Origin of the sequence: uncultured Bradyrhizobium sp., assembly GCF_947648125.1 — a bacterium.
Taxonomy (GTDB): Bacteria; Pseudomonadota; Alphaproteobacteria; order Rhizobiales; family Xanthobacteraceae; genus Bradyrhizobium.
Genome location: NZ_CANSMR010000018.1, coordinates 1 through 55,956, shown reverse-complemented (window position 1 = coordinate 55,956; position 55,956 = coordinate 1). Strand labels below are relative to the sequence as shown.

Annotated in this window: 52 protein-coding genes, 1 tRNA gene and 1 pseudogene (1 of these 54 only partly in view); 20 read left to right on the top strand and 34 right to left on the bottom strand. The window is 64.7% G+C overall.

Annotation, left to right across the window (positions count from 1 at the left end; genetic code table 11):
• The 6 genes from rsfS to Q0030_RS27225 all read right to left on the bottom strand — a co-directional run.
• A protein-coding gene (rsfS, locus tag Q0030_RS27250) for a ribosome silencing factor (RefSeq protein WP_173640701.1) crosses the window boundary here: on the bottom strand, positions 1-86 show its start. 283 nt of this gene lie to the left of the window's left edge; the window shows 86 of its 369 coding nt (coding positions 1-86); its start codon is at positions 84-86; its stop codon lies beyond the left edge, outside the window.
• A 186-nt stretch (positions 87-272) separates the two neighbouring features.
• Entirely contained in the window at positions 273-896 is a 624-nt protein-coding gene (locus Q0030_RS27245; protein ID WP_298374290.1) for a nicotinate-nucleotide adenylyltransferase, read from the bottom strand.
• A gap of 45 nt (positions 897-941) precedes the next feature.
• Positions 942-2,234, bottom strand: a complete 1,293-nt coding sequence (locus tag Q0030_RS27240) for a glutamate-5-semialdehyde dehydrogenase (RefSeq protein WP_298374046.1) — start codon at positions 2,232-2,234, stop codon at positions 942-944.
• Between the two features lie 123 nt (positions 2,235-2,357).
• A complete protein-coding gene (proB, locus tag Q0030_RS27235; protein WP_223977771.1) occupies positions 2,358-3,500 on the bottom strand; it encodes a glutamate 5-kinase in 1,143 nt (380 codons plus the stop codon).
• A 68-nt stretch (positions 3,501-3,568) separates the two neighbouring features.
• The gene (gene obgE, locus Q0030_RS27230) at positions 3,569-4,618 is read right to left on the bottom strand and encodes a GTPase ObgE (RefSeq protein WP_298374039.1); all 1,050 of its coding nucleotides are present in this window, start codon (positions 4,616-4,618) and stop codon (positions 3,569-3,571) included.
• A gap of 101 nt (positions 4,619-4,719) precedes the next feature.
• Positions 4,720-5,199 carry a MaoC family dehydratase gene (locus tag Q0030_RS27225; RefSeq protein ID WP_298374036.1) on the bottom strand — a complete coding sequence of 160 codons (480 nt, stop codon included), beginning with the start codon at positions 5,197-5,199 and terminating at the stop codon, positions 4,720-4,722.
• Between the two features lie 268 nt (positions 5,200-5,467).
• On the opposite strand from Q0030_RS27225, the gene Q0030_RS27220 reads away from it, so the two are divergent.
• The gene (locus Q0030_RS27220) at positions 5,468-6,382 is read left to right on the top strand and encodes a DMT family transporter (protein ID WP_298374034.1); all 915 of its coding nucleotides are present in this window, start codon (positions 5,468-5,470) and stop codon (positions 6,380-6,382) included.
• Positions 6,383-6,571: 189 nt separating this feature from the next.
• Here the strand turns inward: Q0030_RS27220 and Q0030_RS27215 are convergent, their stop codons facing one another.
• From Q0030_RS27215 to Q0030_RS27200, 4 genes are all read right to left on the bottom strand, one after another.
• On the bottom strand, positions 6,572-7,168 hold the full coding sequence (locus tag Q0030_RS27215; RefSeq protein WP_298374032.1) for a GNAT family N-acetyltransferase: 597 nt from the start codon (positions 7,166-7,168) through the stop codon (positions 6,572-6,574).
• A gap of 169 nt (positions 7,169-7,337) precedes the next feature.
• Entirely contained in the window at positions 7,338-7,607 is a 270-nt protein-coding gene (gene rpmA / locus Q0030_RS27210; protein WP_024583287.1) for a 50S ribosomal protein L27, read from the bottom strand.
• Between the two features lie 102 nt (positions 7,608-7,709).
• Complete coding sequence (rplU, locus tag Q0030_RS27205) at positions 7,710-8,177, bottom strand: 50S ribosomal protein L21 (RefSeq protein WP_298374029.1); 468 nt, start codon at positions 8,175-8,177, stop codon at positions 7,710-7,712.
• 256 nt (positions 8,178-8,433) lie between these two features.
• Complete coding sequence (locus Q0030_RS27200; protein ID WP_298374027.1) at positions 8,434-9,384, bottom strand: GlxA family transcriptional regulator; 951 nt, start codon at positions 9,382-9,384, stop codon at positions 8,434-8,436.
• 124 nt (positions 9,385-9,508) lie between these two features.
• On the opposite strand from Q0030_RS27200, the gene Q0030_RS27195 reads away from it, so the two are divergent.
• Both Q0030_RS27195 and Q0030_RS27190 read left to right on the top strand, forming a co-directional pair.
• The gene (locus Q0030_RS27195) at positions 9,509-10,312 is read left to right on the top strand and encodes an SDR family oxidoreductase (protein WP_298374025.1); all 804 of its coding nucleotides are present in this window, start codon (positions 9,509-9,511) and stop codon (positions 10,310-10,312) included.
• A 105-nt stretch (positions 10,313-10,417) separates the two neighbouring features.
• Positions 10,418-11,575: an ROK family protein gene (locus Q0030_RS27190; protein WP_298374022.1), complete on the top strand. Its 1,158-nt coding sequence runs from the start codon at positions 10,418-10,420 to the stop codon at positions 11,573-11,575.
• 211 nt (positions 11,576-11,786) lie between these two features.
• Here the strand turns inward: Q0030_RS27190 and Q0030_RS27185 are convergent, their stop codons facing one another.
• A complete protein-coding gene (locus Q0030_RS27185) occupies positions 11,787-12,650 on the bottom strand; it encodes an alpha/beta hydrolase (protein ID WP_298374015.1) in 864 nt (287 codons plus the stop codon).
• Between the two features lie 212 nt (positions 12,651-12,862).
• On the opposite strand from Q0030_RS27185, the gene Q0030_RS27180 reads away from it, so the two are divergent.
• Positions 12,863-12,952: transfer RNA gene (locus Q0030_RS27180), tRNA-Ser, on the top strand.
• 255 nt (positions 12,953-13,207) lie between these two features.
• Here Q0030_RS27180 and Q0030_RS27175 read toward each other — a convergent pair.
• Positions 13,208-13,963: a helix-turn-helix transcriptional regulator gene (locus Q0030_RS27175; protein WP_298374012.1), complete on the bottom strand. Its 756-nt coding sequence runs from the start codon at positions 13,961-13,963 to the stop codon at positions 13,208-13,210.
• Between the two features lie 251 nt (positions 13,964-14,214).
• Between Q0030_RS27175 and Q0030_RS27170 the strand changes: the two genes are divergently transcribed.
• The gene (locus tag Q0030_RS27170) at positions 14,215-15,663 is read left to right on the top strand and encodes an MFS transporter (RefSeq protein WP_298374009.1); all 1,449 of its coding nucleotides are present in this window, start codon (positions 14,215-14,217) and stop codon (positions 15,661-15,663) included.
• Between the two features lie 329 nt (positions 15,664-15,992).
• Here the strand turns inward: Q0030_RS27170 and Q0030_RS27165 are convergent.
• The 4 genes and pseudogenes from Q0030_RS27165 to Q0030_RS27150 all read right to left on the bottom strand — a co-directional run.
• Positions 15,993-16,172: pseudogene (locus tag Q0030_RS27165) on the bottom strand (IS5/IS1182 family transposase); the annotation flags it as partial.
• A gap of 4 nt (positions 16,173-16,176) precedes the next feature.
• The gene (locus Q0030_RS27160; protein ID WP_298374006.1) at positions 16,177-17,154 is read right to left on the bottom strand and encodes a dienelactone hydrolase family protein; all 978 of its coding nucleotides are present in this window, start codon (positions 17,152-17,154) and stop codon (positions 16,177-16,179) included.
• A gap of 52 nt (positions 17,155-17,206) precedes the next feature.
• Entirely contained in the window at positions 17,207-17,503 is a 297-nt protein-coding gene (locus tag Q0030_RS27155; protein WP_298374003.1) for a hypothetical protein, read from the bottom strand.
• Positions 17,504-17,686: 183 nt separating this feature from the next.
• Positions 17,687-18,139 (bottom strand): hypothetical protein, encoded by a 453-nt coding sequence (locus Q0030_RS27150; protein WP_298374001.1) that lies wholly within the window; start codon positions 18,137-18,139, stop codon positions 17,687-17,689.
• Positions 18,140-18,271: 132 nt separating this feature from the next.
• On the opposite strand from Q0030_RS27150, the gene Q0030_RS27145 reads away from it, so the two are divergent.
• Complete coding sequence (locus tag Q0030_RS27145) at positions 18,272-19,249, top strand: LysR family transcriptional regulator (protein ID WP_298373999.1); 978 nt, start codon at positions 18,272-18,274, stop codon at positions 19,247-19,249.
• A gap of 374 nt (positions 19,250-19,623) precedes the next feature.
• On the opposite strand, the gene Q0030_RS27140 is transcribed toward Q0030_RS27145, so the two are convergent.
• The 5 genes from Q0030_RS27140 to Q0030_RS27120 form a co-directional block, all read right to left on the bottom strand.
• Complete coding sequence (locus Q0030_RS27140; RefSeq protein WP_298373996.1) at positions 19,624-20,004, bottom strand: hypothetical protein; 381 nt, start codon at positions 20,002-20,004, stop codon at positions 19,624-19,626.
• Positions 20,005-20,104: 100 nt separating this feature from the next.
• The gene (locus Q0030_RS27135; RefSeq protein ID WP_298373995.1) at positions 20,105-21,694 is read right to left on the bottom strand and encodes an ABC-F family ATP-binding cassette domain-containing protein; all 1,590 of its coding nucleotides are present in this window, start codon (positions 21,692-21,694) and stop codon (positions 20,105-20,107) included.
• Positions 21,695-21,832: 138 nt separating this feature from the next.
• Positions 21,833-23,152 carry an Hsp70 family protein gene (locus tag Q0030_RS27130; protein WP_092121710.1) on the bottom strand — a complete coding sequence of 440 codons (1,320 nt, stop codon included), beginning with the start codon at positions 23,150-23,152 and terminating at the stop codon, positions 21,833-21,835.
• Between the two features lie 121 nt (positions 23,153-23,273).
• A complete protein-coding gene (locus Q0030_RS27125) occupies positions 23,274-24,638 on the bottom strand; it encodes a carbohydrate porin (RefSeq protein WP_298373984.1) in 1,365 nt (454 codons plus the stop codon).
• 16 nt (positions 24,639-24,654) lie between these two features.
• Positions 24,655-27,030 carry a glucose/quinate/shikimate family membrane-bound PQQ-dependent dehydrogenase gene (locus Q0030_RS27120; RefSeq protein ID WP_298373981.1) on the bottom strand — a complete coding sequence of 792 codons (2,376 nt, stop codon included), beginning with the start codon at positions 27,028-27,030 and terminating at the stop codon, positions 24,655-24,657.
• 347 nt (positions 27,031-27,377) lie between these two features.
• Here Q0030_RS27120 and Q0030_RS27115 point away from each other — a divergent pair, with 347 nt between their 5' ends.
• Entirely contained in the window at positions 27,378-28,127 is a 750-nt protein-coding gene (locus Q0030_RS27115) for a class I SAM-dependent methyltransferase (protein WP_298373978.1), read from the top strand.
• An 18-nt stretch (positions 28,128-28,145) separates the two neighbouring features.
• On the opposite strand, the gene Q0030_RS27110 is transcribed toward Q0030_RS27115, so the two are convergent.
• Complete coding sequence (locus Q0030_RS27110; RefSeq protein ID WP_298373976.1) at positions 28,146-28,634, bottom strand: SRPBCC domain-containing protein; 489 nt, start codon at positions 28,632-28,634, stop codon at positions 28,146-28,148.
• A gap of 7 nt (positions 28,635-28,641) precedes the next feature.
• Complete coding sequence (locus tag Q0030_RS27105) at positions 28,642-29,598, bottom strand: LysR family transcriptional regulator (protein WP_298373972.1); 957 nt, start codon at positions 29,596-29,598, stop codon at positions 28,642-28,644.
• A 100-nt stretch (positions 29,599-29,698) separates the two neighbouring features.
• On the opposite strand from Q0030_RS27105, the gene Q0030_RS27100 reads away from it, so the two are divergent.
• A complete protein-coding gene (locus Q0030_RS27100) occupies positions 29,699-30,880 on the top strand; it encodes an MFS transporter (protein WP_298373970.1) in 1,182 nt (393 codons plus the stop codon).
• A gap of 22 nt (positions 30,881-30,902) precedes the next feature.
• Positions 30,903-31,937: an aldo/keto reductase gene (locus Q0030_RS27095; RefSeq protein WP_298373968.1), complete on the top strand. Its 1,035-nt coding sequence runs from the start codon at positions 30,903-30,905 to the stop codon at positions 31,935-31,937.
• A 17-nt stretch (positions 31,938-31,954) separates the two neighbouring features.
• On the opposite strand, the gene Q0030_RS27090 is transcribed toward Q0030_RS27095, so the two are convergent.
• Positions 31,955-33,016 (bottom strand): AraC family transcriptional regulator, encoded by a 1,062-nt coding sequence (locus Q0030_RS27090; RefSeq protein WP_298373965.1) that lies wholly within the window; start codon positions 33,014-33,016, stop codon positions 31,955-31,957.
• A gap of 138 nt (positions 33,017-33,154) precedes the next feature.
• On the opposite strand from Q0030_RS27090, the gene Q0030_RS27085 reads away from it, so the two are divergent.
• The gene (locus tag Q0030_RS27085) at positions 33,155-34,795 is read left to right on the top strand and encodes an NAD(P)/FAD-dependent oxidoreductase (protein ID WP_298373962.1); all 1,641 of its coding nucleotides are present in this window, start codon (positions 33,155-33,157) and stop codon (positions 34,793-34,795) included.
• 91 nt (positions 34,796-34,886) lie between these two features.
• Complete coding sequence (locus Q0030_RS27080; protein ID WP_298373960.1) at positions 34,887-36,080, top strand: serine hydrolase domain-containing protein; 1,194 nt, start codon at positions 34,887-34,889, stop codon at positions 36,078-36,080.
• A gap of 129 nt (positions 36,081-36,209) precedes the next feature.
• Here Q0030_RS27080 and Q0030_RS27075 read toward each other — a convergent pair whose 3' ends face one another.
• Complete coding sequence (locus Q0030_RS27075) at positions 36,210-37,577, bottom strand: HAMP domain-containing sensor histidine kinase (RefSeq protein ID WP_298374287.1); 1,368 nt, start codon at positions 37,575-37,577, stop codon at positions 36,210-36,212.
• Positions 37,578-37,582: 5 nt separating this feature from the next.
• Positions 37,583-38,257, bottom strand: coding sequence for a response regulator transcription factor (locus Q0030_RS27070; protein ID WP_298373957.1), 675 nt, complete (start codon positions 38,255-38,257; stop codon positions 37,583-37,585).
• A 327-nt stretch (positions 38,258-38,584) separates the two neighbouring features.
• Between Q0030_RS27070 and Q0030_RS27065 the strand changes: the two genes are divergently transcribed.
• The 4 genes from Q0030_RS27065 (at position 38,585) to Q0030_RS27050 (ending at position 41,961) form a co-directional block, all read left to right on the top strand.
• The gene (locus Q0030_RS27065) at positions 38,585-39,163 is read left to right on the top strand and encodes a methyltransferase domain-containing protein (RefSeq protein ID WP_298373955.1); all 579 of its coding nucleotides are present in this window, start codon (positions 38,585-38,587) and stop codon (positions 39,161-39,163) included.
• A gap of 10 nt (positions 39,164-39,173) precedes the next feature.
• Positions 39,174-39,833, top strand: a complete 660-nt coding sequence (locus Q0030_RS27060) for a DedA family protein (RefSeq protein ID WP_298373953.1) — start codon at positions 39,174-39,176, stop codon at positions 39,831-39,833.
• 263 nt (positions 39,834-40,096) lie between these two features.
• Entirely contained in the window at positions 40,097-40,933 is an 837-nt protein-coding gene (locus tag Q0030_RS27055; RefSeq protein ID WP_298374285.1) for a UDP-2,3-diacylglucosamine diphosphatase, read from the top strand.
• Positions 40,933-41,961: a glycosyltransferase family 1 protein gene (locus Q0030_RS27050; RefSeq protein ID WP_298373950.1), complete on the top strand. Its 1,029-nt coding sequence runs from the start codon at positions 40,933-40,935 to the stop codon at positions 41,959-41,961. Before Q0030_RS27055 ends, Q0030_RS27050 begins: the two co-directional genes overlap by 1 nt.
• Before the next feature lie 100 nt (positions 41,962-42,061).
• On the opposite strand, the gene Q0030_RS27045 is transcribed toward Q0030_RS27050, so the two are convergent.
• From Q0030_RS27045 to Q0030_RS27035, 3 genes are read right to left on the bottom strand one after another with little or no spacing between them, the layout of a single operon-like run.
• On the bottom strand, positions 42,062-43,192 hold the full coding sequence (locus tag Q0030_RS27045; protein ID WP_298373948.1) for a pyridoxal-phosphate dependent enzyme: 1,131 nt from the start codon (positions 43,190-43,192) through the stop codon (positions 42,062-42,064).
• A 13-nt stretch (positions 43,193-43,205) separates the two neighbouring features.
• A complete protein-coding gene (locus Q0030_RS27040; protein WP_298373945.1) occupies positions 43,206-43,862 on the bottom strand; it encodes an HAD-IA family hydrolase in 657 nt (218 codons plus the stop codon).
• Positions 43,863-43,879: 17 nt separating this feature from the next.
• Positions 43,880-45,040 (bottom strand): DSD1 family PLP-dependent enzyme, encoded by a 1,161-nt coding sequence (locus Q0030_RS27035; RefSeq protein WP_298373942.1) that lies wholly within the window; start codon positions 45,038-45,040, stop codon positions 43,880-43,882.
• Positions 45,041-45,111: 71 nt separating this feature from the next.
• Between Q0030_RS27035 and Q0030_RS27030 the strand changes: the two genes are divergently transcribed.
• Positions 45,112-46,035 carry a LysR substrate-binding domain-containing protein gene (locus Q0030_RS27030; RefSeq protein WP_298374282.1) on the top strand — a complete coding sequence of 308 codons (924 nt, stop codon included), beginning with the start codon at positions 45,112-45,114 and terminating at the stop codon, positions 46,033-46,035.
• A gap of 16 nt (positions 46,036-46,051) precedes the next feature.
• Here the strand turns inward: Q0030_RS27030 and Q0030_RS27025 are convergent, their stop codons facing one another.
• Entirely contained in the window at positions 46,052-48,097 is a 2,046-nt protein-coding gene (locus tag Q0030_RS27025; RefSeq protein WP_298373940.1) for an acetoacetate--CoA ligase, read from the bottom strand.
• A 188-nt stretch (positions 48,098-48,285) separates the two neighbouring features.
• Here Q0030_RS27025 and Q0030_RS27020 point away from each other — a divergent pair, with 188 nt between their 5' ends.
• Positions 48,286-49,287, top strand: coding sequence for a glycoside hydrolase family 3 N-terminal domain-containing protein (locus Q0030_RS27020; protein ID WP_298373938.1), 1,002 nt, complete (start codon positions 48,286-48,288; stop codon positions 49,285-49,287).
• 98 nt (positions 49,288-49,385) lie between these two features.
• The gene (locus tag Q0030_RS27015) at positions 49,386-49,568 is read left to right on the top strand and encodes a hypothetical protein (RefSeq protein WP_298373936.1); all 183 of its coding nucleotides are present in this window, start codon (positions 49,386-49,388) and stop codon (positions 49,566-49,568) included.
• Positions 49,569-49,658: 90 nt separating this feature from the next.
• Here the strand turns inward: Q0030_RS27015 and Q0030_RS27010 are convergent, their stop codons facing one another.
• Positions 49,659-50,090: a hypothetical protein gene (locus Q0030_RS27010; RefSeq protein ID WP_298373934.1), complete on the bottom strand. Its 432-nt coding sequence runs from the start codon at positions 50,088-50,090 to the stop codon at positions 49,659-49,661.
• 579 nt (positions 50,091-50,669) lie between these two features.
• Here Q0030_RS27010 and Q0030_RS27005 point away from each other — a divergent pair.
• Positions 50,670-51,278 (top strand): helix-turn-helix transcriptional regulator, encoded by a 609-nt coding sequence (locus tag Q0030_RS27005; RefSeq protein ID WP_363323493.1) that lies wholly within the window; start codon positions 50,670-50,672, stop codon positions 51,276-51,278.
• 37 nt (positions 51,279-51,315) lie between these two features.
• Here Q0030_RS27005 and Q0030_RS27000 read toward each other — a convergent pair whose 3' ends face one another.
• The 3 genes from Q0030_RS27000 to Q0030_RS26990 form a co-directional block, all read right to left on the bottom strand.
• The gene (locus Q0030_RS27000) at positions 51,316-51,564 is read right to left on the bottom strand and encodes a hypothetical protein (RefSeq protein ID WP_298373928.1); all 249 of its coding nucleotides are present in this window, start codon (positions 51,562-51,564) and stop codon (positions 51,316-51,318) included.
• Between the two features lie 158 nt (positions 51,565-51,722).
• Complete coding sequence (locus tag Q0030_RS26995) at positions 51,723-52,442, bottom strand: Crp/Fnr family transcriptional regulator (RefSeq protein ID WP_298373925.1); 720 nt, start codon at positions 52,440-52,442, stop codon at positions 51,723-51,725.
• A gap of 196 nt (positions 52,443-52,638) precedes the next feature.
• Positions 52,639-53,349 carry a Crp/Fnr family transcriptional regulator gene (locus Q0030_RS26990; protein WP_298373923.1) on the bottom strand — a complete coding sequence of 237 codons (711 nt, stop codon included), beginning with the start codon at positions 53,347-53,349 and terminating at the stop codon, positions 52,639-52,641.
• 556 nt (positions 53,350-53,905) lie between these two features.
• On the opposite strand from Q0030_RS26990, the gene Q0030_RS26985 reads away from it, so the two are divergent.
• Positions 53,906-55,504, top strand: coding sequence for a flagellin (locus Q0030_RS26985; protein ID WP_298373921.1), 1,599 nt, complete (start codon positions 53,906-53,908; stop codon positions 55,502-55,504).
• Positions 55,505-55,956 lie beyond the last annotated feature (452 nt).

Below are 55,956 nucleotides of genomic sequence, written 5' to 3'. Positions count from 1 at the left end.
TCCGCTTTCATGTCGTCGAGGCGGGAGAGGATCAGGCTCAGCGTCTTGTTGGCATCCGGTTTGTCCGCGTCCGGTTGCGCCTGCAAGGCCGCGGTTTTCGTCGATGTTTTACGCGCAGTCTTTGGAACCTTGGGTAAAACAGACTTTGACAATACAGATGTGGCCAGGGACCATTCCTTTCACTGTATCGCGGGTGCCGAATCCTCGGCCCCACGCACCATTCTACGCATGTGGGGTTAATGGTTTCAATATTCCAGTAACCCTTTTGCGCCTCACGCCGTTCTCCAGCTCCCGTCCGGGTTCCGCAGTCCGGTCGAAGACAGATTGGATTTCATTCCTGTCAGGAACACCCAGGCCGGCGCCCGCTGATCGGCCAGCCGTGTCGCCTGATTTTCGGGCAAGCGATAGCGCATGAGCGCCTGCGCCGCCGGTGCGGCAAGGGCGCGGAAACTCTGGGGCGGACGGTCGATCACGGCAATCGGCACATCGGACGCGATGCGCCGCCAATCTTTCCAGCGATGAAATTGCGCGAGATTGTCAGCGCCCATGATCCAGACGAAGTGCACGCCGGAGACACGGCGGCGCAAGTGGATGATCGTGTCGACAGTGTAGCGGACACCGATGACAGCTTCGAGACAGCTGATGTCGATGCGCGGATCGTCGGCAACGCGACGCGCAGCCGCGGCGCGCTCGTTGAGCGCATGCAGGCCGTCATGGTTCTTCAGCGGATTGCCCGGCGTCAGCAGCCACCACACGCGGTCGAGCTGCAGGCGCTTGAGCGCGAACTGGCTGATGGCGCGATGCGCGGCGTGCGGTGGATTGAACGAGCCGCCGAGCAGCCCGATGCGCATGCCGTTGGTATAGAACGGAAGCGCCTGGGCTGCGGATAACGGCACGATGGAAGCTTGTTGCAAGGGTCTACCGTGCGCGTGCGACAATGATCACGGCCGGGTCTGCCCGGTGCCGTGGACGCGGTACTTGAAGCTCGTCAGCTGCTCGGCGCCGACCGGCCCGCGAGCGTGGAATTTGCCGGTGGCAATTCCGATCTCGGCGCCGAAGCCGAACTCGCCGCCGTCGGCGAACTGGGTCGAGGCGTTGTGCAGCACGATCGCCGAATCGACTTCGTTGAGAAATCTCTGCGCGGCAGCGGCATTCTCCGTCACGATCGCATCGGTGTGATGCGAGCCGTGATTTTGAATATGCGCAATCGCTTCATCGAGACTGTCGACGATCCTCGCCGAGATGATCGCGTCCTCATATTCGGTGTTCCAGTCCTCGTCGGACGCGGGCTTCACCCTGGCATCGGCGCCTTGCACGATGTCGTCGCCGCGCACCTCGCAGCCGGCATCGATCAACAACTCGACCAGCGGTTTCAGCTTCGTCGCTGCAGCGTTGCGATCGATCAGCAGGGTCTCGACGGCGCCGCAGACACCGGGCCGGCGCATCTTGGCGTTCAGCACGACCGCCTTGGCCATATCGAGCCTGGCGCTGGCGTCGACATAGATGTGGTTGACGCCCTCGAGGTGCGCGAACACCGGAACGCGTGCCTCCGCCTCGACGCGTGCGACCAGGCTCTTGCCGCCGCGCGGCACGATCACGTCGATGCCGCCGTTCAATCCCGTCAGCATCAGGCCGACGGCCGCGCGGTCACGGGTCGGCACCAAGGTGATCGCGGCCTCAGGCAGGCCGGCTTCACGCAGGCCCTGCACCAGACAATCATGGATCGCGCGGCAGGAACGGAAGCTGTCGGAGCCGCCGCGCAGGATCACGGCGTTGCCGGATTTCAGACACAGCACGCCGGCGTCGGCGGCGACGTTGGGGCGGCTTTCGAAGATCACGCCGATCACGCCGAGCGGCACGCGGACGCGCTCGATGGTCATGCCGTTCGGACGCTGCCAGCGTTCGGTGACGGCGCCGACCGGATCAACAATCTCGCGCACGGTCGCCACGCCATCGGCCATGCCGGCGACGCGCGGCTGCGTCAGTGTCAGGCGGTCGACGAAGGCAGCGGTCATGCCACCCGCGCGCGCCTCCGCGACATCCTCGGCATTGGCGGCGAGAATGGCCGGCGCGTTGGCGCGGATCGCGCGTTCGATTGCGGCGAGCGCCCGGTTCTTCTGCTCCGGCGGCGCCAGCGCCAGCACGCGCGCGGCTGCGCGCGCCTTGGCGGCGAGGTCGGTCATCAGGGCGGAGAGATCGGCGTTGCCGTCGATCGCCTTCAGGGGGGCGCTCATGGAAGTCCCGGCTTTGGATTAAGGCCATGTTCTAGCATGGCAATTGAGGGGTGGCGAGGCGCGGAACCGGCATGGCAGATGGTCGGCAGGCCCGGCCTGTCGGCCAATGGCCTATCCAATGCCCTACTTGGCCGGGATCGCCCCGGCCGGACCGATCACGAGATCGTCGCGGTGGATCATCTCCGAGCGGCCGCTGATGCCCAGAATGGCCATCACGTCCGGCGAGGAGCGGCCCTTGATCTTCTCGGCATTCTCGGCGTCGTAGGCGACCAGGCCGCGGCCGATCTCATGGGTGTCGGGGCCGCGCACCACCACGGCGTCGCCACGGGCGAACTGGCCGTCGACCCGGATCACGCCGGCCGGCAGCAGGCTCTTGCCGGCACGCAGCGCCGCCACCGCACCGGCATCGATGGTCAGCGTGCCCTTCGGCTCGAGCGAGCCCGCGATCCAGCGCTTGCGTGCGGTGACGGGATTGGCCGGGGTCAGGAACCAGGTGCAGCGGCCGCCGTCGGCGATCGCCTGCAACGGGTGCTCGATCTTGCCGGAGGCGATCAGCATGTGGGTGCCGGCGGTGGTCGCGATCTTGGCGGCCTCGATCTTGGTGGTCATGCCGCCGCGCGACAGTTCGGAGCCGGCCGAGCCCGCCATCCCCTCGATCTCCGAGGTGATGCTTTCGACCACCGGGATCAGCTTGGCATCGGGATCGACCGCGGGCGGCGCGGTGTAGAGGCCGTCGATATCCGACAGCAGGATCAACAGGTCCGCGCTCGCCATGGTGGCGACGCGGGCGGCGAGGCGATCATTGTCGCCGTAGCGGATCTCGGTGGTGGCGACCGTGTCGTTCTCGTTGATCACGGGCACCGCGCCCCATTCCAGCAGTTTTGCGATGGTCGAGCGCGCATTGAGATAGCGACGGCGCTCTTCGGTGTCCTGCAACGTCACCAGGATCTGCCCGGCGCCGATGCCGTGATGGCCGAGCACCTCCGACCAGGTTCGCGCCAGCGCGATCTGGCCGACCGCGGCGGCAGCCTGGCTTTCTTCGAGCTTCAGCGGGCCGCGCGGCAGCTTCAGGCGGCTGCGGCCGAGCGCGATCGAGCCCGACGACACCACCATGACCTCGCAGCCGCGCTTGTGGAGCTTTGCGATGTCGTCGACCAGCGCCGCGAGCCAGGATGCGCGGACTTCGCCGGCCTGCGAGTCGACCAATAGCGACGAGCCGACCTTGACGACGATGCGGCGAAAGTTCTTGAGCGCGGGGCGTTTCATGGGTTCGGTCTGGCAGGAAGGTGGAAGCGAGAGGCGCCACGATGTGGCTTGAGAAGTCGAAGTGCCGCTCAACCCTGCGGCAGCGGCGTCGCCCACGGCTCCGCCTGGCTCTTGGCCTTGTTGGACACCGGCGCTTCGCCGATCACCTCGACCAGCGCGCGCAATGCTTCCTGCACGCCTTCGCCGGTCGCGCCTGAGAGCAGCAGCGGGGTCTTCTTCGCCGCCCGCTTGAGGCGGTCCTTCTGCTTCTTCAGCTCGTCTGCTGTGACCGCGTCGATCTTGTTCAGCGCGACGATCTCGATCTTGTCGGCGAGATGGCCTTCATAGGCTTCGAGCTCGGTGCGCACGGTCTTGTAAGCCTTGCCGGCATGTTCGCTGGTCGCATCGACCAGATGCAGCAGCACCCGGCAACGCTCGACATGGCCGAGGAAACGGTCGCCAAGGCCGGCACCTTCATGTGCGCCTTCGATCAGGCCAGGGATATCGGCGAGCACGAATTCGCGGCCGCCGTAGTTCACGACGCCGAGCTGCGGATGCAGCGTGGTGAAGGGATAGTCGGCGATCTTCGGTCGCGCTGCGCTGACCACCGACAGGAAGGTCGATTTGCCGGCGTTGGGCAGGCCGACCAAGCCGGCGTCGGCAATCAGCTTCAGCCGCAACCAGATCCAACGCTCTTCGCCCGGCGCGCCGGGATTGGCGTTGCGCGGCGTGCGGTTGGTGGAGGACTTGAAATGAGCGTTGCCGAAGCCGCCATTGCCGCCTTCAGCCAGTACGAATTTCTCGCCGAGTTCGGTGAAATCGTGCAGCAACGTCTCGCGGTCCTCGTCGAACACCTGGGTGCCGACAGGCACTTTCAGCACGATCGATTTGCCGTTGGCGCCATGGCGGTCCTTGCCCATGCCGTTGGTGCCTTTTGGCGCCTTGAAGTGCTGCTGGTAGCGGTAGTCGATCAGCGTGTTCAGCCCGTCGACGGACTCGATGATGACGTCGCCGCCGCGGCCGCCATTGCCGCCGGATGGGCCGCCGAACTCGATGAACTTCTCGCGCCGGAACGCGACGCAGCCGTTGCCGCCGTCGCCGGAGCGAATATAGACCTTGGCTTCATCGAGGAATTTCATGATCCGTACTAGTTAGGGCAGGCCGGTCCCTGCGGCAACCCGCAAGCGCGCCGACTTCGGCGAAAAGCCTTAATTTTCGGGCCTTTTTACGGCCTCGAGCGTTAGGTCGGCCGCCGCCGCACCAGGAATTTCTGCATCCCCTCCAACACCAGCTCGCGGCGCTGGTTGTGCACGGTCGAGCGCAGCGTCACGACGCCGGTGGTCTTACCCGGCGACAGCTCGATCACCTCCAGCGCGGGGTAGATGGTATCGCCGGCATAGACCGGCTTCAGGAACTTGCTCGACTGTTCCAGGAAGCCGACCAGCGATTCCTCCACGACATAGGGAAACAGCCCGGCGCCGGGGGCGGTGTGCACCAGGGTCTGGAAGCCATGCGCGAGCAGGTCCGGCATGCCGCGCGTGCGGCAATATTCGACATCGTAATGGATCGGATGGGTGTCGCCGCTGGCGGTCTGGAAGGCCGCGAACACGGCCGAGGTCTGGGTCCGGCTCGGAATCACGAAGCGCTCGCCGAGCACGAAATCCTCGAACCACCGCTGCGCGGGGACCATGCGATGCCGGGTGGGGTCGAATTCGCTCATGCGGCGTTTCCTGTTCTGCTTCTTGAATGGCTGCCCTAGAGCCTATCCCGTTCCGATTGAATCGGAACGGGGCTCTAGATTCTTGTTTTGACGCGTTTTCTTCACGCGAACCGGTATCCACTTCGCTCGAAAACGCTCTACCGGTAGCGCAGGCGCCGCACTGCGACAATTGGTTCGATCTGCCGCGTCCGGGGTTGTCCTGCGCAACGACGTCGGTAAAACGGCGACAGGACCGGCCCGACCCAGAGGCGGCGACAACAAGAGAACAATGAGCCTGTTCGCAAAACTGTCCTCCTACGACGATCGATCGGCACGGCTCGCCGGCATCGGGTTGATGCTGCTGTCGATCTTCATGTTCTCGTTCGGCGACGCGATGGGCAAATTCATCGTCGCCACCTATTCGGTCGGGCAATTGCTGTGGCTGCGCGCTTGCGCGGCACTGCTCGTGCTGCTGCCGATCGTGTGGAAGCGGCGTGCGGATTTCCTGCATCTGGAGCGTCCATGGCTGCAATTGCTGCGCGTCACACTGTCGACACTGGAGGTCGCGGCGTTCTTCCTGGCGACCGTCTATCTGCCGCTCGCCGACGTCATCACCTACTATCTGGCCGGGCCGATCTTCGTCACCGCGATGTCGGGCCTCGTGCTCGGCGAGCATGTCGGCTGGCGGCGCTGGACCGCGATCCTGGTCGGCTTTTGCGGAGTGCTGATTGCGCTGCGGCCATCGGCGCAGACCATCAGCTGGCCGGCGATGATCGCGCTCGGTGGCAGCCTGTCGTTTGCGGTGCTGATGCTGATCACGCGCTCGCTGCGTGCGACGCCCGATATCGTGCTGGCGACATCGCAATTCGGCGGCACTTTCATCCTCGGCCTCGTGCTCTCGCCGTTCGGCTGGGTGACGCCATCAGCCGGCAGCTTCGTGCTGTTCTTTACCGCCGGCATCATCTCGGTCGCGGCGCTGCTGTGCGTGAACCGCTCGCTGAAACTCGCGCCGGCGAGCGTGGTGGTGCCGTACCAGTATTCGATGATCGTCTGGGCGGTGATCTTCGGCTTCGTGGTGTTCGGCGACGTGCCGTCCTGGGCCACGATCATCGGCGCCGCGATCATCATCGCGGCCGGTCTCTACATCTTCGTGCGCGAGCAGCAGCTTGGGCGTGAGCAGCCGTCACTGAATCCGCCGGCGTGATTCTTACCCTCCCCTGGAGGGGGAGGGTCGCTGGGCATGCAGCGGAGCGGAATGCGCAGCGGGGTGGGGTGACGGTCCCTCCACTCGGACGCTGCCCGAGTTGAGAGATCACCCCACCCCGTCTCACATTTCGCTGCGCTCAATGTGATCCGACCCTCCCCCTCCAGGGGAGGGTGAAGACCAGAAGGCTCAGCTCCGTCGCCGGGTCGAGTTGTTCCAGCTCTTCAGCGAGGCCCAGACGCCGCGCGACAGCCGGAAGGCGTCCACCGGGCTCGATGAGCCCAGCGCCTCGAAGCGGTGCAGCTCGACGCCGCTCCACTGGAAGCCGCACTTCTCGAGGATGTTGCGCGACGACGGGTTGACGACGCGGGCGCCCGCGATCAGCTGGTCGAGATCGAATTCCTCGAAGAAGTAGTCGATCACCGCGCGCGCGGCCTCGGTGCCGAAGCCCTGGCCCCAATGGTCGACGCCGAGCCAGTAGCCGAGTTCGGCCGCGGTCTCCTCGCGCCAGTCGATGCCGACCATGCCGATCGGCGTGTGATTGTTCTCGATCAGGAAGACGGTTTCGCGTCCGCCGGCGCCGAGCGTGCGCACGAAGTCGATGGCGTCGTCCTGGGTATAGGGATGCGGCAGGCGGCGGGTGTTCTCCGCGATACGGCGGTCATTGGCGAGGCGTGCAATTGCTTTTACGTCCGCGAGCGTCGGCTTGCGCAATGTCAGCCGTTCGGTCTCGAGGACGCAAGCTCTTGCCTCGCGCAAGGTCGGCGTCGGGATGTCCTGCAACATGTCGAGCTCCTGTGATGCGACAATCGGTACGCAACGCTTGGAACGTTGCGCGCGGTCGAACCGGATCGCGCGCAACAAAAAGGGGAGGCCGGTTATCCCGCCTCCCCTTGGAGCCCTTTGCGACTCCGCCGGTTCAACAGGACCCGGCGGACTCATGTGTGTCCACCGTCTACTCGGCCGCTTCTGCCATCGGAATAACCGAGATGAATGTGCGGCCATTGGCTTTGGCACGGAACTCGACATGACCCTCGACCTTGGCGAAGAGAGTATGATCGGTGCCCATGCCGACATTAAGGCCAGGATGCCAGGTGGTGCCGCGCTGACGCGCGATGATGTTTCCGGGGATCACGCGCTCGCCACCGAACGCCTTGATGCCAAGGCGCTTGCCCTTGGAATCACGTCCGTTGCGCGATGAACCGCCTGCTTTTTTATGAGCCATAGCTCGTCTCCGACTTCGCTTTGATCTCTAGATCAATTCCTTGACGGAATCATTTCACGTTTTGTCACGCTTCAAATCTGAATGCGCGACGATCACTTCTTCTTAAGCCTTGGTCGCGGCCTTCTTGGCCGGAGCCTTTTTCGCGGCCGGCGCCTTTGTGGGCGCCTTCTTCTTGGCCGCCTTCGGTGCTGCGTCCTCGCCATCAGCGGGCGCTGCGACCTTTTCCTTCTTCGGCCGCGGGCCGACGGTCGGCTTGGCGTTATCGGCGAGGATCTCGGTGATGCGAAGCACCGTGAGCTCGTCGCGATAGCCGCGCTTGCGGCGTGAATTCTTGCGGCGACGCTTCTTGAACGCGATCACCTTGGCGCCGCGCTTGTGCTGCAGCACTTCGGCCGCAACGGTGGCGCCTGCCACGGTGGGCGTTCCCAGCACCGGCGTGTCACCGCCGAGCACCAGAACTTCGCCTAGCTGCACGATCGTGCCGACATCGCCGGCGATCTTGCCAATCTCGAGTACATCATTCGGAACGACACGGTACTGCCGGCCGCCGGTTTTGATGACTGCGAACATCGTTTGATTCCTTCGTGTTCGGTTCCGGCCTCGGACGGTTAGCCCGGGTCGGCTTTTTGTTCAGTCGCTATGGGTTATGTGTTTCGCGCGAAGGGAATGAATTCCCAAACTGGATCGCACAAAAACGATCGGCGCGAGAAATCCCCGCGCCGGATGGGCGGACTTATAGCCGCAAACCGCAGGGAGTCAAGGTAAAGCAGGGCAAAAACCGGCCAAAAATGAAGGGTTTGGCGTGATTTTGGCCCGCATTGGACGCTCAGGCCGCAATCTTGGCCGCAGCCCGCGCGTGCCGGCGGATGGTCTGGGGCGGCTGACCCAGCACCCGCAAGAATGCCCGCCGCATCCGTTCGCGATCGGCAAAGCCGGTCTCACCAGCAATTTCGTCCATCGAATGGCGGCCATCGCCGATCAATTCTCTGGCAGCCTCGACCCGGAGCTGCTCGATCGCCTTGGCGGGCGACTGGCCGGTCTCGGCGCGGAAGGCGCGGCTGAACTGGCGCGGACTGAGCCGTGCCACCTCTGCCAATTCCTCGACCGAGAGCTCGTTGCGCAGATGCGCCTTGGCGTAGTGGAGGGCGTTCTGGATGCGGTCGGATTTCGGGTCGAGCTCAAGGAGAGCTGAAAACTGCGACTGTCCGCCGGTGCGGCGATGATAGACGACAAGCTTGCGGGCCACCGAACGGGCGACCTCGACGCCCAAATCATGCTCGATCATCGCCAGCGCCAGATCGATCGTGGCGGTCATGCCGGCCGAGGTCCAGATCGGCCCGTCGACGATGTAGATGCGGTCCTGCTCGACCTTGAGTCCGGGAAATCGCGCCTGCAATTCCGGGGCGAATTGCCAGTGCGTAGAGACGCGCCGGCCGTCGAGCAGGCCGGCTTCAGCCAGTGAGAAGGCGCCGATACAGGGCGCAGCGATGCGCTGCGATGTCGTCATGGCGCGTCGCATATAGTCGATCAGCTTCGCCGATGCCGGATGAAGCTCGTGACCGGCGCCGATGAACACCGTGTCGAAGCTGCGCTCGCCAAAGGCTTCGGTTTCGACATTGAAGCCGGCGGAGGACCGCACCGGGCCGCCGTTCTCCGACAGCAGCGTGACCTCATAGAAGGGCGCGCCTGCGATCAAATTGGCGACCTCGAAGGCGGTGATGGCGGTGAAGCCCATCACCTGGAACTCCGGGAAGACGACGAAGCCGATCTCCTGCATGGGACCCTCCAGCGGCAATCTGTGTCCTAAAAAGGTGTATATATGACATTTGAGACATTCAAGGGGGCCTGTAGAACCTGAGCAACGGCCAAGTCCGGCCGTTCAGGTCAAACAGGAGACCAACATGACCAAGTCAGCCAAAGGCACGGCGCTCGTTACCGGTGCGTCGTCCGGAATCGGTGCCATCTATGCGGACCGGCTCGCACGGCGTGGCTACGATCTGATCCTCGTTGCACGCAACCGTGAGCGCCTCGATGGGCTCGCCAAGCGTCTCTCGACGGAGACAGGCCGATCGATCGAGATCGTCGCCGCCGACCTAGCCAAGCGCGGCGATGTCGCACGGATCGAATCCATTCTGCGCAGCAACGAAGGCATCAGCGTGCTCGTGAACAACGCCGGCGTCGGTGCCACAGCGCCGCTGCTCGCATCCGATGTCGACAAGATGAGCGACATGATCGCGCTCAATGTCGACGCGCTGATGCGGCTGACCTATGCGGCGGTGCCGGGATTCGTCGCGCGCGGCGGCGGCACCATCATCAATATCGCCTCGGTCGTCGGCGTTCAGCCGGAACTGCTCAACGGCGTCTACGGCGGCAGCAAGGCCTTCGTGCTCGCGCTGACCCACTCGCTGCAGCACGAGCTGAAGGACAAGAACATTCGCGTTCAGGCCGTGCTGCCGGGGGCCACGGCCACCGAGTTCTGGGACATCGCCGGTACGCCGGTCGAGCATCTGCCCGGCGAGATCGTGATGAAGGCGGAGGACATGGTGAACGCTGCGCTGGCCGGCCTCGACCAGGGCGAGGTCTTCACCGTGCCGTCGCTGCCGGATGCCGCGGATTGGCAGGCCTATGAGGTGGCCCGCCAGAAGCTGATGCCGAACCTGTCGCGCAGCACGCCCGCGGCGCGTTACGGGGTGAAGGCCGCCTGAGACCTTTGCGAAACGGCGTCCCGCGCAGGCCGAGCGGCAGAGCGCGGGACGCAACCATTTGAGTTCCCCGTCGTTAGTGCTGGGAACCTCAAGCGGGCAGGGCGAATGGCCGACGACACTGGATTGACCACAGGCATCGCGCACCACGGTGCCGCGCGGCTGCCATCCGTCGACATCGACAGCTTCAATATCGAGCTGAAGGACGACGAGGGTTTTCTCGGCGATCGCGCCTCCAAGGGCGCATTCCGCAAGATCCTCGATCGCTGGCGCAAGCCGCTGCGCAAGTCGGACGAGGATCCGTTCGGCGACGAGCCGTCGGACAAGATCAGCAAGAAGAAGCTCGATGAGTTGCTGGTCGGCGACGACACCGAGGCCTCCGCGGTCGTGCACAGTGCGATCGAGGAGTTTGCCCAGGAGCTCGCCTATGTGACGCGGCGCTTCCTCGGCGCCAAGGCCTGGGCCAAGACCGAGCGCATCGTGGTCGGCGGCGGCTTCCGCGACTCCAGGCTCGGCGAACTCGCCATCGCGCGAACCGACATCATCCTGAAGTCGGATGATTTCAAGGTCGACATGGTGCCGATCCGCTTTCATCCCGATGATGCCGGGCTGATCGGCACGCTGCATCTGGCGCCGTCGTGGATTTTCGAGGCCCATGACGGCGTGCTCGCCGTCGATATCGGCGGCACCAATATCCGCTGCGGCGTCGTCGAGACGCGCTGGAAGAAGGCGCCCGATCTCTCCAAGGCGGCGGTCTGGAAATCGGAGTTGTGGCGCCACGCCGATGACGAGCCGACGCGCGAAGGCGCGGTGAAGCGGCTGGTGAAGATGCTGAAGGATCTGATCGCCGCCGCCGAGAAGGAGAACCTCAAGCTCGCGCCGTTCATCGGCATCTCCTGTCCCGGCGTCATCAACGAGGACGGCTCGATCGAGAAGGGCGCACAGAATTTGCCGGGCAATTGGGAGAGCAGCAAATTCAACTTGCCGGCGAGCCTGGTCGAGGCGATCCCGCAGATCGGCGATCATGACACCGCGATCGTGATGCACAATGACGGCGTGGCGCAGGGACTGGCCGAGGTGCCGTTCATGCAGGATGTCGCGCGCTGGGGCGTGCTGACGATCGGAACCGGGCTCGGCAATGCCCGCTACACCAATCGCAAGAAGGACAACGGCAAGGACGACAAGAAGGCGGAAAAAAAGGACAAGGACGACGAGGACGCAAAGAACGAGAAAAAGGCCAAAAAAGCAAAGAAGGCCGATGCCTGAGACGATGCTTGAGATTCTTGGGCGCAGCCGATCGCACGGTAAGGTTGATCGGTTAGGTTAAGATCGGGTTCGCGTTGCCGTTTAGGCGCTGGCCGCTACCGTGGGCCGTGTCGCTCCCGCCGACCGGCGAAGCCGCACTTCCCGGCCAGCAATACTGAAAAGCGGCGCGGGACCGCCAGTTTTTGTCGCGTCCTGGCGGTCCCACCACTTTCTACCTCCAATTGATCCGCCCGAAGAAGCCGGCGATCTCGGCGGCCGCGCGATCGGGATCCTCGCGATGCGGGAAATGCCCGACACCGGGGAACATCTTCAGGTCCAGATTGGAGAAGGTCTCGCCCAGCCGGTCGGTCCAGGCATAGGGAAACAGCGGGTCGTGCTCGGCCCAGCGGATGCAGGTCGGTACCGCGATCGGCGGCAGCGCGGGCGCCTCGCCCTGCATCATCTTCACGCGCCCCGCATGGGACGCGCGATAATGCGCGAAGCCGCCGGCGAGGTTGCCGGGCTTGAAGAAGTTGTCGGCGAAGTCCTCGATCACATCGTCGAACGCGGCCTTGCGATGCGTCCAGTTGTGCAGGAAATGGCCGATATAGGTGCGACAGGTCTCTCTGTTAGCGCCGACCAGCGCGGGCGCCATCTCCATCTGGTGGAACGACTGGTACCAGATGTGGTTCAGCCGGTCCGGCGCGGCCATCCGCGCCCCGATGCCGGGATAGACGAAATCGAAGAAGAACAGCCCGGCGATGCGTTCGGGCGCCTTGCGGGCGAGCGGCTGCATCACGGCGCCGCCGACGTCGTGGCCGACCACGCCGGCCTTGCCGATACCAAGTGCGTCCAGCAGCGCCAGCATGTCGTCGGTATGCTGATCGGGGCCGAATGAGCCTTGCGGCTTGTCGCTATCGCCGAAGCCGCGCAGATCGGGCGCGATCAGGGTGTAGCGGTCGGCGAGGCGCGCCATCACAGGCTTCCAGGTCAGCCAGAACTCCGGCCAGCCGTGCAACAGCAGCAGCGGCCTGCCGCTCCCGGTCCGCGCGACGTGGAACGCCGCGCCATTGGCTCGAATCGTCACATGCTCCATGGGCCGCTCCTGCTGCTTTTGCTTCGCCCGCGCCCCGATCGGACCAGAACCGTCCCGCTAGCGCTTTGTTTCCGCGCACTTTCTTGCGCCACCCCGGTGCCTCGCCGGGGCGAGGCGGCGGCGACGGAAATATTATTGCAGCGCCTTGTCTGTCCCGCCATCCTCGCCTAGAACACGCCCGACCGCGGGTGGTGCAAATCACCTGGGCCGCTGGAGAGGTGGCAGAGTGGTTGATTGTACCGCACTCGAAATGCGGCATAGGTGCAAGCCTATCGGGGGTTCGAATCCCCCCCTCTCCGCCACCCTTTCAACCAGGGCGAAGGGTGTCTCCGATCGATTTCGCGGGTGCCTTTATTTGCTTGTGAGCAGATGAGTTCGCCGATCGACCGTGCTTTTCACCGCAATGCGCGCGCGATGGACAGACGCGGTCACGCCTGCCGACGGCGGTCCGGGCGCACGCCGGCAAGGCTAATCCCGCAATTTTTGAGGTCAAATATGGACAGTACTTGCGGTCGAAGCGACTGATCGCACTGCTACGTCCGTCCGGGGGCGCTGACTCAACCCGAGAAAACCGCTACCCGGCCTCTGGACAGTGATGCAACCTGCCCTTCGCTGCCGTCCCTCGAGAGGGCGCCCTCGATGCCGAACGTCGTGGCAAGTCCACTAACACCAGCAGGCGTCACGACGAGCGCGCGGCTATCCCGGACATGCTCAACCCAATCGTGCTCGAGAGCGTGGTGAAGGATGGCAGCGCCGAGCGCCCCGGCCAGATGCGGCCGGCGCTCGCTCCAGTCGAGACAGGGGCGACAGAACACTCGGCGCTTGGAGGCGAGGCGAAGATCAACGCCGAACTCATCGAAGAATGACCGACCAGCATCGGTCAGTTGTCCGCCATCCTCGTCGAGCAGAATGAACGACTGTTGGACCAGCCGGTCGGCGATTGCGACGGCGATGCGGCCGGCCATGTGGTCATAGCACGTCCGCGCGTGTCGGAGCGTCTCTCCGCCGCGCCAGAGATTGCGCTGCCGGGCGGGGCCGTCCTGCGCCACCACCATGAGACCTTCCAGCACGCGCGCGACGTGCGGAGAGGCCAAGCGAAAATATCGCCGTCGGCCCTGCCTTGCGAGCGCAAGCAATCCGGCGTCGCTGAGTTTCGCAAGATGGCCGCTCGCTGTCTGCGGTGCCACGCCAGACACATAGGCAAGCTCCGAGGCGGTCAATGTTCGACCATCCATCAGCGCACTGAGCATGTTGGCGCGCGCCGGATCGCCGATGAGTGCCGCGACCTGGGCGATTTTGGGTCCCGTGTCCATGTCTTTCTCCTACGCCGATGAGGACGCAGCGCCAAGCACGAATACTTCGGCCAAGACCGTAGTGTTTCTGCAAGACCGATGCAGTCGCGAGACATAGGTTGTCTGGACGCCACTGAGCCCAAGCGAAAGGCATCGCCGCGACGGGACGAAAGATCGTCTCGCGGCTCCAAGTATTCGATTGGCTTCGAATGACAATCGAAAAACGGGCTGGTCTGAGCCATCAAAATCTCACGGACAACCGAGTGTGATCAATGCAAACAACTTCGCTCAACACAAGGCAGCCGGAACAAGCCGGCTCCGACAACACGTCATCCCGTTCGCCTCTCGCGGCGGCGCTGGCGCTTGCCGCCACGAGCCTCGGCCTCGGCGTGGTGCAGTTGGACATCACCATCGTCAATACCGCGCTGAGCAGCATCAGCACCTCGCTCGGCGGCAGCGTAGCCGAGCTGCAATGGGTGGTGACCGCCTATACCATTGCATTCGCTGCCTTCATTTTGACCGCTGGTGCGCTCGGTGATCGCGTTGGCGCCAAGCGAGTATTCATCGGGGGCTTTGCAATCTTCACGTTGGCTTCGCTCGCCTGCGCATTGGCTCCGTCGGCGATGTTCCTGATCGCTGCTCGCTCCGTGCAGGGCCTGGCGGCGGCGATCCTGGTGCCGAACTCGCTGACGCTGCTCAATCACGCCTATACCGATCCGAAGGCGCGCGGCCGCGCGGTCGGCTTCTGGGCTGCAGGTGCGAGCGTCGCACTGACTTCGGGGCCATTCGTCGGCGGTGCGTTGATCGCGCTGGTCGGCTGGCGCGCGATCTTTCTTGTCAACCTGCCGATCGGCGCCGCCGGCCTCTGGCTCGCCTGGCGTTATGCCGAGGAGACGCCGCGGCTCGCGCAGCGCGAGATCGATCTGCCGGGACAGATCGCGGCGATTGCAACCCTCGGCACGCTGGCCGGCGCCCTGATCGAAGGCGGTGCGCTCGGCTGGAGCCATCCGTTCGTCATCATGGGCTTCTCGGGGGCGGCCGTGATCGGACTCCTGTTCGTATGGCGCGAGGCGCGCGCGCCACAACCGATGCTGCCGCTGTCGCTGTTCCGCCATCGCATGTTCGCGCTGACCGCTCTGGTCGGGCTCCTCTTCAACATCGCCTTCTACGGCCTGATCTTCGTGCTCAGTCTCTACTTCCAGAACGTCAATGGCTGGTCGCCGTTCGCAACGGGCCTCGCCTTCGTACCCATGATGGCCATGGTGCTCCCCGCCAACCTGATCGCCGCGTCGGTCAGCGAGCGCCTCGGTGCGCCGCAAACCATTGCGCTCGCTTGTGTGATCACTGCCGCGGGCTGCGTTGCGCTGCTGCCGATGGCCTCAGGCACGAGCTACGGGGCGATCTGCGCTCAGCTGATGGTGCTCGGCGGGGGCCTCGGCCTGCTCGTGCCGTCCTTGACCTCGACGTTGCTCGGCAGTGTCGAGAAATCGCGATCCGGCATCGCCGCCGGTGTATTGAACGCGACGCGGCAGACCGGCAGCGTGCTTGGCGTTGCCCTGTTCGGCTCGCTGGTCGCAGCGAACAACGCGTTCATGGCAGGCGCGCATGCCTCGCTCGTGATATCGGCCGCTGTCTTGCTCGCAGGTGCGGTCGCGATCTGGCAGGGCCGAGCAAAGGAGGGACCTCAACAGGGATTGACTGACTCCCTCTCCGCCACGTGATCGCGGCGTGCGAAAAACCCAATAGACCGGGCGTTGCTCGGGCCACCGGATTCGGACGGTGGAGAACCGCGGTGGAGACCCCGTGGGTCGCGTGGCCCGGTCAACTTGCCGTCATTGAACTGTTCGCGGACGCGCGAATCCTTCAAAAATATGCCCGGCTTTTGCCAGGCTGATTCCTTGGAATCAGTTTTCGCAGGCCTGGGATTGCGGCGAGCTAGGCCGCGCTGCGCTGGTCGCCGGCCCCCTGCAAAGTCCCGTCTGCAGCGGAGAAGTACCTGGGCTGGGTTAGAGGGGGAGGGCCAGGGGGCAGCGACAGGCAAGCTAAGACGCAGCCATAGCCCGACTGACGCAAGTTGAACGAAGGCAAGGTAGTTGGCGGCGAACCTGTCGTAGCGTGTCGCCACCCGACGGTACTGTTTGATCCCGTTGAAGGACCGCTCAACCCGATCGCGAGCGCGGTAAAGATTCGGGCTGAAGCAGATCGGATTGCGGCGATTGCCTTTCGGCGGGCTCCTACGGCTGAAGCTGGAAAACCTCCGACAGGAAATCTCGAACGAATAGGTGAGCCTGATTGCTCGCAGCTTCGTTGTAGGCGAGCGTCGGATCCCTTTCGACGCAGGCATCGGCGTAGCTAAAGGGTTTCTGCGTCTCGTGGTTGAGGATCTGATGATCGTCCGCTTCTACAAGTTGGCAACGCCGCGTCGTCGCGGCTCCCTTCAACGTCAGCGGGGTCCGGAGAGACGGGGCGTCGAAGACGTGATAGGCGTCGGGAAACTCGATCAGCTTGACGTCCTTGTGCGCGCCGGTCAGTCGCTCAACATAGGCGCGGCAGGGTGCCACGGGATTGTAGTTGTCCGAGCTGCCATGGAGGATGCGGATAGGCTTGTCGCTGACGTCGGTGTCACCCCGGTACGTCGTCGTGCAATCGGGATAGAAGGCGATGTGCGCCGCGAAGCGCAGGTTGTTGGCCGGACCCAGCGTCCCATACAGTCGGTTCATGGCCGAGTACAATGCCGATTGTCCACCCCTGGAGAAGCCCATCACCGCTATGCGATTCGGGTCGATTCGCGGATGCTTGGCCAACAGGTCGAGGGCCCGATAGGCATCGGCAACCATGTTCAGACGACCAAGCCGCGCCTGATCGGCTACGGTTGAAACGATTCCCCGTGCCGAAAAGCTGTCGATGGCAAATGTCGCGATACCGAGTTGGTTGAGGGCTCTCGACCACTCGTCGATCGAGCCTCCCACGCCGCCCATACCTCCCGCGCCATGGAGCAGAATAACGGCGGGCAACCTGTCAGCGCCAGCCTTCGGGATCCGCAGCTCGCCCGCAATCGTCACCGATTGGCCGTTGCTGCGCCCCGCCAGGAATTCGGAATCAGCGAGCGTTACCGACGCAATGGGGTAGACCTCCAGGCGCGCCACTTGGGCCGCGGCCGACCCGACAATTGCCACAAGAAAAGCAAGCGCTATCGCAGATTGCTTGATCACATCCCTCTCCCGTGTCCGATCGGCCCTGATTTTGAGATGAACCCTTAAAGACCTAGAGCTGCGGCGTTGTCGCGCTCGGCCTGACGTTGCCGAACCATTGCCAGTTCTCGGCGGCACGCGCGAACCCGGCTGATCCGGACCGTGCACCGAATTGCTCGCAGAAGCTGCGATCCTCCTCCGCGATGGTCTGCGCGAGGCGCTCTCTCGCCGCTGCATGCATCGCGGGGCCGGAAATGAAAAGTATGTACAAGCCAACAGCGAGGAACGCTGTGGCGAACAGCACGTATCCGAGCACGGTACGCGACACTTTGCGCGGGCAGGGGTGAGAATTTGCTCTGGCTTCGGTCATGTGAGGTCTCTCGCAGCGGATCCTGGCACAATCAGCGTGGAAATGCGGTTGCTATGGTGACGCCGCCGGCCCCTGCTCTCGATAGCAGACGGCCGGAATACTTTTCGCCCGACGCTTCGAGGCAGCCTCAAGCGGTTACGAGCCCTACACCCGCAGAATAAGTCCGCGAGAGCCAGGCACGCATCACTGCTCGCAAAGCCGCTTGTATTCGATGCGGATGGCGTGAAAGGGCTTGTTGCCGGTGTTCTCGATCGCGTGCTCGGCTTGAGCCGGCAGCCGGACCATCAGCGGGAGTTCGACTGATTGCTGCCCCTGCACGACCGACTGGAATACCTTGCCATCCTTGTCGTAGTTGACGTAGGGAGGACGCGAATCCACCACCATCACGCTGGGCCAGCGATGATGATGCGAGGCTTCGCGCTCGCCCGGAAGAACAGTCACCTCCAGCACGCGCAGGTCTGCCGTTTCGTAGATCACCCTGTGATTCTTTGGTGCAGCCGTCACCGCTTCGCGGTCTTCCGCCCAAGACGCTGCGCCGGCCAGGCCCGCACACATTGCAGTGGTCTGAGCAAAGCTGGCCGACGTCACCATCGTGCCGACCAATGCGGCGATCGCAGCAAACGCAGGCTTCCTCATCACGCTTCCCCGACAAGCAAATTCTGGACGCAGCGTAGGCACGGAGGCCGGCCGCGTCGAGCAGCTTGGCCGAATTTCAGTCGTGAGTTAATATCACGAATAGGAATAGCGCCCGGCACGGGGGATTTCGTCTTGAATCGCGGTCATCGCCTTGAAATGCTGATCAGCGCGGCCGACAGCGGCAGCTTCGCTGCGGCGGCGCGGATCATGGACTTGACGCCGTCGGCGGTCAGCCGCGGCATTGCTGAACTGGAGCGCGAGCTCAAGGTCCCTTTATTCAACCGGACGACGCGCCAGCTCAAGCTCACTCAGGAAGGGGCCGACGTCTATCGCCGGGCCGTGGACATCGTTGCGCGCATTGCCGAACTAACCGATGGCTTCACGAACAGGCATGGGCGGGTCAGCGGTATCGTGCGAGTGGGCGTGCAGGCGCCGCTCAGCCGCTATGTCCTGATGCCGAGGCTGGCCAGTCTGAATGATCGGCACCCCGAGTTGCTCGTCGAAACGCGTCTGACGCAGGACCCTCGCGACATGCAGTCTGAGAACCTCGACGTTCTGCTGTACGTCGGCGAACCTCCTCCGTCGCGGCTCGTGGCGCAACGGCTAGGTCAAGGCAAGCCGGCAGCGTATGCCTCGCCGGACTACGTACGTCGTTTTGGTGCGCCGGTGCACCCTGCCGATCTCGTCAACCATCGCTGCCTGCTGTTTCGTCCAGCTTGGTCGACTGGTCCCTTCGACCATTGGAAATTCGAGCGCAAGGGGAGGCTCGAGACGATACGGGTGCGTCCTTCGTTCGTCACACCGGATCGCGAAGGCTTGATCGTCGCGGCCTGTGCTGGCGTTGGCATCATCTACATGGCCTGCTTCGATCCGGCCTTCCTGACGTCGGGCCGTCTCATGCGACTACTGCCGGGATGGTCTTGCCCGCCGAGCTTCGGCATCCACCTGCTATACCGTCGCGGCAGCATCGGCATTCCGCGCGTGGCGGCATTCTTGCGCTTTGTGCGAGAGGCCTTCGCCGACTTCGATCCTGGCGAACTCACGGTGCTCCATGCCGACACGGCGACGAAATCCAGCTCTCTGCCGCGGGTGGCCCTGGCGAAGGCGTGAACCTCCCTTGATCAGCGCTTCCGCATCCATCAGCCTATCCCAGTTCTGTTCCAGGTTCTCGACAGGCACCAGAAGGGCCGCTGCGCGATTGATATCCTGGACGCCGGATCGAACGGCCTCCGCAGGCTGAAGCGGTGGCCTCTGGCTACTTTGCATGGGGTTGTTTTCGATATTTTGGTGGGAGCCGCGGCGCGCCGGGCGCGATCGACCCTTGCCAAAGGATGACCCCGACAACCCCATCTATTGTCACCGCGTATTGGCACCGAGCTCGAACCTGCGGGTGATCGCGATCGCCTCGCGAAAGGTCTCATCGTGGCTCACCACCGGCCGCGCGTCGGTAACCTTAATTTTCCGTTTCGATTGTCGATAAAGTTTTATCGATTATCCTCGTGACAGTTGAGCGGTGTGACGAACCGCACGATGGGAGGCAACAGCCGAGTGGCTTGACGACCTCCCTGGAATCGAAGGGTGGGCAGAGCGCAGTGCCAGCCACCTTTCGGGCTGTCCGGCGGCGGCCGGCGGGGCAAATCAATTTTTGAAGTGCATTTGATTGCCAGATTGCGGTGCATCTCGCGCCGCATGAAGCTTCTCAATTGGGATGTTCCAAGATGACGTTCGCGCATTTCTTGATCGCGGTCGGCGGCGGCTTTTTGTTGCTGGCAGGCTTCGTCGCATTTGCCCTCTGGAGAAACGCGCTCCATTCGACGGCGCGGATTTAGCAACAGGCGAGATTCAGCTCCGACGGCCTCGCTCATGGGGGTGAGCGAAAGCCGGCGGAATGGCCGCACCGCCGCGCGGCCTGACAGCCGAGCACCGCGCCTACAACCTGCCCCAAGGCGATGCGTGCTCGGCTGTTCACTTCCACTCAGCGAGATCCAACCTGCGGGTGATCGCGATCGCCTCGAGGAAGGTCTCATCGTGGCTCACCACCAGCAGCGCGCCGTCATAAGCGCGTAGTCCGGCCTCGACCGCTTCCATGGATTCGATGTCGAGGTGATTGGTCGGCTCGTCGAGGATCAGGAGCGGCGGTGGCATCACGCCGCCCAGCACGCAGGCGAGGCCGGCCCGAAGCAATTGGCCGCCGCTGAGGCTCCCGACGATCTGCAGGGCAGCATCGGCGCGAAACATGAAACGCGCCAATGCGGCTCGGCAGGCATTCTCGCCGGCATCCGGATTGATGCGACGGAAATTGTCCAGGATGGAGACTGACGCATCGAGCAGGCTGACCGCCTGATCGAACATCGCAAAGCGGGTCATCACCTCGACGCTGCCGCGCACCGCGGTCAGATCGCCGCTGATAAGCTTGAGCAGCGTCGTCTTGCCGGCACCGTTGGGGCCTGTGATCGCGACGCGCTCCGGACCCGACATGGAGAAGGTGAGGTCACGCAGGATCGGCGCGTCCGCGAAGTAGCCCGCATCGGCGGCTTCGATCCGCAGCACCATCCGGCTCGCGGGCAGATGCGTCGACGGCAGTTGCACCGAGAACGGTTGCAGCACCTCGATGCGCTGGCGTGCCGCGGTGGCCAATTCGAGCGCTTGCGTCCGCCGCCGCTCGGCGAGGCGGGCGTTCTCGCCGCCGGTGTCCTCGCTGCGATCCTTGCGCAGCCCGGCGGCGATGCGCGGCAGATCGCCCTTGGCGCGCTTCCTCGCGCCGGCGCCGTCCTTGCGGGCTTGCCGTTCGGATGTTTCCCGTGCCTTGCGGTCGATCTCGGCGACGCGCTTCTCGGCATCGGCCAGATCGTGGCGTGCTGCCGACAGCTCGATCGCCTTGCGGGCACGGTACTGGCTCCAATTGCCGCCATAACGTCGGACCTCCAGCGAGGTCAGTTCGACGATCGCATCCATGGTCTCCAGCAGTTCGCGGTCATGGCTGACGATGATGGCGCCATGCCGCCAGCCGGTGAGCAGGTCGATCACCGCCTGGCGTCCCGCGCGGTCGAGATTGTTGGTCGGTTCGTCCAGCAGCAGAAAGTCCGGTTGCGCGAAGCTCAGCGCGGCGAGCCGCGCCCTGGTGGCCTGTCCGCCGGACAGCGTCGCCAGCGGCGCGTCGAGCACATCGCTCAGTCCGACACGCGCGAGCGCGGACGCGATGCGCGTGTCGAGCGTCCAGTCGATATCCGCAAGCTCTTCAGCGTTGGCAAGGCCCTGTTCGGCGCGGCGCAACGCAGCCAGCGCGCGCCGCGCGCCGAACAGGTCGACGACGCCTTCGTCCGGCTTGACCTGAACGGACTGATGCAGCATCGCGACGCGTCCCTGAACCGAGACCGTGCCGGATTGCGGCGCGTGTGGGCCTGCGATCAGGCCGAGCAGCGTCGTCTTGCCGACGCCGTTCCTGCCGACAAGGCCGGTTCGTTCGGGTCCGAAATTGAGGTCGATATTGGAAAGGAGAACCCGGCCGTCAGGCGCGGACAGGGTCAGATGGGAGAGCGTGATCGATGCAGGCATGGCAATGGATATCCCGGCGGGCAAGGCTGATGGGCGTTGCGGTCCGGATGAAATCCATGGCTGTCTGCATCCTCTCGAATTGATGATTGAACTGATGTAGCCGCGTATTGGGCCGGGATCAAGGCGCGACGCGAACCGTCACGCCGCTTCGGCGAAGGTCCAGCGGTCGGGATCCGGCGTGTGGCCGATCAAGGCGAGGCCGTAGGCGATCGATTCGAACTGGTCCGCCGAGGTCAGCCGCGCTTCGCCGAAGCGCTCGGCGAACAGCCGCTGCACGGCCGGCACGAACGAGGTGCCGCCGGTCAGGAACACCTTCTCCACGTCGCGCGCGGTGATGCCGGATTTGGCCAGCGCCTCGTCCACCGTCGCACCGAGCCGTTCGATGTCGTCGGCGATCCAGGATTCGAAATCGTCGCGCGTCACGGTCGCGCCGATATCGATGCCTTGCCGGGCGAAGCGGAACTCGACACGGTCGCGGCTCGACAGCGCGACCTTGGTGTCGGATACGGCGCGGTACAGCGCGAAGCCGAGATCGTGGTCGACGATGGTGATGAAGTCGTGCAGCGGCGCCGGATCGATCGCGGTGCGCGCGAGTTGTTGCAACTCGCGCAAGTCGCCATTGCCTCTCATCATGGCGAGCTGATGCCAGCGCGCGAGGCTCGAATAATAGTGATTGGGGATCGGCAGCACCTTGTCGAACGAGCGGTAGTTGGTACCCTTGCCGAGCCGTGGCGAGACGATGTGGTCGACTATGCGATAGTCGAAGGTGTCGCCGGCGATACCGATGCCGGAATGTCCCAGCGGCTCGGCGCGCAGCACGCCGCCCTTGCGCGAGAAGCGCATCACGGAGAAGTCGCTCGTGCCGCCGCCGAAATCGGCGACCAGCACGGTCGCATCGTGATCGAGGCTGCGCGCGAAGGAGAACGCCGCGCCGACCGGCTCGTAGACATAGCGCGCATGACCGGCGCCGAGCCGCTCGAATGCGGCGCGGTAGCGCTGCATGGCGAGCTCGTCATTGGGATTGCCGCCGGCAAACTTGACCGGGCGGCCGACCATGATGGTCGGCGCTCCGAGGTCGAAGCCTTCGCCGGCATGGCGCGTCAGCGTGCGCAGGAACGCCGCGAGCAGATCCTCGAACTTGTAGCGCTGCCGGAAGATCTGGGTGGTGTTGAACGCCGAGCTGGCCGCAAAGGTCTTGAACGACTGGATGAAGCGATGGATCGTGCGCCCTTCGAGGAACTGCTCGATCGCCCACGGGCCGCCCTCGGCGCGCGGATGCAGGCCGGCGCCCGGCCGGTCCTCCCAGAAGCACAGCGCGGAGACATAGACGCTATGCGTGCGGCCGCCATGGTCGAAGCGGATCGCCTCGACGCGGCCGTCAGCATCGGACAGCGCGACCACGGTGTTGCTGGTGCCAAAATCGACGCCAATCGAGACGGCGGGCGGGGCGCTCGTCATGTCATGCTCGGATTGTCTGTGAAAGGGGGCGGAGCTTTAGCGGCTTTGGCCGGATTTGCCAACCCTTCCGGACGTCGCAAAGTTCACGATCCGCGGAGTGACACGGGTGTCATGCGTGGCGTCAGAAATTCGCGACCGTCTTCAGGCCGAACACCAACGCGTTTGCGTTCCTGCTGGTGCCGCCGGGGTCGATCACGTACTGGATGTTCGGTCGCACCTGCAGGCCGGCGAGCGGCCGGTAGGTGTAGTAGAGTTCCATGACGTACTCATTGCCCTGGACCGCGACAGGACCGAGGCCGGCCAGGTTCTGCAGCTCTTCCGACCAGGCGATGCGGCTGTTGACATGCGTGGTGCCGACCGCAAATCCGATATCGTCCTCGGGTCGCAACTGGAAGGGTCCGGTATAGGTCAGGCCGCCCGCGATTTGATAATCGGTGGTGGCCGTCCGGCGGTCGGCCATCGTCGCATTGAAGAACAGGCTGAGCATGCCCGCAGAACTGGCTTGCGATGGCCGGATCACCTGCTGAACGAAGCTGACATAGGCGCCGTAACGTCCGCGGCTCTGTAGCAGCGGTTGCCCGCTGAGGACGGCCGGGTTGCCGTTGATGTCGGTGACCACATCGGGGGCGGTCGAGGTGTCGTACCAGCCGCCGAACTTGTAGCTGCCCTGCAGATTGCCGAACTTCGGCAGCCACGCGATTTCGGCCGGGATGAGCAGGCCGGTGGATCCCGAATACAATACCGGAAGCGCCGACTGCGACACCTTCAGGTAATTGGGATTGGCGTCATAGACGCCGAACTGAAAATAGCCGAAGCCCGGCAGGTTGAACTTCAGTCTCGTTGCCCATTGGCTGACGGGCCAGTTGTAGATGTAGTTGCCGACGAGGTTGCCGGGCTGCGCGCCGCAGAAGGTCAGGTTCTGGAAGTCGCACGCGAACGATGCGAAGTCCTCGCCGAAGGTGATGCGTCCGATCTTCCAGTCGACCAGACCGTCGATGAACTTCTGGTCGTACCAGAATTGCGTGAGCCGCAGCGTCTGGCCGCGTCCGAACAGCTCCTGCACCTGCTGCAGCGTGCCGAGGCGCGCGTCATCGCTCAGATTGCTGCCGTTGCGGTCGGTCCATGTGACCTGGATCGTGCCGCCGGGCACGACGCCCAGCTTCGCAAGATCGAACGTGGTACCGAAGGTCCATTGATCGGTGTAGGCGACCTGCTGCCGCTGACCGCCCGTTGCATTGCCGGCGAGCTCGCTGGTGTAGCCGAACTGAAAATCGATGCCGGCATTCAACAGTCGGGTTCGTGCGCCGTCCCAATCGCCGAGCAGCCAGGGAACTGGCGCTGGCGCCGCATTGGGCGTAGCGCCGGCAACCGTCAGGTCGGCAGCATGTGCGACCTCACCGCCTGCGCAGACCAACATCGCCGCCAGACCCAGCCAGAGACAGAACGCCGTCGGATGCTTTGTTCGGTCGTCGGATGACGCAGCCATGACGACGCTCCCGGGTTCAATCCTTCAACGCGTAGGCGATGACGTAATCGCCGCGCTTGGTGCCGAATGAGCCGTGGCCGCCGGCCGCGGTGACGACGTATTGCTTGCCGCCGGCCTCGTAGCTCATCGGCGTCGATTGCGCGCCGGCGGGCAGGCGATCTTCCCAGAGCACCTTGCCGTCGCGCACGTCGTAGGCGCGGATCGTGTACTCATAGGTCCCGGTGTAGAACGCGACGCCGCCGGCGGTGGTGATCGGCCCGCCGAGCATCGGCACACCCATTTTGAACGGAAGCGGCAGCGGCGTGGTGTCACGGATCGTGCCGTTCGGATGCTGCCAGACGATCTTCATCGTCTTCAGATCGATCGCGGCCATCGAGCCCCATGGCGGCCGGTAGCAGGGCACGGAGAGCGGCGAGAGGAAGCTCGAGATATCCACCCCGAACGGCGTGCCGTACATCGGCTGCACCCCGACCTCGCTGCCAACCGGCTTCTCGGCCGTCGGTGCCGGAGGATTTTGCGGGCCGCGCGGAATCAGCCGTGACGCGAACGGCAGCGACATCGGATTGGCGATCGCGATCTGCCTGACAGGATCGATCGCGATGCCGCCCCATTCGAACATGCCGAGATTGCCCGGGAAGACCAGCGTGCCCTGCAACGACGGCGGCGTGAACGTGCCCTCATAGCGCAGCCGGTGGAACATGATCCGGCACAGCAGCTGGTCGAAGATCGTGCCGCCCCACATATCGGCGCCAGTCAGCTTGGCCTCCGGTCGGAACGTCAGTTCGGAAAACGGCTGGGTCGGTGCGGAGCGGTCGCCGGGCGCGGGGCCCTGCGGCACCGCACGTTCTGGCGCCGGCACGATCAATTCGCCGGTCCTGCGGTCGAGCACGAAGATGTTGCCCACCTTGGTCGGCTGGATGATCGCGGGAACGACGCCCTTGGCCGTCGTCACATCGACCAGGCTCGGTTGCGAGGGAACGTCCATGTCCCAGAGATCGTGATGCACGGTCTGGTACGACCAGACGCGCTTGCCGGTGTCGACATCAAGCGCGACGATCGAGCTGGAATAGCGCTCGACCAGCGCATCGCGATTGCCGCCCCAGATGTCGGGTCCGTTGTTGCCGGTCGGGATGTAGACGAGATTCAATTTCGGATCGAACGAGGCCGTGATCCAGGAGTTCGGTGAGCCGTTGGTGTAATGGCGCGTCGGCGACGGCAGTGCGTTCTCGTCGGCCGCGGCGGAGTCCCAGGCCCAGACCAGCTTGCCGGTGTAGACATCGAAGCCGCGGATCACGCCCGACGGCACCTCGACCGCGTAATTGTCGATCACCGCGGCGGCAACAACCAGGATCCTCTCGCTGACGACCGGCGGTGACGTTGGCTCGAAGAAGCCGGCGGTCTTGATACCCATCCCCTGCTGCAGGTCGAGGATGCCGTGATCGGCAAAGCCATCGCAGAGCTTGCCGCTGTCGGCATCGAGCGCGATCATGCGGCCGTCGTTGACGGGCAGAAAAATCCTGCGCGGGCATTCGACGGGCGCCGGACTGCCGCTGCTGTCGACGGCACCAGCCGCGGTCTCGTGATAGGAGACCCCGCGACAGGTCATGTGCTGGAACGTCTTGTTGTGCACAAGCTTGGGGTCGTATCGCCAGCGCTCGGTGCCAGTCTTGGCGTCGAGCGCGAACAGCACCTGGTGCTGCGAGCAGAGATAGAGCGTGTCGCGTACCTTGATCGGGGTGACCTCGAAGGTGGTCTCGCCGGAATCCTCCGGCGTCGGCACGTCGCCGGTGCGGAAGGTCCAGGCGACCTTGAGGTTGCCGACATTGTCCGGCGTGATCTGCTTCAGCGGCGAATAGCGCTGTCCGAATTGCGTGCGTCCATAGGCGCGCCAATCGCCATCCGGTTGCGGATCGGCCTCGCTTTGCTGCACGGCGGAGCCAGACTCGGCGATCGTGCCGTTGATGTCGTGATAGCTCGACAGCAGCCCGGCCACGAGGACGACTGCTGCCGCCACGACGCCGACCCAGAGCGGCGCCGTCGCGCGCGCGTAGGACACCGGCTCGTTTCGCAGCAGCCCGCGAACCATCACCGGCGTCAGCAGCCAGAGCGCCATCGGGAAGATGATGTCGCCGCGCGCCGCGAGCGGCCACCAATCAAACTTCACCTCGTAGACGGCCCATGCCAGCGTGCCGACCAGCACGATCGCAAACAGCCAGAGCGCGGAACGGCGCTGCGCCAGCAACAGCGCAGCCGTGGCGAGAATGCCGACGCCGATGAGGATGTAGAAGATGGATCCGCCCAATGCGGCGAGCCAGATGCCGCCGCCCGCGAGGACCAGACCAATCAAGGCGTAGATGATACCCGTGACAAAGACGGTCCTGGATCGCTGCATGGCTGCACCAGTGCGGAAGAGGCACCGGGCTTGTCCTGCGCAAGCGCAACAGACCGCGTCCGCTTTCAGGAACTGTGGTTCAATCAACTGCAACTTGCAACCGGGAACTGCGACGTTGATACAACACGAGCATGCAAAGTTGCGCTATTGGTTCTTGCCGAAGCAAGGTCATTCAAACTGCGCGCACTTTGTTCAACAAGGAGCAACGCCAGGCGCGTGGCGCTGACGCAAGGTGACGGGTGCTCAGCGAAGTTTGAATCGACGCGCTCTTTCAATTCTGTGCAGGCGTTGCTCTATACCGTTCCGTAGATCTCGCCACAGATGCCCGGCTCGCAGGAGAAGCAACAATGACACTGAACCCTACGGCTAGGAACTATCGCGTCGCGGTCGCAGCCTATGAGGCGGGCCGACCCAGCTATCCGGCGGAGATCGTCGCAGCGTTGCCGCTGAGGGACGCGCGCTGCGTCGTCGATCTCGGAGCCGGAACCGGCAAGTTCACTCGCCTGCTGCTCCCGCATTTGTCCGGGACGGCGCGTCTGGTCGCTGTCGAGCCCGTCGCCGAAATGTCGGCGAAACTTGCGAATGAAGCAGGGATCGAGGTCATCAACACCCGCGCGGATGCGATCGGCCTCGAAACCGGCAGCGTCGATCTCGTGACCTGCGCGCAGGCGTTCCACTGGTTCGACAACGAGCCGTCGGTCGCCGAGATTGCGCGCCTGCTGCGTCCCGGCGGTACGCTGGCGCTGGTCTGGAACAACAGGGATGACCGCGCGCCGTGGGTCGACGCGTTGTCGGTGATGATTGAGAAATACGCGGGAGACACGCCCCGGCAGCGCTCCGGGCGCTGGCGCTGGATCTTGCAGGACCCTCGCTTCTTGCTCGAGAAGGAAATCGTGCAGGAGCATCCGCATCGGATGGCGCGCCAGGGTGTCTATGAGCGCGTCGTGTCGACCAGCTATGTCGCTAATCTTCCCGATGCGGAGAAGGCGGTTATTCGCGACAGGACCAACGCCATCCTGCGTGAGGCCGGCCTCGGTGAGGCCGACGAGGTGGTGTTTCCTTATGTCACGCAGCTCTTCTTGCTGAAGCGGACCTAGAGCATTTTCGAGACCGCGCTATTGCGCGGCGCGTCCTTGCTCGACTGCCTGCTTCAGGCGCGGCAGCGCCATGCGCCAGTAGAACGCGACATGCTTCGCGCCGGAGTCGGTGCCGATTTCCCAACCGTCCCCGCGCCGAATTGGCGACGGCGGCACCTGCTGGGTGACGGTCAGCAACCCCTCGCCGCAGTCAGCCGCGAGCGTCATCGTGATCGTCGCATAGGATTGCGGAATATCCGGCAGGCCCGAGACCTGCGACCAATAGGAATATGCGAGGCGTAGTCGCGGCTCGACGTGGAGGACGCGGCCCTTGTCCCTATAGCGCTTCGCGCCGATCTCCGCCTCGATCTCAATCGGTGCGCCGATCTGCCAATCGGTGTTGAAATGCGCGTTGCGCCATATCTCGCCCGCTTTGGGGTCGATGATCGCGTCCCAGACATGCCTTGGCTCCGCGGCGATGCGGATCGACTCGGTGACAGTCTGCAAGTGCAGGGATTCATCCGTCATCGAATGCTCACTTGTCACCCACGACTTTCCATTTTCCATCCGCGCTACGCCGCAACGCCGGATCGCCGATCCGGATGTGCTGCGCGAGAAAATCGATGAAGGCGCGGACCCGCGCCGGCAGTGGGCCGGCGTGGCCGACATAGACCGCGTGGATGTCTTCGCGATCGCCCGGATTGAGGTTTTGCAGCACCGGCACCAGGCGCCCGGCCTCGATGTCGGGACCGATGTGGAACAGCGCCAGCCGCCCCAGACCGATGCCGCCGAGCGTGAGCTGGCGCGCGGCTTCGCCGTCGCTGACGCGGGCGACCGGTGGCGGCAGCGCCTCTTCGATTTTTTCAGCGCGGCGGAACGGCCAGCCGCGGATGCTGCGCGGAAAGGTCCAGCCGATGCCGCGATGGGCGGCGAGGTCCGCCGGGGTTTTCGGCGTGCCGAAGCGCGCGAGATAGGACGGTGCGGCAACCACCACCATGCGGCTGGTGCCGAGTTTGCGCGCGATCAGCCGCGAGGCGCCGAGCGGGCCGACCCGGATCGCGACGTCGGCGCGCGCCTGCATCAGATCGACCAGCGTGTCGGTCAGCACGATGTCGAGCGTGATGTCGGGATGCTCGCGCATGAAGCGCGGCAGCAGCGGCATCACATGCAGCATGCCGAATGGGATGTTGCTGTTCACGGTGAGATGGCCGCGCGGCACGCAGGAGGCGGCCTCGCGTTCGGCCTCGTCGATATCGGCGAGGATGCGCTGGGCGCGCTGATAGAAGGCCTGGCCTTCCTCAGTCAGTTGCAGCTTACGCGTGGTGCGGTTGACCAGCCGCGTGCCGAGCCGCGTCTCGAGCCGCGAGACCAGCTTGCTGACGCCGGATGGAGTCTGCCGCAGGCTGTTCGCCGCAGCCGTGAAGCCGCCGAGATCGACGACGCGGACGAATACGTCCATCTCGCCGGAGCGGTTGGTGTCTGTTCGAGACATCTTGAATTCACGTCACAAATGATTGGATTGCGGCCATTCTAATCCTTCCGCGTCCGGACCGCTATCTCGCATTGCGGAATCCTCACCTCCGGAGCGACACATGCCTGCTGCAGTCCTTGCCTTGACCGCCGGTGCCTTTGGCATCGGCACCACCGAATTCCTCATCATGGGGCTGTTGCTGCAGGTCGCCGCCGACATGCAGGTATCGGTATCCGCGGCGGGTCTTTTGATCTCCGGCTACGCGCTCGGCGTGTTCGTCGGCGCGCCGATCCTGACGCTGGCTACGCGGCGGATGCCGCGCAAGGCGGTGCTGCTGGCGCTGATGGCGATCTTCACGCTCGGCAACGCGGCCTGCGCGCTGGCGCCGAACTACGAGCTCTTGATGGCGGCACGCATCCTGACGTCGCTGGCGCACGGCACCTTCTTCGGCGTCGGCTCGGTGGTCGCGACAAGTCTCGTGCCTGAAGACAAGCGCGCGTCGGCGATTGCCACGATGTTCATCGGTCTGACGGTTGCAACCTTGCTCGGCGTACCCTTCGGCGCATGGTTCGGCCTGATGCTCGGCTGGCGCGCCGCGTTCTGGGCGGTGGCGGTGATCGGCGTGATCGCGTTCGCCGTGCTGGCCGTGCTGGTCCCCGGTCATGTCGGCGCCAACGACAAGCCGGCGTCGCTGCGCGAGGAGCTCGCCGTGCTCGGCCGCCCGCAGGTCCTGCTCGGGCTTGCGATGACGGTGTTCGGCTTCGGCGGGCTGTTCGCGGTCTTCACCTATGTGCAGCCGATCCTGACCCGGCTCACCGGATTTTCCGACGCCGCGGTGTCGCCGATCCTTTTGGTGTTCGGCGCCGGCCTTGCGATCGGCAATGTCGCGGGCGGGCGGCTCGCCGACAAGGGAGTTGCGCGTGCGTTGCTGGTGTCGCTCGGTGGTCTCGCTGCCGTCCTCGTCGCGTTGGCGGCGGTGATCTCGATCAAGGCATTGGCAGTCGCGCTGTTGTTCGTGCTCGGGATCGCCGCGTTTGCAACGGTCGCGCCGTTGCAGCTTCGCGTGCTCGAAGCCGCCGGTGTGGAAGGGCGGACGCTGGCTTCCAGTCTGAACATCGCAGCCTTCAATCTCGGCAACGCGCTTGGCGCCTGGGCCGGCGGCGTCACCATCGATCGTGGCCTCGGCCTCGGCGCGCTGCCGCTGGTCGCCGCGCTCATCACCGCGGTCGGACTGCTGCTCGCGCTGTGGAGCCTGCGCCTCGACCGGCCAGTCGTCCTCGCCACGCAGTGCCCGGCCGAATGAACCGGATCAAAGGAGTATGACCATGGAATATCGCAATCTCGGTGCGTCCGGCCTGAAGGTCCCCGTGCTCAGCTTCGGCACCGGCACCTTCGGCGGCCAAGGACCCCTGTTCTCGGCCTGGGGCCGCAGCGACGCCAGCGAGGCGCGACGGCTGATCGACATCTGCCTCGATGTCGGCGTCAATTTGTTCGACACCGCCGACGTCTATTCGAACGGTGCATCAGAGGAGATCCTTGGTGCCGCGATCAAGGGGCGCCGCGACAAGGTCTTGATCTCGACCAAGACCGGCCTGCCGATGGGCGACGGTCCGCTCGATGCCGGCACGTCGCGATACCGCCTCGTCGCTTCGGTCGACGCCGCGCTGAAGCGGCTCAACACCGACTATATCGACCTCCTGCAGCTTCACGCCTTCGATGCCTTCACGCCGATCGACGAGGTGCTGTCGACGCTCGATGCGCTCGTCCGCGCCGGCAAGCTGCGCTATGTCGGCGCCTCGAATTTCTCCGGCTGGCACCTGATGAAATCGCTCGGCATCGCCGAGCGGCACGGCTGGCCGCGCTATGTGGCGCACCAGGTCTATTATTCGCTGGTCGGCCGCGACTATGAGTCCGAGCTGATGCCGCTCGCGCTCGATCAGGACGTCGGCGCGCTGGTCTGGAGCCCGCTCGGCTGGGGCCGGCTCACCGGCAAGATCAGGCGCGGGCAGCCACTGCCCAAGACCAGCCGTTTGCATGAGACCGCGCAATTCGGGCCGGCGGTCGATGACGAGAAGCTTTATGCGATCGTCGATGCGCTGGACTCCGTGGCTGCCGAGACCGGCCGCAGCGTGCCGCAGGTCGCGATCGCCTGGCTGCTGGCGCGGCCGAGTGTCTCGTCCGTGATCATCGGCGCGCGCGATGAAGCGCAGCTTCGAGACAATCTCGGCGCCGTCGGATGGTCGCTCTCGGCGGACCAGATTGCGCGTCTCGACAAGGCAAGCGCGGTGATGCCGGCCTATCCGTACTATCCCTACCGAATCCAGGACGGCTTCGCCCGGCTCAACCCGCCGGCGGTGTGAGCCGGCCGCGAGCCGTCTCACGCCTGTGCGGAATGTTCGCAGACTTGCCGGCGATATTCCGCCGGCGTGACGTTCATGTGCTGGCGGAAGACGCGATTGAGGTGGCTTTGATCGGCAAAGCCGCTCAGCAGCGCGATCTCCTTCAGCGCGATGCGGTCCTTGCGCAGATGCTGGCACGCGTGCTCCACCTTGCGCCGCAGGACATAGGCATGCGGCCGCGTGCCGTAATGCACACGGAATTTGCGGGCGAACTGGATCGGCGTGCAATTGCAGATGTTCGCCAGCTCCTCCAGCGTGATGTTCCGGGAGATGTTCTGCTCGATATAGTCCTCGATCAGCCGGGCATGCGCCGGACGAAAGCGTCCTTGCGCACATGGCATCTTGAACTCGATCGCCGCATATTTCCGCAGGATGTGCACGCTCGCCTGCAGCGCCAGCGCGTCATAGCAGAGGCGTCCGCCCGGACCGCCTGCCGCAACCTCCTGAACCATCTGGTCGTTGATCCAGGTCAGCATCGGATCTTCGGCCTTGAGCAGGTCGTGAAGCTCGATCGCCTCGGCGTCGCGGTCGAAGGCATCGCTGGCGGTCTTCATCATGAGGGCAGGGGCGATATAGAAATGGGTGACCTCGATGTCGTTCTTCCAGTGCCAGCTTGATGGCTCGGCGCGGGTCAATAGCGACGTGACGCCGCGACCGACGTGATCCTGCTTCCACGCGCCGGTGACGCGACGGTTCATCGACGTCACGCCGTCGCGATAAAGCACGAGCAGGAAGTTTTCCGACGGGGGAACCCAGATATCCGATGGTTCATAGCGGAAAATCCGCAGCCGGAAGTCGCTCCTCCCGACTGAGGCGCTGTCCAGCTTCAGCTCACCGGGCGCATAGCGCGGCAGCTCCTCGACCGTGATCAATTGGCCCATCGCGCGAGCCTCCTCCGTGGAATCCGTGGCGCGGTTGACCGCTTCTTTCTTCTTGGCCGGACGGCTGAGCGCAGAATAGGCCGCTTTCGCCGGTTGCCAAGCCGACCAATGGCCGGTGGTTCGATTGAACGGCGGCGTTCCAGAGATTGTCGGTTTCATCCAAGCCGCTCGGTCGCACGACCCGTAGCCTCCTCTGCGTCCCGGCGACAGCGGCCGAGACCTAATTGACGCAACGCACCATCGCCCGGCGACACGGCGGGTATGAGCGCGTGCGAAGCAAGACAACAGGAGGAAACGATGACCGAGACCGTCACAAGGTCGAATGGAAGCAATGGTGCACGTGCAACGACCAAGCTCGACGCTGTCGTCGTCGGCGCCGGCGTCGCCGGTCTTTACCAACTGTTCCGCCTGCGCGAACAGGGACTGAGCGTGAAGGCGATCGATGCCGGGTCAAGCGTCGGCGGCACCTGGTACTGGAACCGTTATCCCGGCGCGCGCTTCGATTCCGAAGGCCACACCTATCAGTACCTGTTCTCCGAGGAACTCTACAAAGGCTGGAGCTGGAGCGAGCGGTTCCCGGGCCAGCCGGAGATCGAGCGCTGGCTGAACTACGTCGCCGACCGCCTCGATCTCAGGAAGGACATCCAGTTCGGCACCACGGTCAAGAGCGCGCACTTCAACGAGGCGACACAACGCTGGCTGGTGGCGACGGACAAGGGCGAAGTGATCGACACCCAGTTCCTGGTCACCTGCTGCGGCATGCTCTCAGCGCCACACGTGTCCTTCCCGGGACAGGAGACGTTCAAGGGCGAGCTGTTCCACACCGCGCGCTGGCCCAAAGGACCGATCGAGCTCGCGGGAAAGCGCGTCGGCGTGGTCGGCAACGGCGCGACCGGAATCCAGGTGATCCAGTCGATCGCCGGTGAGGTCGGTCATCTCAAGGTGTTCATCCGCACCCCGCAATACATCATCCCGATGAAGAACCCGAAATGGGATGCGGCGGATGCCGCGGCCTACAAGTCGAAGTTCAAGTTCCTCACCGAGCGGCTGCCGAAGACGTTCACCGGATTCGAGTTCGACTTCGAGCATGCCTGGGCCGACCTGACGCCGCAGCAGCGCCGTCAGGTGATCGAGGATTGCTGGAATGACGGATCGCTCAAATTGTGGGTTTCGTCCTTTGCCGAACTGTTCTTCGACGAAGCCATCAATGCCGAGATCACCGAATTCGTGCGCGAAAAGATGCGCGAGCGGATCAAGGACCCCAAGCTGTGCGAACAGCTGATTCCGACCGATTACGGCTTCGGCACGCACCGGGTGCCGCTGGAAAGCAATTTCCTCGAGGCCTTCCACCGGCCCAATGTCGAGATCGTCGGCGTCAAGAACAATCCGATCGCCCGCATCACGTCCGAAGGCATCCAGACCGCCGACGGCACGGTGCACGCGTTCGACGTCATCATTCTGGCCACCGGCTTCGACGCCGGAACGGGGGCGTTGACGCGCATCGACATCCGCGGTCGCGACGGGCGATCGCTGAAGGATGATTGGGGCAGGGACATCCGCACCACGATGGGCTTGCAGGTCCATGGCTATCCGAACCTGTTCACGACCGCGGTGCCGCTCGCGCCCTCGGCCGCGCTCTGCAACATGACCACCTGCCTGCAGCAGCAGGTCGAGTGGATCGCCGATTGCATCAAGTATCTGCGCGGCAAAAACCTCAACATCATCGAGCCGACCAGGGACGCCGAGGATCAGTGGGTGGCGCATCACGACGAGACCGCCAACGCAACGCTAATCGCCAAGACCAACTCCTGGTACCTCGGCTCGAATGTCGAGGGCAAGCCGCGCCGGGTGCTGTCCTATTGCGGCGGCGTCGGTACCTACCGCCAGAAATGCGACGAGGTCGCCGCGAGCGGCTATCAGGGCTTTGCCATGCAGTAGCGCCTGATCGCGATCCGGCGCTGCGGTCTTCGCGGACCCCGGCGTCGCCCACGATTGATCACATCACAAGATAGAATATGGGAGGACGACAATGAGCATGAATTTTGGTGCGGCAGCAGATGCGATTCTCGACGGCGTCGTGACATCCAACCCGCGCGTTCCCGGCGTCGTTGCCATGGTGACCGACCGCCATCGCAACATCTACGAAGGCGCTGCCGGCAAGCGCCGCCTCGACCAGGCTGCGGACATGACGTCCGACAGTGTGTTCGCCATCTTCTCGACCACCAAGGCGATCACCGGGACGGCGGTCCTGCAACTCGTCGAGGAGGGCAAGCTCGATCTCGATGCGCCGGCCAAGACCTATGCACCCGACCTCGGCAAGCTCAGGGTTATCGAGGGTTTTGACGACAACGGCGAACCGCGGCTGCGTGCGCCGAAGCGCGACATCACCACACGCATGCTGATGGTCCACAGCGCAGGCCTCGGCTACGACTTCATCAATCACACCTATAATCGCCTCGCACAGGAGAAGGGGCAACCCAGCGTGATCACGGCGTCCAAGGCTTCGTTGATGACGCCGCTGCTGTTCGATCCCGGTGAGCGATGGGAGTACGGCACCAACATGGATTGGTGCGGCCAGATCGTCGAGGCGATCGCCGGTCGCCGGCTCGGCGAGGTCTTCAAGACGCGGATCTTCGAGCCGCTCGGAATCCAGGACACGGCATTTGAGCTCACCGACGCGATGCGCCGCCGGCTCGCCGGCATTCACGCCCGCAACGCCGACGGCTCGCTCACGCCGATGGATTTCGAACTGCCGGCCAATCCGGAGATCCATATGGGCGGCCACGGGCTCTACGGCACCATTGGCGACTATATGCGCTTTATCCGGATGTGGTTGAACGACGGCGCCGGCGAGCATGGCCGGGTCCTGAAGGCCGAAACCGTGCGGATGGCGGAGAAGAACCATCTCGGCAACAACAAGGTCACCGCGATTACCGGCGTGATCACCTCGCTCGCCAACGACGCCGAATTCTTCCCCGGCCAGTCGAAATCATGGGCGCTCAGCTTCATGATCAATGACGAGCAGGCTCCGACCGGCCGCCCCGCCGGCGCGCTCGGCTGGGCCGGCCTCGCCAACCTGTTCTACTGGATCGATCGTCAGAACGGCTTCGGCGGATTCTGGGCGACGCAGATCCTGCCGTTTGGTGATCCGACATCCTTCATCGGATACATCAATTTCGAGACCGCGTTCTACGAAGCCCTGAAGCTGCGCAAGGCGGGCTAGGACGTTTTCGAACGATCTGGACACAGGTTCGCGTAAACAAAACGCGCCAAAGCAAGAGAAGAGAGCGCCGTTCCGCTTCCATCGGAGCGGGCTCTTGTTTCGCGGCGTGCCGCGGCCACCTCCGTTCGATCAGCACGCCGGTTGAACCTTCGGGAACACCATCCGCATGCAGGCGCCGCCGGACGGCGCCTGATCGACCTCGATCCGGCCGCCGTGCAGACGCATGATGCTCTGCACCAGATCGAGGCCGAGGCCGGCGCCGCGCCCGCCCGGATGCAGCCGGCGGAACGGCTCCAGGATCTGCTCGCGCTCGTCGGGCGGAATGCCGTCGCCGTCGTCGCTGACCTCGATCTGGCCGGCTGTCGTCACCCGAACCAGGATCGTGCCGCGCCGCTGCCCGTGGTCGACGGCGTTCTGCACGAGATTGGTGAGGGCCCGTTCGAGCGCGGTCTGGTCGCCGGTCACCACGATCGTCTCGTCGTCGTGCTCGAACGACATTTCATATCCGGCCGCGAACGCGAGCGGCGCAAGGTCGAGGACGACCTGCCGCGCGATGCCGACGAGATTGACGGGGCCGAACGTGTCGGCGCGCTGATCGAGCCGTTGCAGGTCCAGCAGCTGGCCCGCCATCACGCTGAGGCGGGTGGCGTCCTCGAGCAGATGGGTCTTCTCCGGTCCGGCCTCCAGCGAAGCGACCCGTGTCGAGAGAATTGCGATCGGCGTGCGCAGCTCGTGCGCGGCATCGGCGAGGAAGCGGCGATGGCGCTCGTAACCCTTGTCGAGGCGGTCGAGCGCGGCATTGATGGCCTTGACCAGCGGGGTGATCTCGATCGGGACCTCGTCGAGCGGCAACTGCGCGCCGCGCTGGTCGATGTCGATGCGTCCGGCCTGCGCTGCGACCTGTGCGAGGCCCTTCATGGCCCGGCGCACCACGAACGGGGTTGCGACCAGCGTCGCCAGCGTCATCAGCACGACGATCGGCAGGATCATGTTGAGGAACAGCAGCGGTGTGCTCTCCAGCGCACGCCACATCGAGAGCTGGCCGTATGTGCCGGTCAGGATCTGGATCCGGCCGGCAGAAGTGTCGACCCATTTGACGAGACCCGCGGGCCGCGCGGCTTCCGCTGGATTCCATTTGAGCCGCGCCTCGCTCACGTGATCGAGGCTTGATGCGATCGGCGCGAATTGCGCGGGCACGGCGCCTTCGGCCAGCTGGTGTCCCTCGGCGTCGCGGATGATGAACCAGAGGTCGGCGTGCTCGGCGCGCAGGGCGGCCAGCTCCGGCGTCTGGCGCAGCGTCAGTCCGCCCGCTTCATCGCGGGTGACGGCGTCGCGCAGCGTATCGAGCGTGCTGCCTTCGTACTCGCCGATCAGCAGTCCCGCCCGCAGCAGCCCGATGACGGCGGCTCCGATCAGCAGGATCAGGAGGGTCAGCGCGACGGCCTGCAGGCCCGCGAGGCGCCCTACCAGGCGCCAGGTGAGGGATCGCGGTCGCAGCACGCTCACGGTGTCTCCCGCAGCACATAGCCGAGGCCGCGAACGCCGTTGATGGTGACGCCGGCGTCGGCCTCGGTGAGCCTGCGGCGCAAGCGCGACACATGGGTGTCCAGCGCATTGGGCTGCACCTCGTCGTCGAGGCCGTAAACCGCCTCCATCAGCGCGGAGCGCTGCACCATGCGTCCCATCCGATGCAGCAGCGTCTCGAGCACCAGCCGTTCGCGGCGCGGCATCTCGAGGGGACGTCCGTCGACGCTAGCCTCGCGATGGGTGAAGTCGAACGACAGGCGGCCGATCCGCGCGGCATGCTGCTGCACGTTGGCGGGGCGGCGCAGCAGCGCCCGCAACCGTGCCAGCAGCTCCTCGAATGCAAACGGCTTGCCGAGATAATCGTCGGCTCCGCTGTCGAGACCCGAGATCCGGTCCGCAAGCTCGCCGCGGGCGGTCAGCACCAGTACCGGAACGGTGTTGCCGCTCGCGCGCAATTTCGGAATCAGCGACAGCCCGTCGCCGTCAGGCAATTGGCGGTCGAGCACGATCGCGTCGTAACTTCCCGCTGCGGCAATCGCCTCGGCCTCCAGAAGATCCGGCGCGTGATCGACCAGCATGTCGTGGCGCGCGAGTGCCGCACGCAGCGCCGCGACCATGTCCGGCTGGTCCTCCACCAACAGCACCCGCATTTCGTTGTCTGCCTCGGTTCGTCGTTCGATTTGCCGGTTTTATGTCCGCTTCATTGCGGCAACCTTGCGGCTTGCTCAACCTGAATACGTCGCGGCGTGAAAAATCGCGCGCGCGAAGATTCACGACAGGCTCGCGCAAGCTTCGCATGAGACAGAGACGTGCATCGGGGTGATCGAATCGTCCCAACACCGACCGGCACTGCTCAACCGACGGGAGCCTACCACACATGATGGTGGGTACCCGCAATGCGAAAGACACGCGAATGACCTTGTTATCGAATCCCCGGTGGAAGACCGGCAACGCGCTCATCGTACGGGAGCTCCAGCATGTCGGCCGCTGACATCCTGCCGTTCGTCCGCGCCTGGGTGCGTAATCCGTTGCGTGTCGCGGCGGTCGCGCCGTCGGGGCCAGCGATCTCGTCGCTCATGGCGCAGGAGATCACCGCGGATACCGGCCCCGTGCTCGAGCTCGGCCCCGGCACGGGCGTCTTCACCCGCGCTTTGCTGAAGCGTGGCGTGAGGCAGCAGGATCTGACGCTGGTGGAGTATGGCTCCGAGTTCATCCCGCTGCTGCAGCGGCGCTTCCCTGGCGCGCGGGTGCTCTGGATGGACGCGGCCTGGCTGCGGAGAGAGAGGCTGTTCGACGGGGCGCCGGTCGGTGCGATCGTGAGCGGCCTCGGACTCCTCATGATGCCGCCGGAGAAAGTCATAACCATCCTCCACGGCGCCTTCGGCTATCTCCGCGCCGGCGGGGCGTTCTACCAGATCACCTATGGCCCGCGTTGTCCCGTCGCAGACGCGATCCTGGATCGCCTCGATCTGCAGGCGAGCTGCATCGGGCAGACGTTCTTCAACCTGCCGCCGGCGTCCGTGTACCGGATCAGCCGCCGCCACTCCCACGCTTGATCGAGGCGCCATGGACACGTCGAGCACGATCGCGATGTTTCTGCACTTCGGCCTGGTGGGCGTTGGCTGCCTCGCCGTCGCCGAGAAGTTCATTCCGCTGCTGCCGTCCTATGTGCTGCTGATGCTGCTCGGCTTGACGGTCTCCGACGGCACGATGCTCGCGATGACCATCCTCGCGACCAGCGTCGGGTCTGTCGTCGGTGCCATCGGCTGGTACGGGCTCGGGCGCGCGCTCGGCTCGCGGCGCATCGAAGGGCTGGTGGCGCGCTTTGGCAAGTTCGTGTTGCTGCGGCCTTCGCTCTATCGACAGCTCACCGACGCCTATCGCGGCAATCATTTCTGGGTGACGCTGATCGGTCAGACTCTGCCCACCGTGCGGATTTACCTCGCTCTCCCAGCCGGTGTGCTGCACCTGGAGCCGCGCGCCTTCGTGATGGCAACGGCGATCGGTACCGTGATCTGGAACATGCCGTTCCTCACTCTTGGCTATGTCCTGCGCGGCAGCGGCCATGGTCCGGTCAGCCTCGGCTTCTGGGTGGTGGTCATCCTGATCGCCGTGGAGGTCGCGCTCCTCCTCGGATTTCGCTTCTACAAGCGCTCGCTCGCGCCGCAGCCTTTGGCGAAGTCGCGCGCGCTCCCCTCACGCTTGCCGGTGGAGGAAGGTGCATGAGAACCCTGTTGGCCCGCCTGCGGCCCAGCTCGGATACGCTCGAGCGTGCCGCCGCGACACTGCTGGTGCTGGCCACGAGCTATCAGTTCGGTCACGCGGCTTCCGGCGGGCGATATCGCGCGGCCGAGTTCGCGCTGCTGGTGCTTATCGCCAGCATCTATTGGCATCGCTCGATCTTCAGGCGATGCGCCAGCCGCGATGTCACGAAGGTTCTCGCGGGATTGGCCGAGGCCATGGCGGTGGCGTTTCGGCCGGATAGCGGCATGCATGGGTCTGGCGATCGCGTGGACGGCAGGCGGGTCTCGCCGCGGGATGTCGTCAAGGTCAGGAGCCTGTTCATCTCCGACGTCCATCTCGGGACTCGGGGATGCCAGGCCGAGCGGTTGATCGACTTCCTCCGTCACCATGATGCCGAAACCGTATTCCTGGTCGGCGACATCGTCGACGGCTGGTACCTGCGGTCGAACTGGTACTGGCCCACGGCGCACAATGCGGTCGTGCGGGAGCTGATCGAACTCGCGCAACGGGGCTGTCGCCTGGTCTACATTCCCGGCAATCACGACGAGTTTCTGCGTGACTATGCCGGCACGGCAGTCGGCGGCGTCGAGATCGTCGATCGGGCGATCCATCGTGGCCTCGACGGCCGCGACTATCTCGTCGTTCACGGCGATCATTTCGATCTCGTGGTGCGGCACGCGCGCTGGCTCGCGCTGATCGGCGATGCCGGCTATCGGGCCGCGCTCGCCTGCAATGTCTGGCTCAACTGGATCAGGCGCCGATTTGGGTTCGGCTATTGGTCGTTCTCGTCCTGGGCGAAATTGCGGGTCAAGAATGCGGTCAACCACATCGGCCGGTTCGAGGAGGTGCTGTCATCGGAGGCCACGCGCAGCAACGTTCAAGGCGTGATCTGCGGTCACATCCATCACGCGGCGATGCACGATGATTTCGGCGTCCGCTACATCAACACGGGGGATTGGGTGGAGTCCTGCACGGGCGTGGTCGAGCGCTATAGCGGGCAGTTTGAAATCGTCCGATGGACGGAGGCGCGCACGACGCTGGATGCGGCGGAGCTTGCGCCGCTCGCGCGGGCGGCCGCCTGATGCGCGTGCTGGTGGCAACCGACGCCTGGCGGCCACAGGTCAATGGTGTGGTCCGCTCGCTCGAATATCTTGCCAGTGAAGCGCCGTCGCTCGGCGCGGAGATTACGTTTCTCACGCCGGCCGATTTCCGCACCGTGCCGTTGCCCGGCTATCCGGAAATCCGCCTCGCGCTACCGTCGCTCGGCCGGATCGCGCGCGCGATCGCGGCTGCGCGCCCGGACTCGGTGCACATCGCGACCGAAGGCCCGATCGGCTGGATCGCCCGTCATGTCTGCCGGACACGCGGCTATCCGTTCACGACCAGCTATCATACGCGCTTTCCGGAATATCTCGCGGCGCGGCTGCCGGTCCCGCTACGGTGGAGCTACGCGGCGTTGCGCCGTTTCCATAATAGCGGAGACGGCATCATGGTCGGCTCGCCGTCGCTCGAGCAGGCGCTGAAGGCACATGGCTTCCGCAAGTTGATGCCGTGGTCGCGCGGCGTCGATGCCGAGCTGTTTTGCCCGCGTACGGAGCGGCCGCTCGCCTTCCCGGCGCCGGTGTTCCTTTATGTCGGCCGCGTCGCGGTCGAGAAGAATCTCGACGCCTTTCTCGGTCTCGACCTGCCGGGCTCGAAGGTCGTGGTCGGGGATGGGCCGCTGCGCAGCAGTTTGCAGGGCCGGTTTCCGCAGGTCCATTTCCTCGGCACGCGGACGGGCCGCGCGCTCGCCGATGTCTATGCGTCCGCCGACGTCATGGTGTTTCCAAGTCTGACCGACACGTTCGGGATGGTGATCCTCGAGGCGCTGGCCAGCGGCCTGCCGGTTGCGGCCTTTCCGGTGATGGGACCACTCGACGTGATCGGCAAGTCAGGCTGCGGCTGTCTCGATCACGATCTGCGTCGCGCGGCGCTCGGCGCGCTGCTGGTGCCGCGCGAGAAATGCCGCGCCCACGCCCTGACCTTTACCTGGCAGGAAAGCGTGCGGCAGTTCCTCGACAATATCGGGCGGGCGCACGCTTCGCCGGTGCGTGCATTGGCCGTAGGCTGACTAGAGCTTCGGTTCTGATTGAATCAGAACCGAAGCTCTAGCTTCTTGTTGTGACGCGTTTTCTTCACGCGAACCGGTGCCCACTTCGCTCGAAAACGCTCTAGCTGCCGAGCAGCTCCGTGATCAGCCCGGCTGCCTTGATCCCGGTCCCGCTGATGATGACGACGGTGCGCTCCGCCGGCCGGATCGCGCCGCGCGCCGCCAGCACGTCGAGCGCGGCGGCGGCCGAGGCTGAGGTCGGCTCGACGAACAGGCCGGTACGCGCCAGCCGCTTCAATGCGGCGACGATGCCGTCTTCAGGAATCGCGACCGTGCCGCCGCCGCTCTCCTTCAGCGCCGTGATCATCTGCTTCAGGCGCAGCGGATGCTTGATTGCGGTGCCTTCGGCGATGGTCTTGCGGACCGCGCGATCGACCGGCGTGTCGACGCCGGCGGCGAAGCTGGCATCGACCGGCGAGCAATTGAGGGGTTGCGCGGCAAAGAGGCGCGGCAGCCGTGCGATCTGTCCGGCCGCGAGCAGCTCCTTGAAGCCGATATAGCAGCCGAGCAGGCTGCTGCCGGCGCCGACCGGCATGATGACATTGTCGGGCGCGGTGAAGCCAAAGTCTTCCCAGATCTCGTAGGCCAGCGACTTGGTGCCTTGCAGGAAGAACGGCTGCCAGTTGTGGCTGGAATAGAAGATCTGCTTCGACTGACGGATCGCTTCCGCCTCGGATTCCTCGCGCGGGCCTTCGACCAGCTGCACCTCGGCGCCGAAGGCGTGCATCTGCGCCACCTTCATCGGCGATGTCGTCGCCGGCGCAAGGATCCTGACCCGCATGCCGCCCGCCGCGCCATAGGCTGAGACCGACGCGCCGCCATTGCCGGAAGAGTCCTCCAGCACCGCGTCGACGCCGAGCTGGCGCAGGAAGGAGAGCATCACCGTGGTGCCGCGATCCTTGAAGCTCGCGGTCGGATTGAACCATTCGAGCTTGAAATGCGGCCGCAGATCGCCCCACGCCTTCTCGACCGCAGGCGTGCAGCCTTCGCCCATCGTGATCGGTTGCTTGATCTCGACCGGCAGCGCCGCGCGGTAGCGCCACAGCGAGCGCGTCCCGCGCTCGACCTCGTCGCGGGAGATGCCGGGCAGCGGTGTGACGAGCAGCGGCTTGCCCTCGTCTGAGCACCAGCGCGGGACATCCAGCGGATAGAGCTTTCCGTTGAGCGGGTCGATGTAGCTGGGTGATGGCATCTCAGTTCAGTCCTCAAGGGGCGTGCCGGCCGGACAAGTCGCGACCGAGCACGAAAGCCGGCAAGGTCGCAAGGTTGTCACGAACCATGATCGGGGCGGGCGCCCCTTCCGGCAGCTTCATTCTGGCCCGATTATGCCACCACGTCGGCAAATGCACACGTGCCGTGCCGAACAGATCATAGCCCGATCCCGCGACGAACAGGCATCGATTGGCCGGGACCGGCAGTTCGTCGAGTGCGAGCTGATAGGGTTGCGGCTGCGGCTTGTAATAGCCGGCGCGCTCGGCCGTCACGAACACGGTGAAGGGAACGCCGATCCGATCGGCGGCGATGCGGCCGAGCTGCTCCGAGCAGTTGGTCACGACGCCGAGCGCGACGCCGGCCTCGTGCAGCGTTTGCAGAACATCGCGAACTTCCGGCCAGGGATCGAGCTCCGCATAGCGTGCGCCAAGCTCGGCAGCCCGTTCGAACGGCAGCCCGACATTGCGCGCGGCCTCGCCCACCAGATCCTCATAGGGACGATAGCGTCCGGTGGCGTAGGTGTTCCTGAGATACTCGGCGCGCCAGCGCAGCCCGGCTTCGTCGGAGCCCGCGACCTTGTTCCAGAGTGTCCAGCTGTCAAGCAGCGCGGTCAGCAGATCGAACAGAACGGCGTCATAGGCTCGGGTCATGGGCGGCGCTCCGTCTCCTACCATCCGCGAAATCGCTCCCATTGCCTGACCGAGCCGGAGCCGGCGGCGACGACATGATAGCGGTCGTGCTGGGCTCCGGTCGCGCAGGCATGGTTCGGCAGGATCCGCAGCTTGGTGCCGACCGGCAGCATCACCTGCGGCGCCGTGCCGCCGGGACGGAGCGCGATGATGCCGTGCTCCTGATTGGTCTCGGTCACGATCAAATCGGGATAGGGCCGTCCATCGATGTCGCAGACGATGCCGTAGCCCTGGTCGACCAGTTGCTTCGCGGTGCCGCGATCGCGCGACAGCGCCATCCAGCCGGCGTCGACGAAGGTCCAGCCGCGATCGGCGCGATGGCCGATCACCGTCGCGAGCACCGACAGCGCAATGTCCTCGACCGCGCAGACCCCGATCCCGGCCATGACAAGGTCGAACATCACGAACACGCCGGCGCGCACCTCGGTGACGCCGTCGAGCCGGCGCGCGAAATGCGCTGTCGGTGTCGAGCCGACGCTGACCACGGGGCAGGGCAGTCCGGCCGCGCGCAATGCCTCGGCGCAGGCGACCGCGGCAGCGCGTTCCTGCTCGGCAGCATGCTCGAGCGCCGCCACGGTGCGGCAGGAATAGGATTCGCCGGCATGCGCCATGACGCCACGCAACTCGGCGCCGCCTTGATGCAGCTTGCGGCCGATCTCGACGAGCAGCGGGTCGCGCGCACCGACACCGGCGCGATGGCCGTCGCAGTCGATCTCGATCAGCACCGGAATGCGGTCGTTCGTCATGCGCGCCATCGTGGCGACGGCGTCCGCCTGCTCAAAGCTGTCGAGCACCACGGACAGGTTCACGCCGTGCCGCCGCAGCGCCGCGACGCGATCGAGCTTCTGCGGCGCGATGCCGACGGCATAAAGGATGTCCTTGACGCCCGCCGCGGCAAAGACCTCGGCCTCCTGCAGGGTCGAGACCGCCGCCGGGCCGGCTGGGCCGTCCATCACGGCACGCGCCGCCGGAATCGATTTCGCGGTCTTCAGATGCGGGCGCAGCGGCACGCCGAGCCGCGTCAGCCGCGTCTTCAGGCGGGCGATGTTGTGCAGCATCCGGTCTTCGTCGAGCACGAGGCAGGGCGTCTCGATCCCGGCAAGCGGATGCGGTGCGTTCAAGGCGGGGGCTGATGACATCGGGCGAGACTAGCCGTTTTCATGCTAAGTACAATTTACCGAATGTCATTCTTGGATTAAGCTTGAACTTAATGCTCTCGACCGATGATATCCGCTTCTTCCTGGCCATCGCTGCGGCCCGGTCGCTCGCCGCCGCGGCACGGGCGCTCGACGTGACACCATCGGCGGTGTCGCAGCGGCTGCAGAGCCTCGAGCAGCGCCTCGGCGTTCAACTGGTCAGCCGTTCGGCCCGGCGATTGACATTGACCGATGAGGGCGAGCTGCTGGTGCTGCGCGGCGGCACGCTGCTCGACGAGGCGATGGAGCTGACGGACGCGCTGCAGGCGCGGCGCGGAACCATCGCAGGTCATCTGAAGATTCTTGCGCCGCTCGGCTTCGGACGCCGCTACATCGCCCCGGTCGTTGCGGCCTTCCGATCCCAACATCCCGACGTGTCGGTCGAGCTCGAACTGTCCGATCGGCCGGCGCGTGCCGCTGCGAGCGCATGGGACGTCATGATCCATATCGGCGCGTTAAAGGATTCCACGCTTCGCTTGCTGCGCCTTGCGCCCAATGAACGCTCTCTCTGCGCCTCGCCGGCCTATCTGAAGCGCGGCGGGATGCCGGCGAGCCCACAGGATCTGCGCGGGCATCAATGCATCGCGTTGCGTGAGAACGAAGAGGACGTGACGCTCTGGCGGTTCTCGCGAAGGCGCGCGGCGTCGGAGCCTGATGTCATCAGGATCGAGCCGATGCTGTCGAGCAATGACGGCGAGGTCGTGAAGGCCTGGGCGCTGGCGGATCACGGCCTGATCGTCCGGTCGGAGTGGGATGTCGCCGACGATCTCGCCTCCGGCCGGCTGGTGCGCGTCTTGCCGAACTTCCGCCTGCCGCCGGCCGATATCGTTGCGCTGCTCAATCCCGGCCGCGGCGGGCGGGCCAGGCGCACGCAGGCTTTTGTCGAGCATCTGCGCGATGCCCTCTCACCGCCGCCATGGCGCAGCGAGCCGCGCTGACAGACGGCGCGATCGCTTACGCCGCGCCTGCCTGTCTGCTCAGATAGCTCCTGGCAAAGTCGAGATACCAGTCGAGGCAGCCGGGGTTGGCCATCGCATCGCGGTTGATGACCTTCTCGACGGGGTGGCCGAGCAACAGCTTCTTGACCGGCAGCTCCTGCTTCTTGCCGGACAGCGTGCGCGGAATTTCCGCCACGACGAAGATGTCGTTGGGCAGGAAGCGGCGCGACAGCCCGGCCTCGACCGCCTTGTTGATCTTCGCCTTCATCGCGGCATCCAGCGCAACGCCCTCGCGCAGCACCACGAACAGCGGCATGTAGCTGTCGCGGCCGAGATATTCGAGGTCGACGACCATCGAATCCAGCACCTCCGGCAGCGCCTCGATCGCCGAATAGAGCTCGCTGGTGCCCATCCGCAGGCCATGGCGGTTGATGGTGGCGTCGCTGCGGCCATAGATCACGCAGGAGCCGTCGGGGTTGATCTTGAGCCAGTCGCCGTGCCGCCAGACCGGGCCGCGGCCCGTGCCGTCGAAATTGTCGGGATAGGTCTCGAAATAGCTCGACAGATAGCGCGCATTGCCGGGATCGTTCCAGAAGCGCAGCGGCATCGAGGGCAGCGGCTCGGCGCAGACGAGCTCGCCGACCTCGTCGATCACGGCGCGGCCCTGCTCGTCGAAGGCCTCCACCGCGCAGCCGAGCAGGCGGCACTGCATGATGCCCGGCGTCTGCGGCAGTTCGCGATTGCCGCCGATGAACGCGCCGGCGAAATCGGTGCCGCCGGAGATATTGGCCCACCACATGTCGGCCTGCGCGGCATTGCCATTCCGCTTCGAAAGCGCGGCGAAGCGTTCGTTGAACCAGGCTTGCGTGTCGGCTGAGAGCGGCGAGCCGGTCGAGCCGAGTGCGCGCAGGCCCGAGAGGTCGCCGACATCGGCGAGATCGATCTCGGCCTTGGTGCAATTGGCGAAGAACGCCGCGCCCGCGCCGAAGAAGGTCGCCTTGGCGTCGGCGACGAAGCGCCACAGCGTGGTCCAATCCGGCTTGTCCTTGGTGCCGCCGGGGCTGCCGTCGAAGATGCAGCAGGTCGTGCCGTTGAGCAGGCCGTTGGCCTGGCAGTTCCACATGATCCAGCCGGTCGACGAGTACCAATGAAAACGCTCGCCGAACGAATTCGGGTGGTAGCTGCAGCCGATGTCGTTGTGCAGCGTCGAGAGCGGCAGCGCCACGACGATGATGCCGCCATGGCTGTGCAGGATCGGCTTCGGCAATCCGGTGGTGCCCGAGGAATAGACGATCCAGAGCGGATGGTCGAACGGCAGCCATTCCGGCTCGAAGGCGTCGATCTCCGCGCTCTGGCCGGCAAGGATGGACGACAATCGTGTCTCGGACGGCGCGGCATCGCTGTGCAGGATGACGTGCTCGACCGTCGGCAGCGCGCGCCGCAACTCCTCGATCACAGCCTGCCGGTCATGGCGGCGGCCGGCATACGTCACGGCGTCGCAGGCGATCAGCACTTTCGGCTCGATCTGCTTGAAGCGGTCGATCACCGCGGGTGCCGCCATGTCGGGCGCGCAGACGCTCCAGATCGCACCCAGGCTCGCGGTCGCCAGGAACGCGATGATCGTCTCGGGGATATTCGGCAAGTATGCCGCGACGCGGTCGCCGGCGCGGACGCCCTTGGCCTTCAGGTGCAGCGCAAGCGCCGCCGATTTGCGCTGCAGCTCCGGCCAGCTCGTCTCCGACAGCTTGCCGTCCTCGCCACTCGAGATCAGGGCCGGCAAGCCGGCGGCATGCGCCGGCACGACATGGCGAAAGACCTGACGCGCATAATTCACCGAAGCGCCGGGAAACCACACCGCGCCCGGCATCTTGCGCTCGGCCAGCACCGCCGAATGCGGTGTCGGCGAGCGCAGGTCGAAATAATCCCAGACGCTCTGCCAGAAGGCGTCGATTTCGGTCACCGACCAGCGCCGCATCGCCTCGAAATCCACGAACTCAAGGCCGCGCGTGTCCTTCAGCCATTGGCGGTAAAGGGCCATTTGCGGGACGTAAGATGCTGTCATGGGCGTTTCCGGAATCTCTTGTGTCGTGGCCTGCGTGATCGAGGCAAGCCTTCGTGTCTTAACATAGTGATGCGAGCACGGGGAACGCGGTCGCGCGGCAAGCTGGCGTCATATTCTTACCGCCGTCGCAGCGTGCTATTCCGTAAGCGCGCGGGGCTGATTCCATGCACATCCGAGAGCGAGCGGCCATGTCCGTCGGCGAACTCTTCATCCTGGGCTTCTACGGCAAGGTCATTCCGCCTTGGCTGAGGGAATTTGCCGCGCAGTTCGGGCTCGGCGGGGTGATCCTGTTCGATTACTCCTGCCAGACCCGGCAATACGACAATAACATCGCCTCGCCCGCGCAAGTGCAGTCGCTCTGCGCCGAGATCGCGGCGCTGCCGTCGCAGCCGCTGGTCTTCATCGACCAGGAGGGCGGTCTGGTGCGCCGGCTGAAGGACGGCCTCGGTTTTCAACCGCTGCCGAGCGCAAAGGATTTCAATCTGCTCTCACATGCGGAAAAGAACGCGATCCTCGCCGCAAGCTATGGCGAGTTGCGGCGGCTCGGCATCCGCTACAATTTCGCGCCGGTCATCGACGTCGATTACAATTCCGACAATCCCAACATCGGCAGGATCAAGCGGTCCTATTCGTCCGAGATCGGCGAGGTCGCGGCCAATGCCCGTCTGGTCGATGCCGCAGCGCGGCAGGCGGGCGTGGGTCTTTGCCTGAAGCATTTTCCGGGCATCGGCGGGGCGCACGTCGATTCACATCTGGAGTTCATGGACATTTCCGATGCGCTGCGGCCGGAGCAGGAAGAACTGTTCTACGCGTTGGCCCCGGATATCTTCGGCGATGCGGTGCTGGTCAGCCACGCCATTGTCCGCCAGTGGGACGCGCAGCATCCGATGACCCTGTCGCCGACGGGGGTCGGCCGGCTTCGCCGCCGGCTGCCCGAGACGCTGCTGATCACCGACGACATGCAGATGCAGGGGCTGCAGAAGGCGCTCGGCACCAGCGCCGCCAGCCTGCAGGCGATCGCCGCCGGCATGGACATGATCTGCATCGGCAACAATCTGTTCGACCAGGAGCAGGCGATGGCCGGCATCGCCGCCGCCGTCATGGGGGCGCTGCAGGACGGATCGCTGGATCACGCCGCGGTGCGCCGATCCATTGCGCGGGTGCCACAGCGCAAGGCACTGCTCGCCTGAAAGGCATTGAACCAAATTTTGCGCCGGACGACGCACAAGGAGCGGAACCAAACTTCATTGCCGCGATTTAACAAAGACGCTCATCGGGGCTAACAACCATGAAGATGCTCAAGCGTCTCTTCCGATTGACCTGGCTACGCCGCGTGCCACGCAACCCAGCCGATTTGCCGCCTGCCTCCATCGATCCCGACGAATTCAGCCGCCTGCTTTGCAGCGGGCGCCGCGCGGATTTGCGGATATTGGCGAAGCGGCTGAGCCAGCGTTCGCGGGCCCACGCCTAGGCCGTGGAGCAGTCCATTCGTGAGCCGGTTCGCGCAGGACCGGCAATGCGGCGCGCGGCCGCGATGCTGTTCGGTCCTCATGCGATCGACCTATTGCTTCGCCTTCTCGTGATTGCCGATCCCGACCGCCTTGTAGTCGTAGGTCGGATAGAACTCGGTGTGGTAGGCGCCCCAGGCACTGTTCTCGATGACGCGATTGACCTCGCGCAGCCGCGATGCCGGCAGCCGCAGGGTCACCACCTGGCCGACCCCCATCATCACGTACCAGCTCACGACCTCGACACCATCGGGCGGAAACGCCTTGTAGAAGCCCTGCCGCTCGAGTTGCGCATTCAACTCGCTGAGCGGGCGTGACTGATCATGCTTGAAGAAGATGGTGATCATGATCGCGTTGTCTGACGTCGGTGCTGCATTGCCGGTCGGCGTGGTCTGGGCCTGCGCGCCGGTGCCGAACAGCAGTGCTGCGGCCAGCGCCGCAATCCTCACCCAGGATTCGTTCCGCCGGTTCCGCCCTCGCTTCATTGTCGCGCCCTCTTGTTGTTGATCGAGAGGCGGCGATCATCGCGGTGCATGCCGGGGCTGTAAATTGACATTCACCTGAGCCGACGCCCGCCCGCGCGGCCCTGGCCCGATGTGATCCGTCTCATACGCGCGTCAGCCGGCGTGCGGTAAGCCGATGCGATCCCGATGCCCGGAGGGTTGATCGATGACGACCCGGCGAATGGCGTATTGGTGGTTCAGGTTCGTTCTTTCGGGACGCTTCCTGGAGAAATTTCTTCGGCTCCGGCGCCCTTGATGTCCGAAGGGCGGCGCGAATCCTGCCCACTTCAACCTGGGCCCAGGGGGCGGATGTGGGTGCGGATGCGCCCGGGAGCGCCCCCAGGAAGGTAAAACCCCACCTGCGGGATCACCGGGATGAAACGCCTAGGCATCCCGTAAGACTACTGTCATTCGACTCAGACAAGGGAGATTCGTTGCCAAATCAGCGGTAATCTGCGCCTGCTTGGCAGGTCGGGGCCCGAGGTCACAGTTGCGTCACCCGTAGTTTTACGGAGCCCCGTGTTAACGCGGCCACAAGTTCACCTTCGGTAAACCATACTTATGACGCAACATGACAACCGAGCCGAGGCGCGCCTTCCGACGTGGATGGGCGGAACCGCGACGCTCGAGGCGCAGCCGCCCGAGCTTCAGGGAGCCGCCGTGCCGCGAACGCAGGTGACCGCGGAGGCCGGGGCGGCGATCGTCCGGCAGTTCAACGGGCCGGTGACGGCGCTGCTGCTCTACATGAACGAGCTCAAACAGCACAGTCAGCAGTTCGCGCATGCGCCCGGCAACGGCGTCTATCTGCGGCAGGTGATTGAGAACGCGCTCGAGCAGACCGAGCGGGTGTCCGCGATGCTGAAGCAGATTTCCGATCTCTATCCGAATGCGATTCCGGCCACCGATCTCAGGCCGCCGCTCGACTACAAGCCGGCGGGCGCCCGGTCGCCCGACGTCATGTTCACGCCGGAGGCTGGCCGCAAGCCGCTGACCAAGCGCGAGCGTGAGGTGCTCAGCCTGATCAGCGACGGCTATTCCAACAAGCAAGGCGCGCTGCGGATGAACATCAGCCCGCGCACGTTCGAGAGCCATCGCGCCGAGGCCATGCGCAAACTCGGTGCGCGCAACACGGCAGATCTCGTCCGCAAGGCCCTGTTGCATTCCGCATAGCGCGTTTTCAAGCGAAGCGGGTACCGGTTCGCGGTTCTTAGAAATCGTCTTCCGCGGCGAAGCACAGGCGCGGCGCGAGCCGCGCGGCGGAGGCGGCTGTCTTCGGCTCGTCCGGAACGATCGTGACCACCCATGCCGCCGTTGCGCCGGACTTGCTTTCGACGATCGCGCGCACACGTCCCGTGACTGTCGCGCCGGCGGACCTGACGGTGGCGGGCCGGCCGTTGAACTGGGCCATGCGGAAGCGCCGGGCTTCCTTCCGGTCGGTCGTCTCGTACGTGAACATCGGCTCCCCCGTGCGTCGATGCGACTTTGCGGATGCAGCGTTATCCGACGGTGAAAATCGTACGCCGTAGAAGTACGGCTTGCGCGCCGGCTGGAGCGTTCTTGCGCGAAGCGGGTACCGGTTCGCGCGAACAAGACGCGCGTCAAGAATAGCACGCTCTAGCCGCCGGTTTGCTGACAACTCAGCAGCCCCGCATACTGCGCCTTGACCGTGGCGTAGCACTCGCACGCGGTCCGGATCAGTCCATCCGCATTGGTGATCTCGATGTGGCCGCGGCTGTAGTGGATGAAATTGGCCTGTTGCAGGGTATGCGCGACCAGCGACACGCTGTTGCGCCGTGCGCCGATCATCTGCGCCATCGCCTCCTGGGTCAGGGCGATCTTGTTGCTGCCCGAGAGATCGCGCGTGTGCAGCAGGCACCGCGCCAGCCGCGACTCCACAGTGTGCGCGGCGTTGCAGCCGGCGGTCTGCTGGATCTGGGCATAGACGGCGAGACCGTGCCGAATCAGCATCCCTCGCAGAGTCGGGCTCTGGCCGGCGGCCGCCCGCAAGGCTTCGACCTCGATCGTCGAAGCGACGCCCGGCACCAGCACCACGGCGCTGTTCAGCGTGGGGGCTTCACCAAGCCCCGCGAACGCACCGTAGATGCTGCCGCGGCCGACCATCGCGATCTGGACGCACACGCCTCTTGCCAGCTTGACCACCAGCGAGATCACCCCCTTGTGCGGCATGTATGTCCGCTTGAGCATCTCGTCGGTCTCGATCAGGACCGAATCGGCGGCGAGGTCGATCGTCCGCAAATGGGGCCGGATCAGCTCAAAATCGCTCTCCGCGAGCGAAGACAGAAATCCGTTGGGCGATCGCGGGACCGTATCCAAAGCAACCTCCTGCCTCCCGGCAAAGTTTGTCTCTGGTCATCAAGGCTGACGCGTGCAGCTGGGCCTTCTTGCAACTTATTCTGGCATGTCTTGGTTCCAATGGAAACATATCTTGGTTCCATTAGGAACCGCTATCGCCACAGGATCGCGTTTGTGTTGCCTGGCAAATCAGTTGGGCGTGCGTGCGCTCCGTCGATCAATCTTCCGGCCCGGTCAATTGTTCGGCGTGCGCCTTGACGGTCGCATAACATTCACACGCCGCCTTCCGCAGGCCCTCGATGTCGGTGATCTCGATATGGCCGCGGCTGTAGCGCAGGATACCGGCCTGCTGAAACCCATGCGCGACGATCGAAACCGCATTGCGCCGCACACCGATCATCTGCGCCAGCATCTCCTGGGTCAGCGGCAAGGCTTCGCTGCCGCACAGGTCGCGCGCGCGCAGTAGCCAGCGCGACAGCCGCGCCTCCACCGGATGCGACACGTTGCAGGCGACGGATTGCTGGGTCTGTGCCATCAGCGCCTGCTCATAGAGAGCAACCAGGGTCCGGAACTCCGCGCTGCGATTGGCGGCCTCGCGGAAATCTTCCGCCCGCACCATCGATGCCGTGCCCGGCACCACGACAATCGCGTCGGCGAGCAGCGGCCGCTCATGCAGGGCGGCGGATGCGCCGACGATGCCGTCACGACCGATGGTTGCAATCTCGACGGATTGCCCGTCGGACAGATTGACCATCATCGAGACCACGCCGCTGTGCGGGAAATACACCCGCTGCGCCGACGCTCCGGCATCGGCGAGCACCGTTTCCTTGGTCAGGTCGACGGTTTCCAGAAGGGGATGAAGTTGCGCGTATTCCGTGGAGGGAAGTGCTTGCAACAGACGATTGGGCGGACGCGATACCGCGGACATTGGAGCTCCTGCCGAGGGCGGGAGCACTACGGTCTCGCATCACCTACTCTTGGCGTGTGGAGTGGGAACATAGCTTGCCTGTCCAATAGCACAAGGGTTGTGGTGCGAACTCTATACCCTCTAGGGGGCAGACGGTCGGCAATCGCATCGGCCTGCGCGGCGTTCGAGGCGATTCGAATGCCGCGCCTCCCGGACGAGACGGTTGCGACATTGTCTCGCATTTATTGATTTCCATTAACTCTCATGCGTACCCAGGCGTGCGTCGTCGCGGTTGCCATTGCGGATATCGAAGCCCGCGGTCGGCAGTGCGAGCATGCGCGCAAGTCCTGCAAAGGCGGGGACAAATTCGCCGTCGCGAGATTGATCCGGCGGCGAACAGGCGCCGTCGAACCGGGCGTCTGCGCGGCGACCGCGTAATTACCGGGAAAGCTGTTCTGGGTATTTGTACGGAGCAGCCCCTTAACGAAGGGGTAGCGCGGACGGACCAGTGTGGCACCGGTCGCCGTGCGAAATTTACGGCGTCGCGTCAATCGTGTTCATCCAGAAGGGTACCAGTATGTCCGGCATCGTCCTTTCGTCATCGGTCCGTCAGAATCTGCTTTCGCTGCAGTCGACGGCCGACCTGCTCGCCACCACGCAGAACCGCTTGTCCACCGGCAAGAAGGTCAACACCGCTCTCGACAATCCGACCAACTTCTTCACGGCGCAGTCGCTCGACAACCGCGCCAGCGACATCAACAATCTGCTGGACGGCATCGGCAACGGCGTGCAGGTGCTGCAGGCTGCCAACACCGGCATCACCTCGCTGCAGAAGCTCGTCGACAGCGCCAAGTCGGTCGCCAACCAGGCCCTGCAGGCTGCGGTCGGCTATTCCCAGAAGTCGCAGGTGACGACCGCCGTGATCACCGGCGCGACCGCCGCCGATATCCGCGGCACCGCCACCTACAACAATGCGACCCTCGCTGGTACGGTCGTCAACAACAATCTCACGACGCCTGCGCCGATCACGGCCGCCACCAAGCTCGTCAGTGCGACCAACTCCGATACCTTGGCGGCGACCCCGACCGGTACGATCAGCGTCAACGGCAAGACGATCACGTTCGCGAACACGCAGACCACTTCGACGACCGATGCATCCGGCAACGTGACCCTCGGCACGGGCGCGGGCAGCACGCTGACGGTCGGCGACCTGCTCACGGCGATCGACGGCATCACCGGCACGGCCACCGCCTCCACCGTGGCGGCTGGTGCGCTCCAGATCAGCACCGGCACTAACCAGGATCTCAACATCTCCGGCTCGGGGCTGGCCGCTTTCGGCCTTACCGCCGGAACCAAGGCACGCACCGTGGCAACGCCGTCACAGCTGGATGGCTTGACGCTGACGATCGGCGCGACCGGCAACGGCACCGCCACCAACATCACGTTTGGTGCCGGCGCAGGCCAGGTGAAGTCCCTCAACGACCTGAACAACGCGCTGTCCGCGAACAACCTGCAGGCGTCGCTCAGCGCGGGCGGAGCGCTCACCATCAGCACCACCAATGATGCCGCGTCCTCGACCCTCGGTACCATCGGCGGCACGGCGGCTGGCGCCGGCAAGCTGTTCAACGGCCTGACGGGTAGCGCCCCGGTGCAGGATCCGAATGGGCTGGCGAACCGCGCCAACCTGGTCAGTCAGTACAACAACATCCTGGACCAGATCACCACGACCGCCCAGGACGCCTCGTACAACGGCATCAACCTGCTCAATGGCGATCAGCTCAAGCTGACCTTCAACGAGACGGGCTCCTCGACGCTGAAGATCCAGGGCGTGACCTTCAATGCTACTGGTCTCAACCTGACCAAGCTGACCGCCGGCACGGACTTCATCGACAATGCTTCGGCCAACGCTACGCTGAAGACGCTCAACAGCGCGAGCGGCCTGCTGCGCACCCAGGCTTCGACCCTCGGTTCGAACCTGTCGATCGTGCAGATCCGTCAGGACTTCTCGAAGAACCTGATCAACGTGCTGCAGACCGGCTCGTCCAACCTGACGCTGGCCGACACCAACGAGGAAGCGGCCAACAGCCAGGCGCTGTCGACCCGCCAGTCGATCGCGGTGTCCGCGCTGGCGCTGGCCAACCAGTCGCAGCAGAGCGTTCTGCAGCTGCTCCGCTAAGCGTAGCCGCGACAGACAACGAATATCGAGGCGGCGGAGGAAACTCCGCCGCCTTTGCTTTTGGGTTCGCTTAACCATCCCGCCGGTTTCAACCCATGTTCAACCGATGGGCGATCGCGCTCTGCTGCAGGCGGATGTCATGGCCGCCGGCGTTTCGCTGGGCTTGACGGTCCCTCGATCGCATTTCGTTCAAATTGCGACGACAGGTGGAACGGGCTCTTTCCCGTCCGGGTGGTAGGGGCTTGTTGCTGTGAAACCGGCCGCGATGTGGTGATGCGTCGTGCTTGAACGGCTTCATCGTCCGTAGTTGCACGGACGACAAAATTAACGTCGCCGTGAAGCCGGCCAAGTTACCGATGCGAGGCGAGCGTTCCGCAGCACCTTGAGGGGACCTATCCATGGACGATCTGTTGCGCGAGTTCCTGACGGAGAGCAGCGAGAGCCTGGATACG

Excerpts from the sequence above, each read along its gene's own strand:
- Q0030_RS27010 (WP_298373934.1), bottom strand. The coding sequence starts at position 50,090 with ATGAAGCGAGGGCGGAACCGGCGGAACGAATCCTGGGTGAGGATTGCG.
- Q0030_RS27115 (WP_298373978.1), top strand. The coding sequence starts at position 27,378 with ATGACACTGAACCCTACGGCTAGGAACTATCGCGTCGCGGTCGCAGCC.
- Q0030_RS27040 (WP_298373945.1), bottom strand. The coding sequence starts at position 43,862 with ATGACCCGAGCCTATGACGCCGTTCTGTTCGATCTGCTGACCGCGCTG.
- Q0030_RS27175 (WP_298374012.1), bottom strand. The coding sequence starts at position 13,963 with ATGGACACGGGACCCAAAATCGCCCAGGTCGCGGCACTCATCGGCGAT.
- Q0030_RS27025 (WP_298373940.1), bottom strand. The coding sequence starts at position 48,097 with ATGACAGCATCTTACGTCCCGCAAATGGCCCTTTACCGCCAATGGCTG.
- Q0030_RS27190 (WP_298374022.1), top strand. The coding sequence starts at position 10,418 with ATGGCCGACGACACTGGATTGACCACAGGCATCGCGCACCACGGTGCC.
- Q0030_RS27185 (WP_298374015.1), bottom strand. The coding sequence starts at position 12,650 with ATGGAGCATGTGACGATTCGAGCCAATGGCGCGGCGTTCCACGTCGCG.
- Q0030_RS27140 (WP_298373996.1), bottom strand. The coding sequence starts at position 20,004 with ATGAGCGAGGCCGTCGGAGCTGAATCTCGCCTGTTGCTAAATCCGCGC.
- Q0030_RS27125 (WP_298373984.1), bottom strand. The coding sequence starts at position 24,638 with ATGGCTGCGTCATCCGACGACCGAACAAAGCATCCGACGGCGTTCTGT.
- Q0030_RS27135 (WP_298373995.1), bottom strand. The coding sequence starts at position 21,694 with ATGCCTGCATCGATCACGCTCTCCCATCTGACCCTGTCCGCGCCTGAC.
- rpmA (WP_024583287.1), bottom strand. The coding sequence starts at position 7,607 with ATGGCTCATAAAAAAGCAGGCGGTTCATCGCGCAACGGACGTGATTCC.
- Q0030_RS27065 (WP_298373955.1), top strand. The coding sequence starts at position 38,585 with ATGTCGGCCGCTGACATCCTGCCGTTCGTCCGCGCCTGGGTGCGTAAT.
- Q0030_RS27030 (WP_298374282.1), top strand. The coding sequence starts at position 45,112 with ATGCTCTCGACCGATGATATCCGCTTCTTCCTGGCCATCGCTGCGGCC.
- Q0030_RS27055 (WP_298374285.1), top strand. The coding sequence starts at position 40,097 with ATGCATGGGTCTGGCGATCGCGTGGACGGCAGGCGGGTCTCGCCGCGG.
- Q0030_RS27220 (WP_298374034.1), top strand. The coding sequence starts at position 5,468 with ATGAGCCTGTTCGCAAAACTGTCCTCCTACGACGATCGATCGGCACGG.
- Q0030_RS27215 (WP_298374032.1), bottom strand. The coding sequence starts at position 7,168 with ATGTTGCAGGACATCCCGACGCCGACCTTGCGCGAGGCAAGAGCTTGC.
- Q0030_RS26990 (WP_298373923.1), bottom strand. The coding sequence starts at position 53,349 with ATGTCCGCGGTATCGCGTCCGCCCAATCGTCTGTTGCAAGCACTTCCC.
- Q0030_RS26985 (WP_298373921.1), top strand. The coding sequence starts at position 53,906 with ATGTCCGGCATCGTCCTTTCGTCATCGGTCCGTCAGAATCTGCTTTCG.
- Q0030_RS27035 (WP_298373942.1), bottom strand. The coding sequence starts at position 45,040 with ATGTCATCAGCCCCCGCCTTGAACGCACCGCATCCGCTTGCCGGGATC.
- rplU (WP_298374029.1), bottom strand. The coding sequence starts at position 8,177 with ATGTTCGCAGTCATCAAAACCGGCGGCCGGCAGTACCGTGTCGTTCCG.
- obgE (WP_298374039.1), bottom strand. The coding sequence starts at position 4,618 with ATGAAATTCCTCGATGAAGCCAAGGTCTATATTCGCTCCGGCGACGGC.
- Q0030_RS27045 (WP_298373948.1), bottom strand. The coding sequence starts at position 43,192 with ATGCCATCACCCAGCTACATCGACCCGCTCAACGGAAAGCTCTATCCG.
- Q0030_RS27195 (WP_298374025.1), top strand. The coding sequence starts at position 9,509 with ATGACCAAGTCAGCCAAAGGCACGGCGCTCGTTACCGGTGCGTCGTCC.
- Q0030_RS27015 (WP_298373936.1), top strand. The coding sequence starts at position 49,386 with ATGAAGATGCTCAAGCGTCTCTTCCGATTGACCTGGCTACGCCGCGTG.
- Q0030_RS27240 (WP_298374046.1), bottom strand. The coding sequence starts at position 2,234 with ATGAGCGCCCCCCTGAAGGCGATCGACGGCAACGCCGATCTCTCCGCC.
- Q0030_RS27120 (WP_298373981.1), bottom strand. The coding sequence starts at position 27,030 with ATGCAGCGATCCAGGACCGTCTTTGTCACGGGTATCATCTACGCCTTG.
- Q0030_RS27105 (WP_298373972.1), bottom strand. The coding sequence starts at position 29,598 with ATGTCTCGAACAGACACCAACCGCTCCGGCGAGATGGACGTATTCGTC.
- Q0030_RS27100 (WP_298373970.1), top strand. The coding sequence starts at position 29,699 with ATGCCTGCTGCAGTCCTTGCCTTGACCGCCGGTGCCTTTGGCATCGGC.
- Q0030_RS27080 (WP_298373960.1), top strand. The coding sequence starts at position 34,887 with ATGAGCATGAATTTTGGTGCGGCAGCAGATGCGATTCTCGACGGCGTC.
- Q0030_RS27200 (WP_298374027.1), bottom strand. The coding sequence starts at position 9,384 with ATGCAGGAGATCGGCTTCGTCGTCTTCCCGGAGTTCCAGGTGATGGGC.
- Q0030_RS27095 (WP_298373968.1), top strand. The coding sequence starts at position 30,903 with ATGGAATATCGCAATCTCGGTGCGTCCGGCCTGAAGGTCCCCGTGCTC.
- Q0030_RS27170 (WP_298374009.1), top strand. The coding sequence starts at position 14,215 with ATGCAAACAACTTCGCTCAACACAAGGCAGCCGGAACAAGCCGGCTCC.
- Q0030_RS27110 (WP_298373976.1), bottom strand. The coding sequence starts at position 28,634 with ATGACGGATGAATCCCTGCACTTGCAGACTGTCACCGAGTCGATCCGC.
- Q0030_RS27020 (WP_298373938.1), top strand. The coding sequence starts at position 48,286 with ATGTCCGTCGGCGAACTCTTCATCCTGGGCTTCTACGGCAAGGTCATT.
- Q0030_RS27155 (WP_298374003.1), bottom strand. The coding sequence starts at position 17,503 with ATGACCGAAGCCAGAGCAAATTCTCACCCCTGCCCGCGCAAAGTGTCG.
- Q0030_RS27090 (WP_298373965.1), bottom strand. The coding sequence starts at position 33,016 with ATGAAACCGACAATCTCTGGAACGCCGCCGTTCAATCGAACCACCGGC.
- Q0030_RS27150 (WP_298374001.1), bottom strand. The coding sequence starts at position 18,139 with ATGAGGAAGCCTGCGTTTGCTGCGATCGCCGCATTGGTCGGCACGATG.
- proB (WP_223977771.1), bottom strand. The coding sequence starts at position 3,500 with ATGAAACGCCCCGCGCTCAAGAACTTTCGCCGCATCGTCGTCAAGGTC.
- Q0030_RS27085 (WP_298373962.1), top strand. The coding sequence starts at position 33,155 with ATGACCGAGACCGTCACAAGGTCGAATGGAAGCAATGGTGCACGTGCA.
- Q0030_RS27050 (WP_298373950.1), top strand. The coding sequence starts at position 40,933 with ATGCGCGTGCTGGTGGCAACCGACGCCTGGCGGCCACAGGTCAATGGT.
- Q0030_RS27060 (WP_298373953.1), top strand. The coding sequence starts at position 39,174 with ATGGACACGTCGAGCACGATCGCGATGTTTCTGCACTTCGGCCTGGTG.
- Q0030_RS27225 (WP_298374036.1), bottom strand. The coding sequence starts at position 5,199 with ATGAGCGAATTCGACCCCACCCGGCATCGCATGGTCCCCGCGCAGCGG.
- Q0030_RS27005 (WP_363323493.1), top strand. The coding sequence starts at position 50,670 with ATGACGCAACATGACAACCGAGCCGAGGCGCGCCTTCCGACGTGGATG.
- Q0030_RS27070 (WP_298373957.1), bottom strand. The coding sequence starts at position 38,257 with ATGCGGGTGCTGTTGGTGGAGGACCAGCCGGACATGGTCGCGGCGCTG.
- Q0030_RS27000 (WP_298373928.1), bottom strand. The coding sequence starts at position 51,564 with ATGTTCACGTACGAGACGACCGACCGGAAGGAAGCCCGGCGCTTCCGC.
- Q0030_RS27130 (WP_092121710.1), bottom strand. The coding sequence starts at position 23,152 with ATGACGAGCGCCCCGCCCGCCGTCTCGATTGGCGTCGATTTTGGCACC.